A 57,671-nucleotide genomic window follows, 5' to 3' on the forward strand; every position below is an offset into this window, starting at 1 on the left:
TTTGGTGGCTTCTCACCCGAAGCCCTTGCCGGTCGTGTTGAGGATTGCGGCGCAAAAGTCGTGATTACATCGGACGAAGGCCTGCGTGGCGGCCGTGCGGTTCCGCTCAAACGCAACGCCGACGAGGCGCTTTCGCATCCCGGCGTGAAATCGGTTGAAAAGCTGGTTGTGGTTAAACGCACCGGCAAGGACGTTGCATGGAACGATGCGCGTGACGTCTGGTATCACGAAGCCTGTGCCGCCGCCTCGCCCGATTGCCCACCGACCGAGGTTAATGCCGAGGACCCGCTGTTTGTTCTCTATACATCGGGCTCAACCGGCAAGCCGAAGGGTGTTTTGCACACCTCGGGCGGTTATCTGGTTTATGCGTCGATGACGCACGAGTATGTCTTTGATTATCACGACGGCGATATTTACTGGTGCACGGCCGATGTTGGCTGGGTCACCGGCCACAGCTATATCGTTTATGGTCCGTTGGCCAATGGTGCCACGACCCTGATGTTTGAAGGTGTGCCAAGCTATCCGGACGCATCGCGTTTCTGGCAAGTCTGCGAGAAGCACAAGGTCAACATTTTCTATACCGCCCCAACCGCCATCCGTGCCCTGATGCGCGAAGGCGAAAGCTGGGTCAAGAAGGCCGACCTGTCATCGCTTCGTATCCTTGGCTCGGTCGGGGAACCGATCAACCCCGAAGCATGGGAATGGTATTACGAGCATGTCGGCAACCGCAATTGCCCGATTGTCGATACCTGGTGGCAGACCGAAACCGGCGGCATCCTGATTTCTCCGCTTCCCGGTGCGACGGATCTTAAACCGGGGTCGGCGACCTTGCCGTTCTTTGGCATTGAGCCGGGCCTTCTTGATAACGAAGGCAACGAACTCACCGGGGCCACCGATGGCAACCTTGTCATTAAGGACAGCTGGCCGGGTCAGATGCGCACGGTCTACGGCGACCATGAACGCTTCATCCAGACCTATTTCAGCACCTTTGCCAATGCCTACACCACCGGTGATGGCGCGCGGCGCGATGATGATGGCTATTACTGGATCACCGGCCGCGTTGATGACGTGATCAACGTGTCGGGTCACCGCATGGGCACGGCAGAAGTCGAAAGCGCCCTTGTCGCCCATCCGAAAGTCGCCGAGGCCGCCGTGGTGGGTGTTCCCCACGACATTAAGGGTCAGGGCATCTATGCCTATGTGACGCTGAATGCCGACGAGGAACCGACCGAAGAACTGCGGGTCGAGCTGGTCAAATGGGTCCGCAAGGAAATTGGCCCGATCGCCAGCCCCGATTACCTGCAATGGTCGCCGGGCTTGCCCAAAACCCGGTCAGGCAAAATCATGCGCCGTATCCTGCGCAAGATTGCCGCCAATGAATATGATCAGCTGGGCGACACATCCACCCTTGCCGATCCGGGTGTCGTCGATGACCTGATTGATAATCGTCAGAACCGCTAGGACATTCGCCAAATCCGATCTGAAATGCAAAACACCCGCCAAGCAACTGGCGGGTGTTTTGCTGCCTGCAACGCACCACAATAGTCTGACAATTGAAATGTTGTGGTTATGCAATACGCCCGGTCGCGTTTTCGCGCAGGTTTCGATGCAAGAAATCGATGAAAATGCGCACTTTCGCCGAAAGATTATGCCGTTCGGGATAGACCGCATAAATATCGGCATCCACATGAGCATATTGCGGCAAAACAAGCCGAAGCCTGTCTGCTTCAACATGGCGGCCAATATCCCACTCTGAACGCATCATGATCCCATGCCCGTCCAGCACCCATCGCAGGGCAATTTCACCGTCATTGCTGCTGAGTGTGCCATGCACCTTGACCGTTTCGGAATGCTGCCCACGTTGTAATTTCCAAAGATCATGCACATCCTTGTCCTGACGCAGGATGATGCAATTGTGATTGACAAGATCCGAAAGGCTGCGCGGGGTGCCATACCGTTTCAGATAGGATGGGGCGGCACACAGAAACCGCCGGTTACCTTGTAATTTTCGCGCCCTTATCCGTGAATTGGGTAGTCCGCCAAACCGAATGCCAAGATCAATCCCCTCTTCAACCATATTCATCGGGATATCGGTCAGAAGAAGCTGCACCTCGACTTCGGGATACAGGTGGGAAAATTCCGATACCACTGGCGCGACATACTCCCGGCCAAACCCGAATGTCGCATTAACCCGCAACAACCCCGCCGGTGTCTCGCTGGCATGGGACACACGCTGCTCCAGATCATCAATCTGGCGCATGATTTGTTCGGCACTCTGGAAGTAGGCATCGCCTTCACTGGTCAGACTGATCCGCCGTGTCGTGCGATTAAGCAGCCTGACCCCTAACCGGTCTTCAAGCTTTGCCAAACGTTTGCTGACCGCAGGTGGCGACAAGTTCAATTCCTGCGCCGCCGCAGACAAATTCCCCTTGCGGACCAGCAACACAAAGAACCCCAAATCGCTATCAACCGACATTATTAACCTTTGAGACATAATGAAGTGAAAAGTCGGAAATTATAATAAATCCCTCAAAAATATAAACTGCATGAGTCGGTCGGGCAAAGAACAAAAGCACAGTGAACACGTCCTACAGCGTTAAAATCTCCGATCCGACATCAGGGAAACACTGGCACAGAAGTCGGACACACCTTCGATTCCTTGATGCCAGCATCAGTCAAAAAACTGGTGAATTCAAATTCGGGAGGAATACCAATGCGTAAGCTCGCAATCGCGGCTACCATGGTCGCAACTTTGATTTCCGGCACTGCATTTGCGGAATATCCGGAAAAAACCATTAACTATATTATTCCGTTCAATGCCGGTGGTGAATCCGATGTTTCGGCACGTTTCCAGCAGGCATATCTGGAACAAATTTCCAGTCAGCCTGTTGTCATCCAATATATGGCCGGTGCTGGCGGTGCACAGGCGTGGTCGCAACTGAATGGCATGGAAGGTGACGGTTACACCATCATGGGGATCAACCTTCCGCATACCATTTTGCAGCCGATGGAAAAAGATGTCGGGTACGAAACCAAGGACCTGACCTATATCAACTTCTTCCACTATACGCCGAACGCCCTGTTCGTTCCCAAAGACAGCGAATTCAAGTCGCTTGGCGAACTGATCGAGTATGCAAAAGCCAATCCGGGTATGGTGACGCTGAGCGGGTCTGGATCAAATTCCGCCAACCATCTTGGTCAGGTTCAGTTTGACCAGCTTGCCGGGATCACGACGACATATGTTCCATTCAGCGGAACCGGCCCGGCCGTGACGGCTATTCTGGGCAGTCAGACCACGGGTGGCTTTAACTATGTCACATCGGGTGTGAATAACGGCGATGGCATGCGGATGCTTGCGGTTGCCTCGGAAAACCGTGTGAAGGCTTTCCCGGATGTTCCGACCTTCAAGGAACTTGGTTTTGACATTACCGGCGGTGCATTCCGCGGTGTGGCTGTTCCGAATTCAACCCCGGAACCGATCCGTGAAAAAATCTCGCAGATGGTCACGGATGTAAACAATAACAGCGAATTCCAGAAAAAGATGGAAGATGCCGGTTTTGTTCTGACCGATATCCCTTACGACTTCATCAATGATTTCGTTGCGGCCAAATCAGAAGAATACCGCGCAATCGCAGAGAAGCTTGGCATTGCCAATCGATAAGCGCGCGAAGCGACCAATAATAAACCTGCGACAATAAAAAAATCGGGATTGGAAAGGTCCATCGTCATGGAGCTCCTTGGCTATTTCGTTAACGCCCTGACACCGTTGAATATTTTGATGGCGCTTGGGGGCGTGGTTCTTGGCACGGTAATCGGTGCTTTGCCGGGATTGTCGGCAACTATGGCGGTGGCCGTTCTGGTCCCTTTTACATTCACAATGGATCCAGCTACCGGCTTGATCGCACTGGGTGCGATTTATACCGGGGCCATTTATGGCGGGGCCTATGCCGCCATTCTGGTTAATACACCGGGAACGCCATCTGCAATCGCGACCACCTTTGATGGTTTCCCGATGGCCAAACGCGGTGATGGTAGTCTGGCAGTAACACTGGCAACGCTTGCTTCTGTTTTTGGCGGGCTTGTCGGGGGTGTGTTCCTGCTGCTGCTGTCACCGCCGCTGGCCAAAGTTGCGTTGGCCTTTGGTCCGCCGGAATATTTCTGGCTGGCGATTTTTGGACTAACCCTTATTTCCGCCCTGTCGGTTGGCAATACTCTTAAAGGACTGCTGGGCGGCTGTGTTGGCCTGATGTTGGCAATGGTCGGGGTGGCTGTGGTTGGCGGTGATATCCGCTTTACTATGGGAACCCATATGTTGCTGGGCGGGTTCGATATTGTTTCCGCATTGATCGGTCTTTACTGTATTCCGGTCCTGATTGATCTGGTGGCCACGCCTGACCCGCACTTAAAGGTTGAACAGGGCAATCGCGGTATTCGTCTGCGCGAAGCGTTCGGCATTGCCTGGAGCAGCAAATTCAACGTTCTGCGCAGTTCATTGATCGGGACCGTGATCGGTGTTTTGCCCGGTGCCGGGGGATCGATTGCCGGGCTGGTATCTTATTCCGAGGCGCGTCGATCATCCAAACATCCTGAAACATTTGGCAATGGGGCACCTGATGGCATCATTGCCACGGAATCGGCCAATAACGCCACGGTTGGCGGCGGCTTTATCCCGACATTGGTGTTGGGCATTCCCGGCACACCGCCAGATGCGGTTATTCTTGGGGCCTTGCTGGTTCAGGGTATCAAGATCGGCCCGACCCTGTTCACCCAGCAAGGCGATATTGTTTATACCTTTATCTTTGGTTTGCTGATCGCAACCGCGCTGATGTTGCCGGCGGGGCTTTTGATCGGGCGTTATGCCTATAAGTCTATCGCATCCATTCCCAAAACATTGCTGGTGCCAACCATTGCGTTTTTAACCGTCGTTGGCAGCTTTGCCATCCATAGCAACCTGCATGATGTGCAGATGATGCTGGCGCTTGGTGTGATTGGCTGGCTTTTGAATCGCTGTGGTTTTGCGCCATCGCCGATTGTTCTTGGACTGGTGTTAGGTCAGATTGCCGAACAGGGGTTTGTTCAATCCTATCTGATTGGCAATGCGACCGGAAACCTTACGGGCATGTTCTTTGGCCGGCCGATCAGTCTGGCGATCGTGGTGCTGGCCGCATTTACGCTGCTTTATCCGCTGGTGTTTGCCAAGCGCAAGGAAAAAGCCCGGAAACGGGCACTGGATGCGGCGCGTAACTTTACCGACAGTGACGGCGAAACGACGCTGGCTGTGGCAGATGCGCCAAAACCCGGGTTTGAACCATTTGCGGGTGTCAAAAAGCTGATGGCGCAGCCGCGCGATGCTGCCGGGATGATGTTGTCAGTATTGTTGATCATTGTTGCCGTCCTGGCCTTTGCCCAGACATCATCGATGTCGCCGATGGGATCGGTGTTTCCAAGCACAATTTCGGTTGCCATCGTTGTCTTGTCCATTGTGCTTCTGGGTTTGAATTTCTTGCGCAAACCAGCGGCCAAGACTGCAGGTCACGGGGCAGGCGAAGAATCATCATCGCGGCGTTATGCCTTGGTCGCCGTCATGGCGGTTTGGGTTGCCGGTGTGCCAATAGTCGGGTTTGGTTGTATGGCGGTTCTGGCGTTCTTATTGCTGGCCCGGATATCCTGTTATGAGGCGATGACCCGGAAACAAATTCTTGGTGAGGCCGTAGCCGGCATTGTGATTGTCGGCGGTCTTTACCTTCTTATGGCGGAAGTTCTTCTGATCAGAATGCCAAAGGGGCTTCTGTTCTAGGACCATCGGTCACAAGAAAACTCCTTAACCTGCTAACGAACAGAGACTGAAAATGAAAAACTATCGTATTGCAGCCATCCCCGGCGACGGGATCGGTAAAGAGGTTGTTGCGGCCGGTGTTGAAGTTCTTGACGTGCTTGCCAAGCGCGACGGCGGCTTTACCATGAGCTTTGATAATTTCGGTTGGGGCTCGGACTATTACAAAAAGCACGGGCTGATGATGCCAGCCGACGGTCGGAGCCAGATCGCGGATCATGATGCGATCTATTTTGGCGCGGTTGGTGCGCCCGATGTGCCGGACCATGTGACGCTTTGGGGGTTGCGTCTGGCGATTTGTCAGCCGTTTGATCAATACGCCAATGTCCGCCCGACCCGTATTCTTCCGGGTATTGAAAGCCCGCTTCGCAATGTAAAGCAAAGCGAACTTGACTGGGTGATTGTACGGGAAAATTCCGAAGGCGAATATGCCGGTCAAGGCGGGCGTTCGCATGTGGGTTTGCCCGAAGAAGTTGCAACCGAAGTTTCGATTTTCACCCGTGCCGGTGTGACCCGGATCATGCGGTTTGCCTTTGATATGGCGCGCAGCCGTCCGCGCAAGAAATTGACCGTCGTGACCAAATCAAATGCCCAGCGCAACGGCATGGTCATGTGGGACGAAATTGCCAGCGAAGTCGCACAAGATTACCCGGATGTTGAATGGGACAAGATGCTGGTCGATGCCATGACCATGCGTATGACCCTGCGCCCCGAAACCCTTGATACGATTGTCGCAACCAATCTTCATGCCGATATTCTGTCTGATCTTGCCGCCGCCCTTGCCGGATCGCTTGGCATTGCGCCGACCGCCAACCTTAATCCGGAAGGCAAATTCCCGTCCATGTTCGAACCTATCCATGGGTCTGCATTTGATATTACGGGTCAAGGCATTGCCAATCCTGTGGCGACGTTCTGGAGTGCGGTGATGATGCTTGACCATCTGGGTGAAAAGGCCGCATCCGAACGCCTGATGCGCGCGGTTGAACGGGTCACCGCCAACCCGGACCTTCACACCCCTGATCTTGGTGGCAAGGCAACGACACGTCAGGTAACTGACGCGGTGATTGCTGCCATCCATGGCGAAAATAGCTAATTGACAGGCGTGAAGATGGGGGCAGGAAAAGTGCACGAATTGAATGATCCGACTTGGGTGAAAACCTTTCTGGTTGATCTTTTTAAGACCGCTGTCGATGCGGCCGACCCCCATCTTTGCCTGCCACATTTTCTTCCCGAGCCACCAAAGGGCAAAACCGTCGTCATCGGGGCCGGAAAGGCATCCGCCAAAATGGCACAGGCCCTTGAAAATCATTGGCAAGATGACCTTTCAGGTGTTGTTGTCACCCGCTATGGCCATGCAGTTCCAACCCGACAGATCGATGTCATCGAGGCCTCCCACCCGGTTCCCGATCAGGCCGGTTTAATGGCAACCCGACGTATCAGGGAATGTGTCGGAAACCTTTCGAAAGATGATCTGGTCATCTGTCTGATCTCCGGAGGCGGATCGGCCCTTCTGGTTGATCCCGCACCCGGCATCAGTCTGGCCGATAAACAGGCCATCAATCAGGCATTGCTTAAATCCGGGGCGCCGATTGACGAAATGAACTGCGTGCGCCGCCATCTTTCAATGGTCAAGGGCGGTAAACTTGCCGCTTTGTGCCATCCGGCACGGGTTGTTTCATTGCTGATTTCCGACGTACCAAATGATCAATTCCTCGACATTGCATCCGGTCCAACGGTGCCCGATCCAACGACATGTGCAGACGCGCTGCACATCATCGAACGTTACGGCATCAGCCTTCCCGATAATGTCCATAATCTTTTGCGCTACGGGGAAACCGAAACGATAAAACCGAGCGATCCGCGCGTGCAAAAGGCCGAGGCCAAGCTGATTGCCGCCCCCTACATGGCGCTGGATGCCGCGGCACAAAAGGCACGCTCTGCCGGAATTGATGCGCTGATCATCGGCGATTCACTGGAAGGCGAATCATCAGAACTTGCACGTTCGATGGCGAAAACAGTCAAACATATTGCATCACGTCAGAATATCAACAAACGCCCATGCGTCCTGCTTTCGGGCGGAGAAACGACGGTAACCGTCAAGGGAAATGGCCGGGGCGGTCGTAATGTCGAGTTCCTGCTCGCACTTGCGATTGCACTTGATGGCATGTCGGGCATTCATGCCGTTGCCGGGGATACGGACGGCATTGACGGAATCGAAGAAATCGCCGGGGCGTATATTTCACCTGACACGCTTTTGCGCAGCTCACTTCGTAAGATGGACCCGATCACCTATCTTGAGAATAATGACGGTCATAGCTTTTTTGAATCCCTGGATGACACAATCATCACAGGGCCAACATTGACCAACGTGAATGATTTCAGGGCAATTCTGATTTCCTGATTGATAAGAACACACGACGGAGGAAAACATCGTGACAAGCGCCACCCATAAAATCGCAGTCATCGCAGGTGACGGCATCGGAACCGAAGTCATGCCCGAAGGCATCCGCGTTCTTGAGGCCACCGCAGATGTCTTTGGCATCGATCTGACATTCGACACCTTCGAATTTGGATCCTGTGACTATTATCAAAAGCATGGGCAGATGATGCCCGACGACTGGCGCGCACAGGTTGGCAATCATGATGCGATTTTCTTTGGCGCGGTCGGTTGGCCCGATACGGTGCCGGACCATATTTCGCTTTGGGGGTCGCTGATCCAGTTCCGGCGCGACTTTGACCAATATGTCAGCCTGCGCCCCGCCAAACTGATGCCCGGCGTGCCCTCCCCGCTTGCCGGTCGCAAACCCGGTGATATTGATTTCTATGTCGTGCGCGAAAACACCGAAGGCGAATATTCCTCGGTCGGGGGCAAGATGTATCCCGGTACGGACCGCGAAATCGTCATTCAGGAAACGGTGATGTCGCGCACCGGGATTGATCGCATTTTGAAATATGCGTTCGAACTGGCGCAAAAACGCCCGCGCAAACATCTGACCTCGGCAACCAAATCGAACGGCATTTCAATCACCATGCCCTATTGGGATGAACGGGTGGTCGAAATGGCGAAAAACTATCCCGACGTCAGCTGGGACAAATATCATATCGATATCCTGACCGCCCAGTTCGTCATGAACCCGGACCGCTTTGACGTGGTGGTCGCATCCAACCTGTTTGGCGATATCCTGTCCGACCTTGGCCCGGCCTGCACGGGGACAATCGGTATTGCACCATCGGGCAACATCAACCCGGAACGTAAATTCCCGTCCCTGTTCGAACCGGTACATGGGTCCGCCCCCGACATCGCGGGCAAGGGCATTGCCAACCCGATTGGCCAAATCTGGTCCGGGGCAATGATGCTTGATCATCTGGGCCATACCGATGCCCATGACGCCATCATGCACGCCATTGAAAACATCCTGCTCGATGAAACGCTCCGCACCGCCGACCTTGGCGGATCGGCCGATACGATCACCTGTGGCAAGGCGATTGCCAAAGCCGTACGCGACAACGCCTAGGCAACGCACCTATAAAAATCCGTCCAAATCCGGCCTGATCCCCACCTTCCGGGGGTTGGGCCTTTTTCGTCTGCCCGCCCATACAAAGTCCGTCATCAAGGACTGCGATGCGCATGCCTGCTCTTCCGTCCCAAGGTTGTGCAAAAACTTAAATTAGTATAGGTACAGCCCTGCTGCGACGCAGCACCTTAACGGGCAGGCACGCAGACCCGGTCGCCGACCAATATGGCCGACGGGTTGACGCCATACCGCCTGATAACATTCCAGCCCCGGGGACAGCCCCCCGAACCGAATGGGCTTGACGGAGACGGAGATTTTCTGTGAACAGCGATTTTCTTCCGCGTTTGCGGGCTGAATGGCTTGGCAATATTCGCGGCGATGTGCTTTCGGGCCTTGTGGTGGCACTTGCCCTGATCCCCGAGGCGATTGCCTTTTCAATCATTGCCGGGGTTGATCCCAAGGTCGGGCTGTATGCCTCCTTCTCAATCGCCGTGATCACCGCGATCTTTGGCGGGCGTCCGGGTATGATTTCGGCCGCGACCGCGGCCACCGCTGTTTTGATGGGCTCGCTTGTCCGTGAGCACGGGCTTGATTACCTGCTCGCGGCAACGGTTCTGGCGGGCGTTATCCAGATGGTGGCCGGCGCACTTCGCCTTGGCAGCCTGATGCGCTTTGTGTCCAAATCGGTGATGACCGGCTTTGTCAATGCGCTCGCCATTTTGATCTTCATGGCGCAGCTCCCCGAACTGACCAATGTCAGCTATATGACCTATGTGATGGTTGCCGGTGGCCTTGCCATCATTTACCTGTTCCCGCGCATTACCAAGGCCATCCCGTCGCCACTGGTGTGCATTGTGGTTCTGACCCTTGTGTCGCTGGCAATTCATGCCGATGTGCGCACGGTTGGCGATATGGGCGCATTGCCCGATGCCTTCCCGGCAATCTATTTGCCCAACATTCCGCTTAACCTTGATACCTTCCTGATCATCCTGCCCTATTCGGCAGCGGTTGCCGCCGTTGGTCTTTTGGAAAGCCTGATGACCGCGCAGATCGTTGATGAGTTGACCGACACATCGTCAGACCGCACGCGTGAATGTTACGGTCAGGGCATTGCCAACTTCTTCACCGGTTTCATCGGGGGCATGGCCGGCTGTGCGATGATTGGTCAGTCCGTGATCAACGTCAAATCGGGCGGCCGTGGCCGTTTGTCGACCTTCCTTGCGGGTATTTATCTTCTGATCCTGATTGTGGTTCTGGGCGATCTGGTGGCGATCATTCCGATGCCGGCTCTTGTTGCCATCATGATCATGGTGTCCATCGGGACATTCAGTTGGTCATCGATCAAGGACCTCAAACACCACCCGCGCAGTTCGTCGATTGTGATGCTCGCCACCGTGATTGCCGTGGTTGGTACGCACAATCTGGCGATTGGTGTTCTGGTCGGTGTGTTGCTGTCGGGTATTTTCTTTGCCTGGAAAATCGCGCAGATTTTCCGCATCACCAGCACGCTTGATGATGCTGGTGCGCACCGCACTTATGAAGTCCGTGGTCAGATTTTCTTTGCCTCGGTCGAAGACTTCACCAAGGCATTCGATTTCCGCGAAGCACTTGATAAAGTCACCATCGATGTCAGCCACGCACATATCTGGGATATTTCAAGTGTTGCCGCCCTTGATATGGTCGTGTTGAAATTCCGTCGTGAAGGGGCCGAAGTCGAATTGATCGGTCTCAATGAAGCCAGTGAAACAATCGTCGATAAACTGGCCATCCATGATAAGCCCGGCGCGCTTGAACGCCTGATGGGCCACTAAGCCCACAGGGCAAGGGAAAAGGGAAACGATCATGACACATCTGATCGCATTGATTGACGGATCGGGTTATTCGCAAAGCGTTTGCGACCTGACACGCTGGGTGGCCGAGCGCACAAGCGCATCGGTTGACCTGATGCATGTTCTGGGCCGGCGCGGTATAGGTTCCGAACCCGCTGATCTGAGTGGTAATCTTAAGCTTGGCGCACGCACAGCCTTGCTTAAGGAACTTTCCGATCTGGATGAGCAAAAAGCCAAGCTTGAGCTCAAACGCGGGCGACTTCTTCTTGAAGAAGCCAAATCCGGGCTTGAGGAAGGTGGGCTTAAAACTGTCGGCACCAAATTGCGCCACGGCGATCTGATCGAAAGCCTTGCCGAATTTGAAGGCGATGCCGATTTGATCGTGATTGGCAAACGCGGTGAAGCCGCCGATTTTGCCAAACTGCATCTGGGATCGAACCTTGAACGGGTTGTCCGTGCGGCCACGAAGCCCGTACTTGTCGCGTCACGCGCATTCAAACCTATCGAGAAATTCCTGATCGCCTTTGATGGCGGCGAAAGTGCCATGAAGGCTGTGCGTCACATTGCCGCGGGCAAGCTGTTTACCGACTTGCCCTGCACCTTGCTGTGCGTTGGCAAATCAACCGACAGCCTGCAGGAAAAACTCGATCAGGCCGCAGAAATCCTGCGCACCGCAGGCTATAGCGTCAACGCCGAGTTCGCCGCAGGCGAACCCGAAGACGTCATCAAGGACCGGATCAAAGCCGACAACATCGATCTTCTGGTCATGGGTGCCTATGGCCATTCACGCATCCGCAACCTGATCATCGGCAGCACCACCACCGAAATGGTCCGGTCCTGTCAGGTTCCGGTGATGATGTTCCGCTAAGTCGGGCAAAACGCAATCATCAGACAAATAAAAAGCCCGGCAGATCACCTGCCGGGCTTTTGTCATACATAACGGATTTCGCGTCTTAGGCTCAGGGCCTATTCAGCGGACCAGAAAACGTCCAAGATTGGCGTTGATCTGACGTTCAAGTTCGCGGTCCAGATCCATCAGAACGGTTGCGGTTTCGTCGTAAATTGCCTTTTCACGCTCGGCGACCGACATTGATTCTGAAAGTGTGTGCGACCGTGCGGCCATGGCCTGCACTTCGCCCTTCTGAACGCCATTGGCATCAAGAAGTTCAAGCTTGGCGGCAACCTTAAGCTCGATATTTTCTGACTGATCATCGGTAAAGGCACCTTTGATGCCCTTGGTCGTTTTAAGCGCGTTTGACGTGATCGATGCCTCGGTCACGGAATAGCGCAGCATGTCGCTGGTACCGGCCGTCTGGATACGGTCATCGGGCCAGTTCATTGCCATTTTGCCAAGGCTGAAGGGCAGGCTGTTGGCCATGGACCCATTTACTTTTGAATCCCACGCAGCAACTTTTTCAACCGGCCCGGCGGCAAACACAATCGGTTGAAGATGACGCCAGGTGACATCGGGGTAATTTGCCACCGGCGTGCTGGTGCAGGCCGCCAGCAGCGCAACCATGACACCGGCAATGCTTGCGCGCATGCCATTGATGGACAATACCTTCATGAAATCAAACTCCCTCGTCATTCAAAACTCATACAAAAACGTCACCATGGATTTGGTTATCCATGGTGACGTTGCGTGATGATTAAGGCAAGCCTGTGACAGGCTAATGCGCTGTAATCTTTTTATGAACTTTGCACGTCATCGGCCTTAAAAGCCCGAATGTCTGCTTCGTTAAAGCCATAACGCGTGTTGCAGAACTGGCACGACACCGCAACTTCACCGGTGTCACTTTCGCGCATCGACAGCAATTCGTCGAGCGGATAGGTCACAAGCGCACCTTCGATCTTTTCGCGCGAACAGCGACATTTGAACCGCAATTCCGCCTGTTCGAACACACGTGGTTCTTCATCATGGAACAGGCGCCAGATCAAATCATGTGCCGACAGTGAGATATCGACAAGTTCGGTTTCCGTCGCACTGGTCATCAGGATTTTTGACCTGTTCCAGTCCTCGGCAACCTTTTCGCCTTCTTCCGGGGTGGCGGCATCGCCAGATGCACTGACCGGCAAGCGTTGCAGGAACAATCCACCAACCCACCAGTCGGCATCAATCTCACCCTGATGAACTTCAAGTTTAAAGGCGGTTTCAAGCTGCTCGGACTGGCGGAAATAGGCCTCTGCACATTCCGAAAGGGTTGCCCCTTCAAGCGACACAATACCCTGATAGCGTTCATGCTCATCGCCCTGATCGACCGTAAAGGCAATATGCCCGCGGCCCATCAGTTTAAGAACCTGCCCGCGAAGGGCTTCTTCCCCGCCTTCTTCGGCGGCAATCAGGGTATTGAGGCGGTCTTCATCAACCCGAAGACACGCCCGTACATTGCCCTCACTGTCAACATCGACCACCAGCATGCTGATCGGCCCGTCCGACGATGTCTGAAGGGTAAACAGCCCGTCATATTTCAACGACGACGACAACAGCACCGCAAGGCCAATCATCTCACCCAAAAGGTGGTTGGCCAGCGCAGGATAACTATGCTGACCAATGATGGTCTGCACCGTCGGGCCAAGGCGCGTAAAGCGGCCACGGATGTTGGAATGATCCAGCGTGAAGGGCTGGCAAAAATCGACAGCGATCTGCATGTTCGGCTTCCGGTTGTTAGAGTCAGGACTCATTAATCTGATTGACCATTACAAACAAATTAATGAGTCCTGACCCTAGGTGTTTGGGGCCGTATAACAAGTCCGACCCATCATTGTCGAGGCGCTTTCATCAAACGCCCGCTTACATAACTCAGCATGGCAAAAGGGGCAGTCAAAACTGCCCCTCTGCGAATTCGTAATGCCTTATTTAGGTTGCCTACTCAGGATGGCAAGCCGTTAAAGCAGTATAGCAGAACCCCTTTCTGCGCATGCAGACGGTTTTCGGCTTCGTCAAACACCACCGATTGCGGGCCGTCGATCACCTCGTCGGTGACTTCTTCGTTGCGATGCGCTGGCAGGCAATGCATGAAAATCGCATCATCCTTGGCCTGCGCCATGGTTTTGGCGTTGATCTGATAAGGAGCAAGCGCTTCCATGCGGGCATCGTAATCCTCATCCCCCATCGAAACCCAGCAATCTGTAACAACAACATCAGCACCGGCCAGCGCACTATCAAGGTCGGTCATCCGCACCTTGCCACCATCGACATTGGCGGTCTCAATCATTCCCTGATTGGGGCGATAGCCCGCCGGGCAGGCCATATCCATTGAAAAGCCGAATTTCGACGAGGCATGGATAAAGGATGCCGACACGTTATTACCATCCCCGACCCAGGCAAATTTAAGCCCGTCAAGACGGCCTTTATGTTCCTTGATCGTCATCAGGTCGGCCATGATCTGGCACGGGTGGCTTTGATCGGTCAGGCCATTGATCACCGGCACCGTGGCGTATTTCGCCATTTCCAAAAGTTTGGATTCATCGGTGGTACGGATCATGATCGCATCGACAAAACGCGACAAAACGCGCGCCGTATCGGCAATGGTTTCGCCACGGCCAAGCTGGCTGCTGTCGGCATCAAGCACGACAACATCACCGCCAAGCTGACGCATGCCGACTTCAAATGACACGCGTGTACGGGTCGATGGCTTTTCGAAAATAAGGGCCAGAGTTTTACCCGCAAGCGGCTTGTCCCCAAACGGGGCTTTACCCGCTTTTTCGGAATCCCCAAGGGTCAGAATATCGTTCAGCGTGCCCGACGGCAGCACATCGATATCGAGAAAATGGCGAATATCAGTCATAAATCAATCTTCCTTACTGCGCGCCATTACGACGCGAGAGCAGCCGCGCACGCATCAATTGCGGTCAGCGCCTCGTCAACATGGGTTTTGGTGATGTTAAGCGGCGGTATAAGTCGCACCACATTGTCGCCTGCCGGAACCGTCAAAAGGTTCAACTCACGCAGTTTGGCAACAACTTCACCGTTGTTTGGCACTGTTTTCATGCCCAAAAGAAGGCCCCTGCCGCGTACTTCTTCGATAAAGCCCGGATGCTTGCGCGCAATCGCATCAAGCCCATCACGGATCAAGCCGCTCATCTCAAGCACATGGTCCAGGAAACCGGGTTTCAGAACTTCATCAAGCACCGCATTGGCCGCCGCCGTTGCCAGCTGATTGCCGCCAAAGGTCGTCCCGTGCATGCCCGGCGAAAAGGCCGCAGCCGCCTTTTCATTGGCCAAAAGGGCACCGATCGGGAATCCACCGCCAAGCCCCTTGGCAGAAGACACAATATCGGGCTGCATGTCCGACCATTCATAGCAAAACAGCTTGCCGGTCCGGCCAATGCCGGTCTGAACTTCGTCAAACATCACAAGCAGGCCAAACTCGTCAGCCGCCTTGCGCACCCCTTCAAGATAACCGTCTGGCGCCTTGCAAATCCCGCCTTCGCCCTGAATGGGCTCAAGCAAAATACCGCCGGTGTTTTCGGTAATGCCATTGCGCAATTCATTGAGATTGCCAAAGGCCACCCGGTCAAAACCATCAGGCATCGGGCCAAAGCCCTCACGGTACTTTTCGCTATAGCCCGCGGTCAGCGTGCCCAAGGTCCGGCCATGAAACGCATTGGTCGCGACCAATATGCGGTTCTTTTGCGCATGGCCCGACACATGCTGATACCGGCGCAGCATCTTGATGCCCGCCTCGTTGGCTTCCGCACCGGAGTTACAGAAGAAAACCGTATCGGCAAAACTGTTGGCAATCAGTCGTTCGGCCAGTTTCTGCTGACCGGGCATCTGATACAGGTTCGATGTATGCCAAAGTTTGCCAACCTGTTCGGTCAGTTCCTTAACAAGATGCGGGTGCGAATGGCCAAGGGTATTGACCGCAATACCCGACCCGAAATCGAGGAATCGTCGGCCGTCCTGCGCAAAGAGATAAGGTCCAACACCTTTCTCAAAGGCCAGATCGGCCCGCGCGTAGGTCGGCATGACGGGAGTAATCACTTTTTCATTCCTCAAATTCGGGTAGAAACACATTCTTGACCGTTTGGTCAGCTCCGGCAGAATACCGGGAAGCCGGGGAGTATCAAGAGATTCCTGATGTCTGTCAACGCCGCAAAACCCCGTAGACCGCACAGCACAAACTGGCCACCACAATGAAAAAGGGCAGCATCCACGATGTGATGCTGCCCGATTGATTGGTTTTGCGCCAGACCGCGCTGTTTGGCGTGGTTACGCCTTAAGCTTATACCCGCTTTTGATCATGCGATAGCACAGCAACCACAACAACGCATTGACCGCTGCCAACACAACAACGCCGGTCATGATGGTGCCGTCCGAAATGCCGGTAAAGCCATAGCGGAACCCGTCAATCATGTAAAAGAACGGGTTGAAATGCACCAGAATCTGACCCGCTTCGGGCAGGCTGTCCGCACTGTAAAACGTGCCAGACAGGAACGACAGCGGAGTGACGACAAAGTTGGTGACCACGGCGATATGGTCGAACTTCTCGGCCCAGACACCGCCCGCAATCCCCAGAAGGGCCAGCATCAAGGACGCAGAAATCCCGAAATACAGGATCGCCCAGATGTTATGGATGCGGATATCGACAAAGAACGCCATGACAATGGCGGTAACAGCACCCACCATCACACCACGGGTCACCGCACCAAAGGCAAACCCGGCAACCATTTCACCGGCTGACAATGGTGGCATCAAAACATCGACAATATTGCCCTGAACTTTCGCAATCGTCAGCGAACTTGATGAATTGGCAAAGGCGTTTTGGGCCATGGTCATCATGACAAGACCAGGCGCGAGGAAGGTGGCGAAGGCAATACCATTTACTGTCTCAACCGCCCGGCCAAGCGCCAGCAGGAACACAGCAAGAAACAGAAGACTGGTCACAACCGGCGCGCCAATGGTTTGCAGATGCACATTGAGGAAGCGTCGAACTTCCTTGGCATACAGCGTCCAAAGACCAAGCCAATTGACCGCGCCCATCTGACGTGGGGCTAGTTCACTCATAGAATTTCCTTCGGAAAAATGCAGACAATTGCCGGTAAAATAGGGAGAGTAGGGTACTTGTTGCAAGGGTGCGTATTCATTCATGATGGCGAACATGACACAAAAACAGCGCCAAGGCCCGGAAACCCTGGAGTCTGACGGTGAAAACAAGCCGGTCGGAAATGCCCGTTTTTCGACTTCAAACCGGAAAAACACCCAAAACGCCAAGGACAAGCAGCGCGAAGCCAACCGCCCGCGCCGTGTCACGCGTGATTATCTGATGAATTATGCGACCTGGTATCTTGAACGGTTTGCCGCCTCACGTGCCCGACTTGAAAAACTGATGCGCGGTAAAATACGTCTGTCGGTGGCGGAATATGGCACCGATCCCGAAGAAGCCGAAAACTGGATGAAGTCGGTTCTAAGCACATGCGAAAAAGCCGGTTTTATCAATGATGACGCCTATGCCAAGGGACGGGCAAGATCGCTTTTTCGCAAGGGCAAAGCCATGCGGGTTATTGCCGCTGACTTGTCATCACGCGGGATCGCATCCGATCAGATTGATACCGCACTCAAGGATCTTAAGGCCGAGGCCGAACAAGCCGCCTATGACGAGGTCCGCGGCACCGACCCCAACATTGCCGCGGCCGCTGCCTATGCCCGTCGTCGGCGTCTTGGCCCATGGCGACGCCCTGATATCCGCGATGAAAAACGTGAAAAGGATATGGCCGCCCTCGCCCGTCAAGGGTTTGGCTATGACACCGCCACCCGCATCATCAACAGCGACCTTGATGAACTGAATGATCTGTTGTCGATGATTGACGGCATTTGATCGCCGGATCAAAGGCGGTTATCACTAATCCATCCTTTTGCATCCCTGTTGATACGGAGACCCCAGACATGATGGTCCGCATCTATCACAATCCGCGCTGTTCCAAATCGCGTCAGACACTGGCCCTGATCGAAGAAAAAGGCATCACACCCGATGTCATTCTTTATCTCGACACACCGCCGTCCCCGCAAGAAATGTCGGAACTGATTGAGATGCTCGGCATGCAGCCCGAAGACATCCTGCGCAAAAAAGAAGCCCGCGAAGAAGGCATTGCCGATCTGCGTGGCGATGATCTGATCGAAGCCCTATGCGCCCATCCGCGCGCCCTCGAACGCCCGATTGTAGTCAATGACCACAAGGCCGTTCTGGGCCGTCCACCGGAAAACGTGCTCGATATTCTGTAATCGGCGACAGGCTGCATAGGGTGGTTGCGGCCACCGAACGGTGGATTCGCGCCTGCGCGGGAACGACGGTGGCATAAAACCGTCCATCTTTTTCGGGAAACACCCGTAACATCAAACGCCTGTGCCCATTCGGCACGGGCGTTTTTCGTTATTAGTAAAAGTCTAATACCCCGAATGCCATTATGTCATAGGCTCAGAAACGCATAAACGAACCGCACCTATCAGGAGGCCTTTGATGATTGCCGCATTCGCCCTGATCCTTGTTTGCCAATTGTTTGGCGAAGTCATATCGGAACTGTTTGACCTGCCGGTACCCGGACCTGTGATCGGTCTGGTTTTATTGTTCTTTGGCTTGCTGATCAGTCGCAAACCGCCAAAGGTCCTGACCGATGCGGCCGATAACCTTCTGATCCATTTTTCATTGCTGTTTGTCCCCGCCGGTGTCGGCGTTGTCACCCAGATTGACCGGCTTAAGGGCGATTGGCTGCCGATTGCGGCGGCTTTGATTGTCTCGACCTTGCTCGCCATTGTGCTGACCGCGATGCTGATGTCAAAGCTTCTGCCCAAACAAACCGATGTATCTACCCCAGATAGCGCAAAGGATGCATCGTAATGGAAACCGACATCACACAGCTTTGGGTTTATCTGTCGACCAAACCACTGACGGGACTTACCATCACGCTTGTCGCCTATTCCATCGGGTTCTGGCTGTATCAGAAAAGCAACCGCAACCCGATGTGCAATCCGGTCGTGATTGCCATTGCCCTGATCGCGTTTCTTCTCAAGGTCACAGACACCCCCTATGCCACCTATTTCGAAGGCGCACAGTTTGTGCACTTCCTGCTTGGCCCGGCCACCGTTGCCTTGGCCGTGCCGCTGTTTCGTCAGACCGAAACGCTTAAACGCGCCATGCCGGTGATTGTCTTTGGCGTTTTATTCGGATCCTTGGTTGCCAGTGCCAGCACGGTTCTTTTGGCGTGGGCTTTGGGCGCAAGCCCGGAAACACTGGCGTCATTGGCCCCAAAATCGGTGACCACCCCGGTTGCCATGGGCATTGCCGAAAACATTGGTGGCGTTCCCGCCCTGACCGCGGTCTGCGTCATTGCCACCGGTATTGTCGGGGCAACACTTGGCCCGATGGTGATGAATATGGCGCGATTGAAAGACTGGCGGGCACGGGGCTTTGCCATGGGCGTCGCATCGCACGGCATTGGGACCGCACGCGCCTTTCAGGTCAATGAAACGGCGGGGGCTTTTTCCGGATTGGCGATGGGGTTAAACACCATGGCAACCGCCATCACCATCCCGTTTTTGTGGCACTGGATATTCGGGTAAGACAAATATCATCGGGCCAGAGGAGCACGGTACCGGGTATCACGCCCGGCAAGGCGACGCATGCGCAGCCCATCACGAATGTTTAACCCGATCAGAACAAGATTAACCCCACCGGCAATCAATTCAACCGCCTGAAGCGGGACAAACAGGCCGTCCAGGTCACCACGATTGGCAAGGATCGCCAAAGATACGGCACTTGGGACAAGGATGAGAAGGCCATTGGCCGCAATGAATTTCATCCTGCGCAGTTTGAGTGCCAAAACACCGGAAATATGCCCGCGCGCCAAACGAAAACCTGACGCACCGGTCGCAGCCAGTGTGGGAACAAGCAGCAGTACCCCCCACGCAACTGCCGTTTTAACAGCAACGATTTGAACATGTGATCCACCAAGTTCGACAAGCACCGTTGCCAGCCAGAACGTAGCAATCAAAAGGAACACCGCCCCACCGGCAATACGGTGAAGGGTGCGCAATAGAGTGTTTGTTGATATGGACATCGTCATCTCTTTTTGAACAAGGATTGCGATGTGGCGCCACACGTATTTAAATAGCATACTATATATTACATAGCAAGCTATGCATTTAAATGCACACAGGAGCCTCCATGCCGCTGAAACGAACCCAGTCTGCGGGGTATATGACCAATTGGGCTGCACGCCTGTTTGCGCGTGCCATTGACCAGAAACTCAAACCCATGGGCATGAGCAGTGGATACCTGCCGGTTTTCTTTGCGCTGGTGGATGGCACGGCACGCACGCAAAAGCAGTTGGCCCTTGGTGCTGGCATTGAACAGCCCACCATGGCCGCGACGCTCAATCGCATGGAACGCGATGGATGGATCGAACGGGAAAAAGACGGCGAAGATCGCCGCATTACCCACATCCGGTTGAGTGCTGCGGCCCGTGACAAGGCACAAGACATTCAGGCCATCGTCAATCAGGTCAACGAAACCGCCCTGTCAGGCTTAAACAGTCTGGAACAACGCGTTTTGCTGGATGCGCTGGGCAAGGTCACCACGGCCCTGACCCGCACAGAAGAAAACCAGAAACACCCCGTACCGAAATAACATGCCGACTTACCCATCAGTGTGGCGAGATGCCCCGTTGCGATGCGGGCGGTAGCATCGGGTGAGCCGAAGCTCACCCGAACGTTTTAATTAACCTGCACGCAACTGCGACAGAAACTCTGAAACAGTATCCTGCAGGGTATCAATCTGCTTGGCCAGATCGCCAACGGTCGCATCAAGTTCGCCCGCCGCAGCACCGCTGCTGCTGGCGGCTTTATGGATTTCGTCGATGTTGGCAACCACTTCGTTCGATCCGGAAGATGCGCTTGTTGCACTGTTGGCGATTTCGTTGACGGCCGAGTTTTGCTCGGACACGGCTGACGCAATGCCGTTGGCAATTTCGCTGATCGACGAGATTGTCTGGGTTACCTTCTCGATGGCTTCCACCGTGACCTTGGTTTCATCCTGAATCGCCCCGATCTGCTGGGCGATTTCATCGGTGGCCTTGGCCGTCTGATTGGCAAGGTTTTTGACCTCTTGGGCCACAACGGCAAAGCCTTTGCCCGCCTCACCGGCGCGCGCGGCTTCAATCGTCGCATTCAGGGCCAAAAGGTTGGTCTGCGATGCGATATCGTTAATCAGGCTGACAACCTGACCAATGCGCTCGGCCGCCTCGGCAAGACCGCCGACCATTTCATTGGCCCGCGATGCCTCACCCACAGCAGCCTCGGCGATAGAAGTCGACTCGTGGACCTGACCGCCAATCTGGCTGATTGATGCCGACAGTTCTTCGGTTGCCGCGGCAACCGTTTGAACGTTACGGGCCGAATCATTGGCTGCTTCTGAAACCTTCTGGCTTTGATTGACCGAATGATTTGCAGAATCACGCATTGAGTTGGTTGATTTCAACATACCACCGGTCGCCGCACGAACTGATGTGACGATCTGACCAATAGACTGTTCGAGTTCAACCGCGAGCTTGTTGCGCTGATCAATCGCTGCCTGTTTGGACCGTTTTTCTGCAACAACACGAGCTTCTTCGGCTTCGTCGATTTTGGCCGCCGTTTCACGCCAGCGCACCAACCCGTTGGCAATCAGTCCAATCTCGTCCTTGCGCTCGGTAAAGGATACCTCTTCGCTGAAATCGCGCTCAACGAAACGCGAAATCGTCTGACTAAGAACTCGGAGCGGGCCAAGCTGCCAACGCAGCAACAAGAACAGAAGGAACGCCGAGACAACGGCAATGATCACACCAACAATGGCGATACGCGCTTCGATCTCACCAGCAACAGCAGCGACTTCTGCCTTTTTAATACCAACATACAAAATGCCCAAAACATCGCCAGCCGGCGTCATGATCGGACTGTATTGCGTGACATATTCCGTACCAAGGATAAGCGCTTCACCGCGGAACGTCTTGCCCGACATGATCGGCGCGTACGCCGCACTGCCTTTGCCAAGCATGGTGCCGACCGCACGTGTACCATCGGGTTTTATGATGTTGGTTGAAACACGGATAAAATCTTCTTCCGCCGGGACATAGGCAAACACGGTTGCCGTTTGACCGGTGGCCGTGCCAATGCGGTCAATCAGGGCGTGGGAAGATAAATCAGGGATTTCCGGCATCACCAGTTTGGATGTTTCGCCATCCTTGGTGATCACCATGTTAAAGTCGGGGTTAGCATCCTGTAGCAACAATGCTGCAACACGAAGATTGAGTTTTTGCGACGCCAGACTGTCACTGGCGACCTGTTGATCGACACGCTGCATAATCAACACGCCCAGCAAAATGATCCCACTCATAAGAATAAGAACGGCAGCTAAGGCAACTTTAAGTACCAAACTTTTCGACATGCTCTCTCCCTAATCACCATCAAGGACAAAACCAGAAGATCGACAGTGGATGGTTCTGTCCACATTTCATCAATAGCTTAGCGCCAGGATCAAGGCCCGAACCTAACCCATTATAAGGTATACAATATCAGAATTAACCTTTGCGTATAGTTGTTTATCCTGTTGCATAGGCTCGCACCTGCACAATTGCCTCAAATCACACGGCACATAAATTAGGGGCACGGGGACGACGTATCGGACACACCGACACGCCAGAACATGACGCACGCCAAATCTGGTTATCTTTGGGGATGTCGATTATGAAGAACGGGGCGTCAGAAAACCTGAATGTCGCCAGCCAGCAGATGTCGCAAATGAATGCAGCAGGGTCTGGGGGCGGGGCTTAGGCTCAGGGCCTAGTAATCAACCTTGACGAAATACAATCCATCCGCTGGTGCGGTAGGACCACCTGCTGCACGGTTACAGGCCTCAAGTGCTTTTTTCACCCTAATCGGCTTCCAGCTTCCTTTGCCAACCAGAACCAGTGTCCCAACCATGTTGCGCACCTGATGATGCAGGAACGACCGGCTTTCGGTGTGGATGCGGATTTCAAGTGGATCTTCGATGCTGCGCGTGACTTCCAGTTTTTCAAGCGTCTTGATCGGGCTGTTGGCCTGACATTCGCTGGCGCGGAAACTGGTGAAATCAAACGTGCCAATCAGGTGCTGGGCGGCTTCGTTCATCGCATCGATATCAAGCGGCTTGTAAACCCCCCATGCCAGCCCGGCTTCAAAGGTCAGCGGGGCGCGGCGATTGATGATGCGATACATGTAGTAGCGTTTTTTTGATGAAAACCGCGCGTGGAAATCTTCGGTAACTTCATCGCACAGCTTTACCGCGACCGGGGCCGGTTTAAGATAATGGTTGATCGCATTCATCACCGCGTCGGCCGGGTAATATTTCGGTAAATCGAAATGCACCACCTGCCCCAGCGCATGCACCCCGGCATCGGTGCGGCCCGATACATACACGCGCACGAATTCACCGACGAAATCCTCGATCGCGGTTTCAAACACCTTTTGAACCGAAATCACTTCGTCCTGATACTGCCACCCGTGATAGGGGCGGCCATCATATTCGACGGTGCATTTGTAGCGTTGCATGGGCTCTCGAAACTTGTTGGAACACCTGAGCCTTCGGCTCAGGACGGCGCGCACCCGTTATATCCGGGCTGATAAAAGAAAACGAGGGGCTTTGACACCCCTCGTTCCAATCCTCACACAATTAAATGCGTGATTATTTCAGATCGTCATTGCCGTAGCCAAGGCGCAGACGCAGCGCATTGAGCTTGATAAAGCCTTCTGCATCGTGCTGGTCATAAACGGTGTCGGCTTCGAACGTGACGTGTTCTTCGGAATAAATCGAGTTCGGCGATTTACGCCCGGTAACCGTGACGTTGCCTTTGTACAGATCAAGGCGCACCGTGCCGTTGACCGACCGCTGGGTGTCATCGATCAGACGCTGAAGCGCCTGACGTTCCGGCGACCACCAATACCCGTTATAGATCATCTCGGCATACCGCGGCATCAGCTCGTCTTTAAGATGACCCGCATTGCGGTCCAGCGTGATGCTTTCCATCGCGCGGTGTGCGGTGAGCATGATCGTACCGCCCGGTGTTTCGTAAACACCACGCGACTTCATGCCGACATAACGGTTTTCAACCAGATCAAGACGACCAATACCGTTTTTGCCAGCCACATCGTTAAGGGCGGTCAACAAGGTGGCCGGGCTCATGCGTTCGCCGTTGATCGCAACCGGATCGCCTTTTTCGAATTCAATTTCGATGGTGGTGATCGCATCGGGTGCGTTCTGCGGCGAAACCGTACGCATGAACATATTTTCGTTCGGCTTCGTCCACGGATCTTCAAGCGCCTTGCCTTCGTAGGAAATGTGCAGAAGGTTGGCATCCGTCGAATAGGGCGGCTCATCGCCACCGGCTTTATCGGCTGAAATCGGGATCTGGTGCTTCTGGGCGAAGTCGAGCAACGCGGTACGCGAATTCAATTCCCACTCACGCCACGGTGCAATCACCTTAACGTCGGGCTTCAGGCCATAATAACCAAGCTCAAAACGGACCTGATCGTTGCCTTTGCCGGTCGCGCCGTGTGACACGGCATCGGCACCAACTTCCTTGGCGATTTCGATTTGGCGTTTGGCAATCAATGGCCGCGCAATCGACGTCCCCAGCAGGTAAACACCTTCATACAGGGCATTGGCGCGGAACATCGGGAAGACGTAATCGCGGACGAACTCTTCGCGCAGATCTTCGATGAAGATTTGCTTCACGCCGAACATCTCTGCCTTTTTACGGGCGGGCTCAAGCTCTTCGCCCTGGCCGAGATCGGCGGTGAAGGTCACGACTTCGCAGTTATACTGTTCACGAAGCCACTTCAGGATGATGGAGGTATCAAGCCCGCCTGAATAGGCAAGCACCACCTTTTTGACCTGATCGCTCATTGCAGTGACGCCTTTCTTTTTCAATACACTTCAGGGATCAATACACTTCAGGGAATGGCACACGCGTGCCCGGCTCCCTGTCATAGTTCCCTGCCATAGACGCAATCTGTTGATTGCGTCGGGCCCCGAAAAGCCTGTAAGGCGCTCCGACGGCTCTTTATGCAAAATCTGCCCCATCTTGCACAAAGAGCCCTAGACCTTGAGCGCGGAGTATAGGAAAACACTAGTGAGGGGCAAGACCCAAGATTGGGCTTGGTGCCAAAAAGGCGCAAAAACCCGTAAAATATTGCCTCGCTTTTGGAAAAAACCGCTCCGAATGCTCAAAAACACCGAAGAAACCGAAATAGACCTGCCCAAAATTGGCCCGCTGCCGGTCCGTTTACGGCCCAGCGCGCGCGCGTCGCGACTCAAACTGCGGATTGATCCGGCGTTTGACGGGGTCGAAATCGTCGTGCCCACCGGAATTTCACGAAAAGTCGCCCTTTCGATGCTGGACCAGCATAGCGATTGGGTAGCCGCCCACATTCAACGTTTGCCCGACCGCGTACAATTCGTGCCCGGCGCGTGGATTCCGTTTCTGGGCGAAGACCACGCCATCCGCGCCGTCCCCGATGCAAAACGTGGTGTCTGGGCCGAGGCCGGGGTGATCTGGGTATCGGGATTGCCCGAACATACCAACCGGCGTGTGACCGATTTCCTGAAAAAACAGGCCAAACTTGAAATCGCCCCGCGCGCCCAAGAATATGCCGACCAAATCGGTAAGAAAATCAATCGGATATCGCTGAAAGACACCCGCACCCGTTGGGGCAGTTGCTCCTCAAACGGCAATTTGGCGTTTAGCTGGCGACTCGTTCTCGCCCCCGAAGATGTGCTTGATTACGTCGTCGCCCACGAGGTCGCCCATCTTCAGGAACTGAACCACAGTGCGCGGTTCTGGGCTGTGGTGGATGATCTTTATGGCCCGTCAAAGAAACAGCAACACTGGCTTAAACGAAACGGCTCTGCCCTGCATCGATATGGTGCCGGAAGTTGACTGAGTAAGTTAACCAACTCAATCCATACTGCCCTTACAGGATGCGTCCCATGCTGATCCCGATTGAAACACTGGCCATCTTCATCCCCACCGCCCTGGCGCTTAACATGACGCCGGGCAATGACATGCTGTTTTGTCTGGGACAGGGGATTAAATCCGGCCCGGTTGCCGGAAATGCCGCAAGTCTCGGGATTGCCACCGGTGCGATGATCCATACACTTTTGGCCGGACTGGGACTGGCCGCACTGGTTGCGGCCCATCCGGTTGCGCTTGAAGTTTTGCGCTGGCTTGGCATTGCATATCTGGTGTGGCTGGCGATCAATGCCTTCCGATCCGGTGATCAAAATCTGGCACCAGCCAAAACCACACAATCATCCGCCTTTCGCGCATGGCGCGACGGGATTGTGGTTAATCTGCTCAACCCGAAGATCATCGTGTTTGTGCTGGCCTTCATCCCGCAATTTGTCGATGCGTCGCGGGGGTCGGTGTTAGTACAGTTTTTGATTTTCGGCCTGATTCTCAATATCGGTGGGACGATCATTAATTGTCTGGTGGGTGGATTTGCCGGGAAACTTGGTGTGACATTATCGCGATCAAAACGGGTGGCGCGCGGCTTTCAGATTTTTACCGGATGCGTGTTTCTCGGCCTTGCGGCCAAGCTGGCGTTTGATCGGCGCGGGTGAATAATCATCCGCATTATTCATTTTAGATGAATAATAGCCTTCAGCCCACATCGGGCTGTAAACTATTCGTTACACCACACATCCGCTTTCACGCAGATGGGGTAATTCTGCCCGCAAGAATCCAAGGAAGCTTTTCTCGACCGCGCTCAGTTCACGTGATGCGGTGAACAATGCCACGTCCCAGTCAATGACCGGCGTTAAGGTGCGCGCAACCACCTTGGTCTCATCGACCAGCAAGGCGGCAAACGGATCAATCACCGCAATCCCGACATTGCGTTCGACAAGGCGCGAAATGGTGCGAATGGTCCGGGCCTCGACCGCGATTTTGCGCGGCCAGCCAGCAATCTGGAAAATATAGTCGATTTTGGTGCGCAAGGGTGATCCGATCGACAGTTCGACAAAGCGTTCACCGCGCAGAAGGTCGATATCAATCGTTTCAAACCCGGCCAGCCGATGCCCCACCGGCATCAAACAGACCGCACGTGACTGTGCGAGCGGGGTGACCACCATATTGGGGTCCTGCAGATCAAGGGTAATGCCGATCCCCAGATCACATTGCCGGGTTGTGACCATTTCAAGCATGCCTTCAAGCCCGGTGTCGGTGATGCTGATCGAGACATTGGGGTGGGCCAGTTTGAATTTTGCCACCACATCAAGAAGATAGGTATCGACATAAATCGGCTGTGCGGCGATGCGGATGGAGCCCAGCTGATCATTGGCAATCGCGCGTGCCTGCGTTTCAATTTCATGAAGTGAGTTCAGCGACCGCAAGACAGTTACATGAAACTGATGGGCCTCATTGGTCGGCACCAGTTGATTGCGTTTGCGGTTGAACAAGGAAAATCCGACAGACTTTTCAAAGCTGTTGAGCAAACGGCTGACCATTGGCTGGCTGATGTTCATTGCCTGTGCTGCCTTGGTGACCGACCCATGGGTCATAAAGGCATTGAAGCTTTCCAACTCGCGCAGGTTCATGTGACGGCCTCATTTTTTCAGTATGTAAATTAGTTATACTGGAATTAATTTTTTGCGCCAACAGTTATGGATTGTCTATGGATGGTGCATACAAAAAGAAAAGATCGAGCTCCGGCAATACTGCCACCACCACCCAGGGAGACATGAAAATGTTTCAAAAGCTCAAAAAAGCAGCCGGCGTAGCCGCCGCCATCCTTGCGACAACCACCATGATTTCGACCGCCCAGGCAGATGCCTATCCGCAAAAAGCCATTACCCTTGTTGTGCCTTATGGTGCCGGTGGTGCGTCAGATCTGGCAGGTCGTGCACTTGCCGAGACCGCACGTCATTACACCGATGAACAGCCGATTGTGGTTGTCAACAAGACCGGCAATGGCGGCATGAACGGTGCCCGTTTCGTGACCGAACAGAAACCCGATGGTTACACCCTTTTGCTGTCACGCGTTGGCATGGCGCTGTATCCGGCAGTCTACGAAGACAGCCCGGTCGCATGGGACGATTACACCTTCCTGGGTATTCTCGAATCGACCCCGATGATCCTGGCAGTGAATGCCAATTCCGACGTCCAGACCGTTGATGATCTGATTGCCAAGATCAAAGACAGCGACGGCGCAACCACCTATGCCGCATCCGGCCCCACCGCGATTGATGGCTTCTCGGTTCAGGCACTTCTGTCTGATCTTGATCTTGACCCGCTGACCGCATCCACCCTCGTGCCATACAAAGGCGGCTCTGCGTTGGCCGCAGCCCTTCTTGGCGGTCACGTTGACTTCCTCGCAATTGCCGCTGGCTCCCTGATGCCCCACATCGAAGCCGGTAAAATGCGTCCGCTGATGGTCTATTCGCCAAAACGTATGGCAGCCCTGCCGGACGTCCCGACAGCCAAAGAACTCGGCTATGCGCAAGCTGGTCAGGTTGGCGGCTGGAGCGGTCTGTATGCGCCTAAAGGTCTTCCGGAAGATGTTGTAGCAAAATGGACCGAAGTCCTTGGCAATGTTGCAACCGACGAACAGTGGCTCGACCTTGCAGCGAAACGTGGCTCGACCTCGGTCATCGGTGATGACGATCCGTCGGCTTACGTCAAAAGCCAGTTCGAACTTTATAACGGCATGGCCAAAAAGTTCGGCTACATCCAGTAAGGCGTTTTTTTTAACGTCCTGTAATTTTCGACTTTAAATGCGAGACGGAACCATGAACCAAAATCGCGATTTCTACGCTGGACTGGTCGCGACGGTATTCTTTGCCATCGTCCTGTTCGTTCTGATCCCGATCTATGTGAAGGTTCCGTCTTTCATTCCCGGCTTTGCCCCGCCACCTGATATGTGGCCGCGCGTTGTTGGCGTGATTGGCCTTGTCATGGGCATTCTGGCCCTTGTCCTGGCCTTTCCAAAATCGCGCAAAGCCAGCGGTGAGCAGGTCACAAGCCTTGGTTTCTATGTGAACCGAAACAAGGTTTTCATAACCCGTTTTGCCTTGTTGCTGGTTCTGTTTGTCGCCTTTGTTTATGGCCTGCCGGTGATCGGTTTTGTGCCGGCAACCGTTCTTTTGCTGGGCATTTTGTTCCTGATGACAGGTAATTTCGGCAACAAGTTCTGGATGATTGGTCTGACGATCATTTTCCCGGTTTTGCTGTATCTGCTTTTTACCGAAGTCACCCATACGCCCTTCCCCGAAGGCATGCTGTTTTCTGGCAGTCTTTCTGGCAGCCTTTCTGACCTCGTAACCCTGATCTGATCGAAAGCCCCATCGTTATGTGGAATGAATTGCTTTTCGCCTTCCAGTCTGTGGCAACGTTACCGAACTTTCTGGCGATGTTTGCCGGAATTTGGGGGGGCGTGATTATTGGCGCCATCCCGGGCATGACCGGGACGATGGCCGTGACACTCGCACTGCCGTTTACGTTTTATCTGCCGCCGGTGACCAGTCTTTTGCTTTTGGTGGCGCTCTATAAAGGGTCAACCTATGGCGGGTCGATTTCGGCCATCCTGATCAAGACGCCCGGCACCGCATCCGCCGCCTGTACCGTTCTTGACGGTTACCCGCTGGCCCGTGCGGGCAAAGGTGGCAAGGCGCTGAACATGGCGCTGATTTCAAGCTGTATCGGCGACTTTATTTCGAACATTTCGCTGTTCTTCCTTGCCATGCCTTTGGCGATGTTTGCGCTGCGCGTTGGTCCGCCGGAATTCTTTATGCTGATGGCGTTTTCGCTGACCATCGTGGCGAGTATTTCCGGCCGTTCGCTGGTTTTGGGCATCATTGCCGCCTGTCTTGGTCTGTTGCTGGCAACGGTTGGCGAAGACATCTATGGGTCGTACCGGTTTGCACTTTCCGAAGATATGAAATCAGGCCTTGGCATGGTGCCGGTTCTGATTGGCCTGTTTGCCCTGCCTGAACTGATCAAAATGATCGTGTTCCGCCCGGAAGACAACAGTCAGGCGATGAAGCTTGGCGATAACCGCCTGACCCTTTCGGAATTCCGTGGATCGATCAAATCGATTTGCCGGGGGTCGGTCATTGGCGTGATCCTTGGCGCCATTCCGGGCATTGGCCCGTCAACGGCGGCCTTTTTCTCCTATAGCGAAGCGCGCCGGACATCGAAAAACGGTGACAAGTTTGGCGAAGGCGAACTGGAAGGCATCGCCGCATCAGAATCGGCCAATAACGGCGCCTGTGGTGCGACCATGATCCCGCTTCTGGCCCTTGGTGTGCCGGGCGATGTGATTACGGGCGTGATGCTGGGTGCGTTTATGATCCACGGCCTGACCCCGGGACCGCTTTTGTTCCAGAACAACCTTGGCGAGGTTTATTCGCTGTTTATCGGCATGCTGTTTAGTTCGCTGTTCCTGTTTATCGCAGGCAAGCTGACGGCAGGTGCCTTTACCAAGATTTCGCGCATTCCCCAGACCTTGCTGCTGCCCTGCATCCTGATCCTGTGCGTTTATGGCATCTATTCCATCGGCGCCAGCCCGTTTGACGTCACGGTTCTGCTGGTGATGGGTATTGTCGGCTTTGCCATGATGTTGCTGAACATCCCGGCCGCCCCGTTCCTGATCGCCTTTATCCTTGGCCCGATGTTTGAAGACAATATGCGCCGGTCGCTTGCGATTTCGCGCGGTGATCTTGGTGTCTTCTTCCAGTCCTGGATTTCATGGGGCTTCTTCATCCTGACCATTCTGTTTGTCACTTTGACCATTCGTCGTGAATGGAAGAAATGGCGTGACCGTCGCGCATCGGCGCAGTCGGCTTCCTGATCCGAGAAACGAGAAACATAAAATGAGCAAACCCAATATGTCCCGCCTCCATCATGCCATTGATCTGCTTGGCAAGCTGGTCGCGTTTGACACCACGAGCAAAAACTCGAATCTCGGTCTGATCCATTTTGTTCGCGACTATCTGGCACAATATGGCATCGAAAGTACCCTGTTTCATGACGAAACCGGTGAAAAGGCCAACCTGCTTGCCACCATCGGACCCAAAGGCGTTCCGGGCATTGCCCTTTCGGGGCATACCGATGTCGTGCCCGCGTTGGAAAACAGCTGGATCAGCCCGGCGTTTGAACTGACCGAACGTGACGGCAAGCTGTTTGGTCGCGGATCGGCCGACATGAAGGGCTTTTCGGCCTGTGCGCTGGCGATGATCCCTGAACTGGTCAAACGCGATCTTGCGATCCCGATCCATCTTTGCCTGTCCTATGACGAAGAAGTCGGCTGTATCGGGGTTGGATCAATGGTCGATCATTTGGCCGCTATGGAGACCCCGCCGCGTATTGCCGTGATTGGTGAGCCGACCGACATGAAGGTCATCAACGGTCAAAAGGGCAAATATTCCATGCGCGTGACCGTGACGGGAACAGCCGGGCACAGCTCGTTTGCGCCCAACCATGTCAATGCCATCGAATATGCCAGCCGCGCGATCAACATGATCGCTGACAAGGCCCGTGATTTCGAAGAAAACGGTCCGTTTGACGATGATTTCACCGTCCCGCACAGCACCATGCTGACCACGACAATTGGCGGCGGCACAGCCACCAATGTGACGCCCGATCATTGCGAATTCACCTTTGAAATTCGCCATCTGCCCGAACATGACGCCGAAGCGGTGATTGCCGACATCCAGCAAGCCATCATGGAAACGCTGGACGTCGAAATGAAGACCAAGGAACCGGAAACCGGATTTGCATGGGAAAAGATCTTTTCCTATCCGGGGATGGGCGATTGCACCGATGCACCGGGCTTTGAGCTGGTCAGCAACATCATCCCCGAAATTTCGGGCAAGGTGTCTTATGGCTCCGAAGGCGGGGTGTTTGAAAAGCAGGGCAACATCCCGTCGATCATTTGCGGTCCGGGCAGCATCAAGCAGGCCCATAAACCCAATGAATTTATCGAAATTTCGCAAATCGAGGAATGTCTGGACTTCCTCGAAGCGCTCACCGATCAGGCCGTTGCGGCCTGATATCCTCGCCATGGGACAGGGTCATATCCCTGTCCCAATCGGGTGCGGTGCATCAGGGGTGATCCACCCTCTTCCCTGAGTTAATGCGCCCCCCGACAGGTGAGAACTCCCTGGCTGCATCGCCCCCCAAGTTGGTGCAGCCAAAGCAAACCAAACTTAGACCGGTTCGTGAAAACGATGCCGGTCTTTTTTTGTGCTTTTAGCGGAGAGAAGAAAAAATAAACCTGTCCCCTTTTTTGCGTACAAGAAAAAGAATCAAAAAAATTTCGATGTGCAGCTATGTGTATTTTTCTGGATTCCGATGGTGCAAGAACAACTCTAGATAAACACGCATATTTAAAATGCACATAAACATAAGTGGAAAATATATTTGAAAATCTGTTCCCGCCAATATCAACAAAATTAAAGTAAAAACAGTACAAGGAAGAGAAACCTTCCAATTAAATGAATTTAATTTTTTTGATAAAAATAACGGATTGGCGTTTACAAAAAACAATCGGTCAAATCTCATCATTAATGCTACTGTTATAATAAATAAATGAATTAAAATATTTTGACTGAAATCAAAAAAAGACCCATATACTATATAAGAAAAACTCAATAACAGACCAAAGATATTCATTAATTTCTGAGGCATCATATTTCTTCTCCTCACATCAGGAAAAAGGGACAGTCCCCTTTTACAATTTTCTTTTGCCGCATATACAACTTAAACCACATAGAAATTTCTCTTTAATCAATTTGAAGTTTTAGACGATTAAAGATCAGGCGAACAATTACTGAAGATAAAATTTGAACAAAAATTGCTAACAGCAAGAATTTAAAAGTGTACCAAGAAATCATAAACCCAAAAACTGCAAACACCAGAACCACAAGAACCACGTCTATTGCCGCAATACTCATTAAGCTTTCCGTAAATACCTTAAATAAAATCAAGTAGTATAACAAAGATACTACAAAAAAAATCATCCCAAAAAACACACCAAGCCAAAAATTCCCAACTCCAATGTAAAAGTACAAAAAAATCAATGAAGTCAACGGAACTGACTTTATGATATGGAAAAAATAAGCTCTCATATTTCCCTCAAACTCTCATCCCGATACCGCAACATCGGCCCGAGTACATACTCCAGTCAAAAAGGGGACAGTGCCCCTTTTGATATCGCAGGAAAGCGCCCGGTTACTGCTTTTCATTGCCCGAGCTGTAACCAGCGGTGAAATCGCGCCAGCTGTCATCTTCGCCCATTTTTTTTCGACCGGGCCAAGGCAGCCTTGCCAAGGGAGCGGACCGGCAGGGTTTGGTGCGCATGGAGCATGAAATCACGAAAGGAAAAGGGTACAACCCCTCTTTTCTGGGATATAAAATAATCTAAATATGGCTTGAGGTGGAGTGCTAAAGCAATAAACAGGTCCGATTTTCAATCAATTTATTAACGATTATCATCTCGTTGCGTATCAGAAAGGGAGTTCAAAAAATAAAATGCTTTGTTAATATTTTCAAAAATAACTTCATTTCCAGATTTGTATCTGGATAAATCTTCTATCGTTTTTTCATAGAAATCGTAATTAATTGAATTTCTTTTCACGACATCTTCAATATGCCAACACACATCTAATTCTTTACAGTAAGCGATACCTATATATCCAATTCCAAAATCTTTCTTCATTACTGAATTGATGTACATACGGAGCAGAAGAAACTGACTTTGACTATCGCCGTCATATGCTCCCGAATGATGCGAAAATTTGAAAAACCCAATATGAAGATCCAAATAAGTATTACTATCCTCACGATCTACAATAAATAATTCTGAATTCATTCCATTATAAGAAAACCTAAACTTACATACTTCGGCGCCGCATTCAGAATATGTTAATTCTGCCATATTGCCGTTATTTTCTTTTTTAAAATTGAAGACGTAATAAATACCACGAAACTTATTACTGATCGAAAAATCACTGGGCGTAAAAACAGGGATTCTTCCATCCGACCATTTTGCGAAACTTGTTTGCGTTCCTCCGCCTATGATCAACACAGACAAAAGAATAGCGGTTAGAAACCTTCTGATTCTAAAAGAAGTTAGCTTCATTATCCGCCCCTCCAAATCTCATCACGAAAAGGGGACAGTCACCTTTTCCTCATTTTCTTTTAGCGGAAAGAGGAAAAAATAAACCTGCCTCCCCTTTTTGGTCCGGTCCGAATCTATAACCCGTTGAAATCGAGATATATTCCCGCCTTCGCGGCAATGCCGGGCGGGTTAGATATGAGGCCGCTCACAGACAGCCCCAAGAAGACCGCCTGTGAGTCGATATCGGCGATAAAGGTGCAAAAACTTTTGCGCCCGATTATTGCTTTTCATTGCCCGAGCTGTAACCGGCGGTGAAATCGCGCCAGCTGTCATCTTCGCCCATTTTTTTCGACCGGGCCAAGGCGGCTTTGCCAAGGGATCGGACCGGCAAATTCTGATGGGCATGCAGCATGAAGTCGTGCCACAACTTGGCGGGGAGATCACCGCCGGTGACTTCATCCATCGGACTGCCATCATCATTGCCCATCCAGACACCGGCCACCAATTCCGCGGTATATCCAATGAACCACGCATCGCGATAATCCGATGTCGTGCCGGTTTTTCCGGCAGCGGGCCGGTCAATAATCGCGTTGCGGCCCGTGCCCTTGGCAATGACAGAGGCCAGCATATTGTTCATTTCACCGGCATGCAGCGGGTTCATCAGGCGCGACGGGAAATCATCCGTGCGTTGATATAAGACCTCGCCGCTCCGTCCGGTGATCTTGCTGACGGCGTGCGGGAACACCGAAAAACCGCCATTGGCGACGATGGCATAGGCACCGGTAAGTTCCAGCATCGAAACTTCGCTGGTGCCAAGGGCAAGGCTCGGTTCTCTGTTTAAGGTTGAGGACACGCCCATATCGCGTGCCTTCTGGATGACCTTGTCCAAGCCGACTTCCATGGCAAGCTGCACCGCAATCGAGTTGTTTGAGGTCGCAAGCGCATCACGAATGGACATGGTGCCGTGGTGTTTGCGATCAAAGTTCCGCGGCTCCCAGCCATTGATCGAAATTTCGATATCGCGCATCCAGTCGTTCGAGCCCAAACCGTTGTCCAGCCCAGCCAGATAGGTAAAGAGTTTAAACACCGATCCGGGTTGACGGCGGGCTTGCGTCACACGGTTATACTGACTTTCGAAATAGTCCCGTCCGCCAACAAGCGCACGCACCGCCCCATCAGGGGTCATTGCCAGAAGGGCGGCCTGACCGACACGTTTTTGCACCGCACCGGGGCTTGTAAGCGCACGTTCAAGGTTGAATTCAGCAACTTCCTGAAGACGGGAATCAAGCGTGGTGTGGACCTGAAGGTCCTGATCGACATAGCCGACATAATCGCGCACACGATCAAGAACCCAGTCGGAGAAATAGCGCACACCCGGTCCTGTATTTGCCTTGCGCGCGGTGCGTACGCGGGTTTGTTTGGCCCGGTCTGCGCGCGCCTTGTTGAGCGCCCCGGTCGACACCAAGGCATCAAGCACAAGATTGGCGCGCTCCGCGGCCTGAACCGGATCAACCATCGGATTGTAGCGACTTGGTGCCTTGGGCAGGCCGGCCAGAACAGCCGCCTCATAGAGGTTCAAGCGCCGTGGATCGGTGCCAAAGTAGTGGCGCGCGGCCGCATCAATCCCGTACAGACCTGATCCGAAATAAATCCGGTTAAGATACAGCGACAGGATTTGCTGTTTGTCGAATTTGAATTCAAGCCAGATCGCCAGAAGGACTTCTTCGATCTTGCGGCCAAAGCTGCGTTCGGGGGACAGAAACAGGTTTTTGGCGAGCTGCTGGGTAATTGTGCTGCCGCCTTCGGTAATCCGGCCTGCTGTCAGGTTGGCCCAGGTTGCGCGTAAAATACCGATGATGTCGATGCCAAAATGATCGTAAAACCGGCGGTCTTCGATGGAAACGAACGCCTGACCGACATAATCGGGCAAATCACGTACTTCGACCGGATTGCCATAGCGGTTGCCATAGGTGGCAAGTGTTGCGCCATCTATACTGATGATACGGATCGATGGTTTGCGTTCGCTGGCGACATCAAAACTGACTTTGTCGGGCAGCCCGTACCCGTAATAAGCCACGACACCACCGCCAAGCACCATGACCCAGATGCTGCCAAGGACGATGAAACGTGCAATGGCCTCTGGCCCGGGGATCAAATCGCCCATGCGCGAAAACAAACTGCCTTTGCGCTTTCCAGCGCTGCTGACGCGTTTTTTCGTTTTGGATCCTTTGGCGGCCGCGCCCTTGCGGACGCTTTGCCGTCTTTTAAATTCTCTTTGGGCCACAAATGCACCTTTTGGTCAGATACGAGCGCACGGCAACTCGATCCGTCTCGTGGACATCATCGGGACATATGTCCCAACGGCCAGACAGACGAAGTCGCCGCGTTAACCGGCGTTTTTTATATTGTTATGCCCCAACCGAGGAGGGAGTCCCCCGTCTCCCCGCTTTGCGACGGTTTTATCAATTATTGCCGTTCAGGTCGCGCTTCCACAGATCGTTCACCCCGTCGTTTTCCCGACGTCGCTGCGATGATGCACGGATCATTGAACGGATGGCCAGACCATCATGCGCATCAAGCATAAATAACCGCCACAAAGACGCAAGCTCTACATCCCCGCGCACGGCCATTCTACTGTTATCGTCATTGCCAGCCCAGACCACCGTGGTCAGATCAGATGTAAACCCGACATACCACGCATCCGACCCCCCACCCGCGACCGTGCCATACCCGGCAAAGGGCCGGTCCAGCCTTACTTGCGGATCGGTCACACTGGCGTAAAGCACATATGAGCCCTGAATGGCCTCGTCGGTTAGTCTTTTTTCCTGAACCAGATCTTCGCGCTGATACAGCGCGGCTTCGTCAGTTCCGCTATACGACACGCGGTTGATCACCGTCATCTGAGCCGGTTTGCCGGAATTTTGCGGCAATGTGTGAATGGCGGCAATTTCGCCCATCGTTACCGGATCAAGACCGACCACGGTTCGGATATCTGTTGAAAGCGGACTTTTGACACCAATCGCATGGATGTAATCACGCACATCAAGCAAGCCGTAGTGATCGGCAAGGGTTGTTGGCACGGTATTGACATCACGGACGAAGGCTTCGCGCAGTGAAATCTGGCCCATATATTCGTGATCAGGATTGATCGGCCGCCACCCGGCAACCGCCATGCGATTGTCCCGAACCCATTGGGCCGGATCGCTGTTTTGGTTTAGCGCATAATAATAGGTGGCGATTTTAATCATCCGGCCGGGCAAATGCCGCACGTCGGTTGCCCGGTTGCGCTGAAACGGGCTGTAATTCGCCCCACCGATGATCGCGCGAATACGCCCATCCGGGCTGATGGAAATAAGGGCGGTTTGATTGGCACCCTTGGGTTTGATGCGAATCTCGGAAACCTCGCGCACGACATCCTGGGCGAGCTTTTGCACCTTAAGATCAATGCTGGTGACAACATCGATATCGCGGCTGCTGTATCCGACAATATCGGCGACTTCTTCAAGAACCATGTCGACCAGATAGCCCGAGACAACATGTTCTTCGTATTGAACATCGAGCTTTGGCTCAAGCAAGGTCAGGGCGGAAACCCGATCCTTTTCGATGAATTTGTACTGACCCAGTTTTGCCAGAATATCGTTGGCTTCCGCGGCGGTTTCACTGGAATGCAAAAGCGGATCGAATTTAACAGGATCGCTCATGGCGGCGGCCAGAACGGCGGCCTGATGCAGGGTTATGCGCTCTGCCGGGCCGCCGTACCAAAGGCGTGATGCCGCGGTAATGCCAAAAATGCCCCGCCCGATATAGCTGCGTTCAAGGTAGCTGCGCAGGATGGTCTTTTTGCTGAATTTCATTTCCAGCCAAAGTGCGACGAGGAATTCCTGAAAATGGCGTCCCGCATTGTTGGCTTTGGTCTTAAAGAAGGTTCGCGCAACCTTCATCGTGATGGTCGACCCCGATCCGGGGTCACCGCTAAAGATCCGGGCGAAATCACGGCCGGAAACGCCCATGTGATTAAAGAAGTTCGGATCGGTTGCCGCGACAAAGACGTTTTGCACCCGTTCGGGAATGGTTGTCAGCGAGACATCCTGACTGTAGCGCCCCTCGACGGTTTCCAGCAACGCCCCGTCATAGCCCAGAATACGGACTTGCGGGCTGCGGATCATGTTGCGGCTGAGATCGAGGTTGGACTGAATGGAATACATAATGCCAAACAGCGATCCCACGACCAGCGTCAGGCAAAAGCCGATTGTGATCATGCGCCGACGCCGCATGCGCCGCCGTATAATCCGCATTTCGCGTTCGGCTATTTTCTGCATTGCGGAATTGGCTGCTGATTGCCCACCGCCTGTATGGTCTTCGTCTTCCTCGGCCACGCCAAAATTCCGTAAATTGCCCGTATTTTATATTGTTCCCCAACAGTAAAGCGACAAGCTGTTAAGAAAATACTTTAACCATGACAATTAACCATACGAACGTATCGAAAATCGTCGCCACACCCTCCCGAAGGGAACCGGTTGCGTCATGACCGGCGGATTTCTCTTGCCAGATTGGCGCACAATCCCCGATAAGATCAGCAGGGCAGGCGATGGCGTCGCCAGCGTGAAATGCGCGCCCGACATCACCCATACACATCCTGAACGCCGGGATCTTGCTTTGTCGTTGTCAAGACAGGGGGAGGTCTCATCCCCTTTGAGGCAGCGCCGATAAGGAGATTTTGCGAATGGATCGCCCAGAATTTTACCGTTTCCATCAAGGTGACCGCATTCTGCCGTTTGCGGCGTCAGAATATGAGGCGCGCCTTGCCAAATTGCGCACCATCATGGCCGCGTGCGGTGTTGACGCGTGCGTTTTCACCTCGATGCATAACATTGCTTATTATTCCGGCTTTTTGTATTGCGCGTTTGGGCGGCCTTATGCGCTGGTCGTCACACCAACCGACACTGTCACGATCAGTGCGGGCATTGATGCAGCCCAACCGTGGCGCCGGTGCCATGGCGATAACATTACCTATACCGACTGGCAGCGACATAACTACTGGCGCGCGGTTCGGTCTGTTACCGGGGTTGGCAAAGTTGTCGGCTATGAGGGCGATCATCTTAGCCTTGCGCAAAAGGCGTTGCTTGACGAGTTTCTTAACCCCGCCAGCAGCCGGGACATCACCGCCGACACCATGCGTCAGCGCATGCACAAATCACCCGCCGAAATCGCCCTGATCCGAAGCGGGGCACAGGTGGCCGATGTGGGGGGCTATGCCATTCGCGATGCCATCAGGGAAGGTGTGCGCGAGATTGATGTGGCCATGGCCGGGCGTGATGCCATGGAACTTGAAATCGCCAAACGATTCCCCGATGCGGAATATCGCGATACGTGGGTGTGGTTCCAGTCGGGCATCAATACCGATGGTGCGCACAATCCCGTCACGGCGCGCAAACTCCAGCGTGGCGATATCCTGTCGCTGAATACCTTTCCGATGATTTCGGGCTATTACACCGCCCTTGAGCGGACCTTGTTTGTCGGTGAGGTCGATGACGCCAGCCTGAAAATCTGGCAGGCCAATGTCGGGGCGCATGAATATGGCATGTCGTTGCTTAAACCCGGGGCGTCCTGTGCGGCGGTGACAGAAAAGATCAACGCCTTTTTCGCGGAACGCGACCTTTTGCAATATCGCACTTTTGGCTATGGCCACAGCTTTGGCGTGCTGTCGCATTATTATGGCCGCGAAGCCGGGCTTGAGCTGCGCGAGGATATCGACACGGTGCTTAAACCGGGCATGGTGATCAGCATGGAACCGATGCTGACCATTGCCGACGGGAAACCGGGTGCGGGTGGCTACCGCGAGCATGACATTCTTGTCATCACCGAGGATGGCAATGAAAACATCACCGGGTACCCCTATGGCCCGGATTTCAACGTGGTCGGGTAAGCCCGATCAACGTTGATCACGCATAAAAAAACGGGCCTGCATGTGCGGGCCCGTTTTGATTTTATGCGGTTCATTTTCAACGCAGCGCTGGAAAATTCAAGCCACGCGCGGGCAGAGATATTGTTGCCGACAACACCGCCGCATCAGCTGGCAAATGCCAATTGAACCTTTACCGATTTGCTGCGATCCCGCGCAACTTCAAAGGCCTCTTTGGCGGTTTCGAGCGGGAAGGTCTGGGTGATGATCGGTGCGACATCAATTTCACCACGATCAATCATGCCAACAGCCTCGGCAAATTCGGTGCTGAAACGGAAGGTCCCGGTAATCGTGATTTCCTTGGCAACCAGCGGATTGAACGGTACGGGCATTTCACCGGCAACACCGACCTGCACAAGAATACCCTGCGGGCGCAGGGTGCTGATGGCTGTGCGCAATGCGGCAGGCGCAGCAGAACATTCCAGACACACGTCAAACTGCCCCTTTTCGGCTTCGTAAGGTGTGAGCTCGTCAGCGGCTTTGGCAATATTGATTGTCCGGGTTGCCCCCATTTTTCGCACCACATCCAAGGCAAAGTCCTGCAAGTCGGTCACGACAATTTCAGCTGCCCCGGCAAGCTTAGCCGCCGCCGCACAAAGACTGCCAATCGGTCCAGCCCCGGTAATCAGGACCCTTTTACCTGAAAGATCACCAGCACGGGCGACGGCATGCAGACAGACCGCAAGGGGTTCTGCACAGGCAGCCCGGCCGATATCGGTTTGATCGCCAATGGCAAAACATTGGCCCTGCCCAACATTGACCAGATCGCGAAACGCCCCCTGAATATGGGGCATGGGCATGGCGGACCCGAAGAACTTCATGTTCAGGCAATGCTGTTGCAAGTTCTGCTGGCAATAACGGCATGTGCCGCATGGATGACTTGGATTGATGGCAACCTTTTGCCCAACAGACAGTCCGCTGACATCCGGACCAAGTGCGACAATTGTTCCGGCGGCTTCATGGCCAAGGATGATCGGTTCGCGCACCCGGATCTGGCCGATCCCGCCTTCGAAGTAGTAATGCATGTCCGATCCGCACACGCCACCGGCCCCCACACGGACAAGCACTTCATCCTTGATCGGATCGAGGGTGGCTTCGGTATCGATACGAAGATCATCTTGGCCATACAAACGGCAAACACGTGTTTGCATCGGTTACTCCATCAAGGACGGCAGCCAGGTTGACAGCGCCGGAATATAGGAAACAAGAAACAGGATCGTGATATTGGTCAACAGGAACGGTGCAAGTGCCCGGATCACGGTGGTGACCGGCGCCTTGGCGATGTTCGCGCAGATGAACATGCAAATGCCCACCGGCGGCGTTGTCAGACCAATCATCAGGTTCAAAACAGCAAACACCGCGAAGTGGATCGGATCGACGCCAACATTGGTCGCAAGGGTCAGAAGCGGCACGAACAGGATGATCAAGGCGGCAATCGTTTCCATGAACATGCCAACAATCAGCAAAACCAGATTGATCAGCAAGATCACGGCATATTTGTTATCGGTCACAGACAAGACCGCATCTGAAATCATCTGCGGAATGCGTTCCGACACCAGTATCCAGCCAAAGACATTTGCCAGCCCGACAAGTGCGAGAATGGCCGCCGCAGTCACCGCACTGTCGATGACAATTTTCGGTACTTTACGCAAAGGCAGTTCGCGATAAACAAAACAACCAACGATCAAGGCATAGAGACTGGCAATCACAGCCGTTTCGGTCGGGGTGACAATGCCGCTGAGCAATCCGCCAATGATCAGGCCCGTCATCGCAAGCGCCCAGAAGGCACCGGTAAAGGAACGGGCAAGCTCGCCAAAGCCCTGCCAGGGTTGGTGGGGGAAATTGCGTCTTACGGCAATGATGTAGCAGGTCACCATCATTGCAAGCCCCATCAGAATGCCCGGGATGGCACCGGCGATAAACATCTTGCCAACGGAAATGCCCGACAGCGCGCCAACAATGATCATCGGCATGCTGGGCGGAATAATCGGTCCGACGGTTGATGATGCCGCCGTTACTGCCGCGGAAAACGCCGGGGTATATCCGGCACGGATCATGCCCGGGATCATCATCCCGCCAATTGATGCCGCGTCCGCAACCGCCGTTCCGGAAATGCCGCCAAACAGCATTGATCCGGTCACGTTGGTCAGGCCAAGGCCGCCCCGCATCCAGCCGACCATGGCATTGGCGAAACGCACAATGCGCGGTGTGATACCCCCGCCATTCATCAGATTTCCGGCAAGGATAAAGCCCGGAATACACAGCAGGACAAACACATCCATGCCCGCAAAGAGCTTTTGCGGGATAACGACAAGCGGGATGCCTTCAAGCAGAAGATAGCACAGCGAGGACAGACCCAGTGTCACGGCAACGGGAAGGCCAATGACAAGGCCGAGGGCAAAAACGCCAAATAGAATTGCAAGGCTCATGGGAAGTCCTTTGTCGTATCTTCGGCTTTTCCATCAGAAACGCCGGCGATGATCCGGATCATGCGCAGAACCGCGAAAAGTCCGAGAACGGCAAGTAAAATGAAAACAACGGCGTGAATGAAATCCATCCGAACTCCAAGTGCCGGCGACGTCTGAAGGACACCAATGGAAACGAACATCCATGCCGGAAACAACAAGACCAGACAGAACCCGGCGGTGAGTGCTGCGGAAACAAACATCAGCCAACGCTGGATCGGCAACGGCAGCAAATCGCAAACGATGTCGACATTGACCAGATCACCATTGCGAAACGACAGCCCAACCCCGAAGGCGGCAAGAAACAGAAGCGCATAACGGGTGAGTTCTTCTGTCCAGACCGGAGAACTGGGCAAAAAGGTCCGCGAAAATACCTGTGTCAGAACAGTAAAGATCAGAAGACCGAAAGCGGCCCCTGTTCCAACCCGGCAAAGTGCAATGATGAACGCGTATAATCTGGCTGAAAGCACGTTACTTCCCCGTCGGAAAAGGTTCGGCCGCAATCACGCGGCCGAACCGGCAATACTCAGTTTGCGAAAAGATCTTCGACAATCGGACGGATTTCGTCGGAGACATTTGCCAAAACAGCGTCTTTGGCCTTCGACGCAAAGGCTTCTTTGTCGATTTCGACAAAGGTCATGCCCTTGGACTGCAGTTCTTCTGTCAGACGTTCCTCGTCGGCAGCAAACAGATCACGCTCATAGGCTTGGGCGCGTTTTGCGGCTTCCATGACGGCGTCCTTGTCAGCATCCGACAATTTAGCCCAGGTGATTTCCGAGATGGTCAGGTAAATCCACGAACGGACATGCTCGGTCTTGTTCACGAATTTCTGGACTTCGTCGAAGCTTGCCGATTCAATCAGCGCCAATGGGTTTTCCTGTGCGTCGATGGTACCAGCCTGCAAGGAGGTGAAGACCTCGGAGAACGCCATTGGTGTTGGCTGTGCCCCCAGCGACTTCCAAACATCAACGAACAGCGGAACGTTTGGAACGCGCATTTTCAGGCCATCCAAATCATCGGGAGACTTGATCGCGCGGTTGGATGTCAGGTTACGAGGACCACGGGCAAAATAGGCGATTGGACGGATGCGGGCCTTTTCGATGATCTGCTGTTCAATTTGATCACCGATTTCACCACTGGCAACAGCATCCATGTCTTCAAGCGTTTTATAAGCGTAAGGCACGGCAAGAAGTGCTGCCTTTGGTGCCCAGTTCTGAAGGCTTTCACCGGTAATTGTCATATCGACGGCACCAAGCTGCATGCCGTTGATCAGATCAATTTCCTTGCCAAGCGTTTCATTCGGGAAGACCTGAACTTCAATACGGCCATCGGTGAGGGTTGAAAGCTCCTCGCCAAATTTTACGGCGGCCTTGTGCCAGGCGTTCTGTTCGTTGGCCAAGTGACCAAGCTTGAGCGTCATCTCTGCTGCGATTGCAGAGTTGCTCATAAGGATGGCGGCGGCGCCGGCGAGTATCAGTTTTTTGGTTGTTTGTATTGTAAGCATCTGTTCCTCCCTGTTTGGTGATGCCTTAGGGTGACGACGCAATCGTGTCGGCGTCGTCGAAGAGCTCCGTTCTGGAGCGCGCAATATCAGGCAGCGTATGCAAGATTTCACGAAGGTGTTCACGCATGGCTGCGCTGGCTTGTTCGGGATCACGCGATGTGATGGCCGAAACAATTTGGACGTGCTGATCAATGATTTCTTCCATCGGAAACTGGAAGTAGCTGAGGTAACGCACGCGGTCGAGTTGGGCACGGACATCCTCAACAACCTTCCAGGCGTAGGTTTTTCCCGCTGCTTCTGCGAGGCTGCGATGGAAGTCGTGATCAAGTTTCAAGAAAGCACGCGCATCGCCTTTCATCGCTTTGCGCTGATCGCGGATCAGATTTTCAAGATGCCCCAAAAATACGTCGTTCGGCTCTTGGGCGACGAAGCGCGCGATATCGGCTTCGACCGCCTCACGGACAAAGCGGGCGTCAAGAACAGCTGCGACAGAGATTTTTCTGACATACGTGCCGCGTTGCGGGCGAACCTCTAAAAGACCTTCGTCAGAAAGCTTGATGAACGCTTCGCGGATGGGCTGGCGGCTAACATTGTAATGTTTTGCAAGTTCGGCTTCGGACAGGCGCACACCGGGCAACAAATCCGCACAAACAATCCGTTCACGGATAATGCGGTGGATCTGCGGCCCAACGGCCTGATCGTTCGTTACTTCCCAGTCGTTTTCTTTAGGGTCGCCCATCAAACTCTCCTTGCCTTTCTGATTCATGATGCATACTACCATACTAGTCAACAAAATTATGTCGTGATATCATCCAAGCAGTTATAGTCGCGATTGCAGACACCACGCCAACACAGAGAGAAGCATATGAAACAAACCTGGAGATGGTTCGGCCCGCACGATTTGGTCAGCATTGACGATATTTGTCAGGCGGGGGCGCACGGCGTGGTATCCGCCCTTCATCACATCCCCAGTGACGCGGTCTGGACTCCGGACGAAATTGCCAAGCGTCATTCAGAAATTGCGACCATGAAAGACGGTTCTGCATCTGGCCTAACCTGGGATGTTGTTGAAAGTCTTCCGGTTTCAGAATCGATCAAACGTCAGGTCGGCCCATGGCGAGACCATATTGAGGCCTATAAGCAAAGTCTGCGTAATCTGGCAGATTCCGGGATCAGTATTGTTTGTTATAACTTTATGCCCATCCTTGACTGGACACGTACCCATCTGAACTGGCGCCTGTCAAACGGGGCGACCTGCATGCGATTCGATCTGGTTGATTTTGTCGCGTTTGACCTGTGCATTCTTGGCCGTGCGGGTGCGGAAAATGACTATCCTGCCGAAATCATTGCCGAGGCAAAAACCCGGTTTAATGCAATGTCCGAAGACCGGCGCGCTGAACTGGAGCGCACTGTTGCCTTTGGCCTGCCGGGGTCCGTGGAAAACCTGACGCTTGATGATCTGCGCGCGTTGCTTGAGACCTATGCCGATATCGATGCCGATACGCTTCGTGCCAATCTGGTCGCATTTCTTGAAGAAGTCGTTCCTGTTGCACGTGAGGTCGGCATTCGCATGTGCTGCCATCCTGATGACCCGCCCTTTGGGCTTTTGGGGCTGCCCCGGGTCATGTCGACCGAGGCCGATTATGCCTTTGTCATGCAGGCCGTGGATGTTCCCGAAAATGGCATCACGCTTTGTTCGGGATCACTTGGTGTACATCCGGGTAATGATTTGCCCGGTATGATGAAACGCTGGGGGTCGCGCGTCCATTTCATTCATTTGCGGAACACCAAACGCGAAGGCCAGAATCTGCCGTGCAGCTTCTATGAAGCCGAACATCTGGATGGCGATACCGACATGGTTTCGCTGATTGAGCAGATCCTGCGCGAGGAAGCGTTGCGCAAATCCGCCGGACGATCCGACTGGAACATTCCCATACGCCCAGATCATGGTCAGGACATCCTTGACGATCTGAATCGCAAGGGACAACCGGGCTATCCGGCGATTGGACGCCTTAAGGGACTGGCCGAACTGCGCGGTGTCATGACGGCATTGTCGGCACGGCTTGATCGGCTTGGGGGTTAAAAAATGAACACCTCTGATGCTTCTGATGTGACTTTACACCCCAATCCAGCCGATGCCGCCGATGCCACCAAGGCCGGTATCGTGCATATCGGTATTGGCGCATTTCATCGCGCCCATCAGGCGGTTTATACGGATGTGGCCATGGCCGCCAAAGGGGGTAACTGGCGCATTATCGGTGTCAGTTTGCGCAGTACGGATATTGTTGATGCCTTAAATGCGCAAAACGGCACCTTTACACTGATCGAACGCCACCCGGACGGCCCCAAAGCACGTAAAATTACCAGCATTTCGCATGCAATTGCCGCCGCACGGGATATCGCACCGGTTTTAGATGCGCTTGCCGACCCGGCAATTCGGATCGTGACCATCACGGTAACCGAAAAGGCTTATGGGATTGATCGCGTCTCGGGGACGGTTCAGACCGAACACCCTGCGGTGAAACATGATCTTGCCAACCCTGACACGCCTTGCGGACTTCTTGGTTTGCTTGTTGCCGGACTAAAGCGTCGCAAGGACGCTGGTGTGCGGGCCTATACAGTTGTGTCGTGCGATAACCTTCCATCGAACGGGCGTTTGCTGCGTGCGGGTGTGATTGATTTTGCCAAGCACCTTGATCCGGATCTCGCGATCTGGATCACGAACAATGTTTCTTTTCCCGAGACCATGGTCGACCGGATCACCCCGGCGGCAACAGCGGCGACCCGTTCTGATGCCAAGCATTTGACGGGCCTTGATGATCCTGCGGCAATTGAAACCGAGCCGTTCTCTCAATGGGTGATTGAAGATGCCTTTTCCGATGGCAGGCCGGCATGGGAAGAAGGCGGTGCGATCCTTGTTGCCGATGTTGAGCCCTATGAACGCATGAAGCTTCGCATGCTTAATGGCAGTCATTCGCTCATCGCCTATATGGGGCAACTGGGTGGATACCGATATGTGCGCGACGCGATGGCAAGCGATGCCTTTTCGCGTCTTGTGACGCTGCATATGGAAAATGCGGCGTCGACGATGCCACCCTTGGCCGGGATTGATTTTTCCGATTACGGTGCGGATCTGGTGGCCCGGTTTGCCAATCGCGAAATTGCCCATGAAACCAACCAGATCGCGATGGACGGCACAGAAAAACTTCCGCAGCGGATTTTTGCCCCGGCCTGTGATCTGCCACCGGGAAGCACCCGGCTGGGCACATTCGCGCTTTGTTTTGCCGCGTGGTTGGCCGTCATGCATCACCGCATTAACGCGGACAAAACCAGCGAGGTTGCCCAACAGCTCAATGATCCGCGTGCCGATGAAATTATCAGTGCCTTGGGCGATCATCAGGACCCGGCAGTCATTTATGAAAAACTGGCGCATTTGCCGGGATGGATGCCCCAACAGTTGCAAGACGATGGGGTATGGCGCAGTGCTGTGATCGCGCGACTGTCCCTATTGATGTCAGAGGGTGCGGATGCGGCACTCAAGCGTGAGCTTGCCATATGACACTGAAACGATTTGTCGCCGTTGGCGAGTGCATGATTGAGATGTCGGGCGGCACCGATGGTCATTGGAAAATGGGCATCGCGGGCGATACTCTTAATACAGCCTGGCATTTCCGTAACGCGACGAATGATCGCGACTGGCAGGTTCGTTATGCCACCGCCCTTGGCGTGGATCGATATTCAGACCAGATTTCAAAGTTCATTTCCGATGCGCGGATTGACGTTAGTGCCATCCAGCGCCTGCCGGGGGAACGTCCGGGCCTGTATCTGATTGATCAGGAAAACGGTGACCGGGTTTTTACCTATTGGCGTGAGAATTCTGCGGCGCGAAAGATGGTTGACGATATCTCGATGCTCACGGCAGCATTTCACGATGCTGATGTCATCTATTTGTCGGGCATTACGCTTGCAATTCTAAGCGAGGACCGGCGCGCGGCATTGATTGATTTGCTCCGACAACAGCCGACACAAACCCAGATTGCATTTGATCCCAATATCCGACCGGCACTTTGGGAAGATCAGCAAGCATGTAAAAAGGCCCTGTCTGAGGTTGCGGCGATCACAGACGTGATCCTACCCAGCTTCGATGACGAGGCGGCACTGTTTGAAGATCGTACCCCGGAAGAAACAGTCATGCGCTACCGTGATCTTGGCGTCGCCGAGGTCGTGGTCAAGAATGGTAAGGAGCCGTGCACTTTTCTAAAGGATGACCACGTGGCATGTCTTGAAACTCCGCCGGTTTCAAACGTGGTTGATGCCACCGGGGCGGGTGACTCGTTCAACGCCGCATTTTTGGCCGCACGGTTTGACGGCAAAGACACCACAGATGCCATCCGACATGGGCAAGCCCTGTCTGCAAGAGTAATTCAGACACATGGCGCACTGCTGACGAGAGAATGAATTGAATCTTGAAGCCACTCACAAAGTGCTGGTCTTTGCTGCACGCGCTTGATCAGATCAATGCCGCACGCGTGCTATGCCGCGCCAGCCGGAAGGTGTCAAAGAACCTGTTGCCCGATATGGCTTGATGAAATGACTTCTCGCAGTTTTTCCGGTGCGATTCCGACCTTGGCACCAAGGGACGTCGCTTCGGAAAAGAGGTCGGCATAGGACAGGTTGATGAAATTCATCAGAAGTTTCATCTTGTGACCTTCGCCAGTCTCGCCGATGCGCGTGATGGTTTCTGCCCAGCATGCGATGACAGGCCGGATATGTGGCAGAACATCCCTGTCACAGCCAAGCATCGTGCTCAATTGACCGGCTTCGGCCTTAGCGGGTGTGCCCGCCATCGGGGCATCGACAAAATGGCCGCCCTTTGCACGCAATTGGGCGGCGAGCCGTTTGGTCATGTCAGGATCCGAGGTCGAGGTATCGACAACAATCAGGCCCGGTTTCGCACCCGCCAGAATACCGTATTGTGACCGCATGATCACTTCAATCTGGGGCGCGTTTGAAAGGCAGATATGGATGATGTCACACACTTCGGCCAACTGTTTCGGGTTGATCGCCTCTTTCGCGCCCATCGACACAAGGTCTTCGATGGGGGTGCGGTTCGAACGCCCGCGCACCCACAATTCATAACCGCCCTCGAGGATGTTTTTGGCCATGCCATGCCCCATAAGACCAAGGCCGATAAAGCCGATAACCGGTTTATTACGCATATGATCTCTCCTTTGTCTCTTATGGAACTTTGCACGACGCCTGCCCATGACCCCGCCCGGATCGTATCAGTATGCCCATTCACGAATGGCAATTCCGCGTTCCACCGATTTTCACGCCACGTCCGGTTAGTCCTTTGAAATAAATGATAAATATGGGTGCATTTATATCTGGAGAAAACGAAGAGTGCCCGAGGGAGGTCAGGCACTCTTCTTTAAGATGTTCGTATTTCATTCCTGCGCGACTTCAACCCGGTTCGGGAATTTGGATCGCCGGGTTTTTGCGCAAGAAACAAACATCTCATGGGGTCGCGGCCGCACTGTTGACGTGAATGGCATAAACACTTGTTGTTGCGGTAATCAGCAACTCGTTGCCACGTGGGCCACCAAAGCTCAGATTGGATACGGTTTCCGGGACCAGAATTTTACCAAGCAGTTCACCGCCCGCATCAAAGCAGTGCACGCCATCTGCTGCGGAAGACCAAACATTGCCATGACAATCGACACGAAACCCGTCCGGGATACCCTTATCAATCGTTGTAAAAACACGACCATTTTCAAGCATGTTGTTGGCATCGACATCGTAAACACGGATGACCGACGGCACGCTGTCATCGTGACTTGATCCTGATTCGGCAACGTAAAGCAGCTTCTCATCTTGCGAAAACGCCAGGCCGTTTGGCTGGGTAAACTCCGTTGTGGCCTGCCATAGTTCGCCCGTTTCAGGGTCAAGACGGAAAACGTTGCGATGGCTTTGTTCGGGCGTGGATTTATGGCCCTCGTAATCAGAAAGAATGCCGTATGTCGGATCGGTAAACCAAATCGACCCGTCAGATTTGACCACTACGTCATTTGGTGCGTTGAGCGGCTTACCGTCAAACTGATCTGCCAACGTGATGATTTTACCATTATGTTCGGTCCGGGTGACGGATCGCGTCCCATGCTGACAGGTGATCAGGCGCCCTTGCCGATCCTGGGTATTGCCGTTGGCAAAGTTTGAACTGTCGCGGAAAACATTGACGCTACCGTCACACATCCAGCGATAAATTTTCTGATTGGGAATGTCGGAAAACAACAGGCACTGATGTGCTGCGAACCACACAGGTCCTTCGGTCCAGAGGTGCCCGGTCGAAATCCGGCGCAATGCGACATTTGCCAGAATAAGATCACAAAAACGCCGATCGATAATTTCATATGGCCCATTCATACCCGACGCCCCCGCTTACTGGCCAGTACGACCACAGACACAATAATCAACCCGGTCAGCATCAAGCGAACCCCGGCACCAAGCCCATAGGAATTGAGCATCGATACAATCAAAAACATGAACAATGCTGCCGCCCAGATGCCCGGAACATTTGAATTCCCCCCGGCAATCGACGACCCGCCAATGACAACCACGGCAATCGACATCAGCATATATTCCGTTCCCATGTTCAGGTTCGCCCCGCCAGAGAAACTGGCCAGCATGAACCCGGCCACACCCGCCAGAACGGCACAACTCACATAGACCCCGAAACGCACGGCATTAACCGGCACACCGCCAAGGCGTGCTGCACGTTTGTTTTGCCCGGTTGCCAATATCCACCGCCCTGCAATCGCCTTTTCCAGAACGCACCAGGCCAGAACAGACACCAGCAACGCAACCCATGCAGCATTGGGAATACCAAACGTCCCACCGGTTGAAAAATCGGCAAGAACCTCTGGCGGTTTGATCCGCAAACCGCGGTTTGACCAGATCGCCAGTGACTGGAACAGGAAGGACGACGACAATGTTGCAATGATCGGCGGAATACGCAGCAACATGATCAGGGAAAAGTTAAACAGCCCGCATCCCAGACCAACCCCGATTGCAATCGCAAGACCCGGAACAACCAGCGCCCCATCTGTTGCCATGAATTTCAACGATAAGGTCGCAGCAAGGGTCATGCTTGCCGGGATCGAAAGATCCACATTGCCCGGCCCAAGTGTCACAACAAACATTTGCCCGACGCCAACAATGACGGCAAAGGAAGCAAAGGTGAATGCGGCATAAAGCAAGGCGCCCGCCCCGCCGCTGCTTGAAACAACCATCAGCGTTGCAATATAGGTCGCCCCTGCCGCGATATAGGCCCAGATCCAGGCTTTTCGCGACATCATACCCAGCAGGTAACGCGCACCGCGCTTTTCATGCTGTGTCTCGCCGGTTTTGTTCAACATGCTCATATCAGTGCCTCCCGTCGGGTAAAGACAAGACGCACAGCCAAAACGATGATCAGGATTGCCCCCTGCGCACCGATTTGCCAATCGGGCGAAAGATGCAGGAATGACAGGAAACTGGCCGCCAGTGTAAGGGTAAGCGCACCGATAACCGCCCCAACAGGCGATACCCGCCCGCCGGTGAATTCACCACCGCCCAAAATCACACCGGCAATCGATAGCAGCGTGTAACGCAATGCAATATTGGCGTCCGCCGATGTCGCAAGGCCGACAAGCGCCATGCCCGACAACACACAGAAAAGTGCCGCCACGCCGTAAGCAAATGCCTTAAGCCCCATAACCGACCAGCCGGAGCGTTCAATCGCCTGTTCATTTCCGCCAACGCCGCGCAACAAAACACCCAGTGCCGAACGTTTGACGAAGTAATGCATGATCGCCGCAATCACGATCGGCGCAATGATTGCCACAGGCAGGAATGGCGTCTTTGCCGTCATGAGTGCGCGTAACCAGTCGGGTGCCGATCCCCCCGGGGACGGCAGAACAAGGACGGCCATGCCCGACCAGAAAAACGACATGCCAAGTGTCACAACGATTGCGGGCAAGCCGCGCGCATAGATGATGGCGCCCATCGCGGCATAGACAAGGATCGCACCAAACAGGATCGCGTAGCCGACCACGGGATCGGTTTGTACGAAGGTCGCCGTGATACAGGCGCAGAAACTGACAAACGTGCCGATGGACAAATCAATGTCATTGACCATCAGGATCATCATTTGGGCAATCGTTGCCAAAACAACCGGAACAGCGAGATTAAACAGAAGATTAAGCCCGAAATAGCTCATGGCGCGTGGCTGCATATAGAAAACGGCTGCCAACAGAATTGCCAGCGACAAGACCGGTAATAGAATGCGCAAATGATCGCGGCTCATTGACCGGCCTCCTGCATTTCAAACGATGCGCGCAGCATGTTTTCTTCTGTGATTTGATCGCCTTGCAGTTCGGCGGCAATTTCGCTGTCACGAAAGACAAAAACGCGATCACATTCGAGAATTTCGTCGGTTTCGGTCGAATACCACAGGAATGTTCGTCCTTTTTCAGCTTCGGCACGGATCATGCGGTAAACTTCCTTCTTGGTACCAACATCAACACCACGCATTGGGTCATCCATGACGACAATCGGGGCCGATGAAGCCAACGCCCTGGAAAACAGTACTTTTTGCTGATTACCGCCAGACAGGGACAAAATCGGGTTTTCAAGATCATCTGTTTTTATGCCGATCTTACGGTGCCATTCGTCGGCAACTTTCCGTTCCGCTTTGCGGTCGACAAGGAACGTTCGACTGAACTCGACCAACGTTTGCAAACTCAGGTTTCGCATGATCGACCACAGGGGCATGACACCATCACGGCTTCTGTCGCCAGCAACAAAGACGACGGCGGGATCACGTGACGCAGACCAGTCCGATGTGCGGTCCAAGAAACACTGCGCCAAAGCTTCTGCCTGTCCATGACCGGCCAGTCCGGCCAGTCCAACAACTTCGCCCTGACGTGCATTCAGACCGTTTTCCATGCGCAGAACTTCCGGTCCGAATTCCTGTCGTCTTTTGGCTCCGGTAACTTCTGCTGTGTCTGGCACGACATGGCCCATCGCATCGACAAGGCCATCGCGGGTAAAATGCCGCGCGTCGTTGTCTTGGGTGATGAAACCGTCTTTCATCACAACAATGCGGCTGGCGACATCAAAGATTTCACCCATCATGTGGGAGATAAAAATGATGGCTCCACCGTCGGCACAGAACTTCTTGATATAGGCAAGCAACTGATCGGCAATCGCGCCATCAAGGGACGATGTCGGCTCATCAAGGATCACCAACCGCGCGTCGATATCGCGCCTCGAAAACGCAATGGCAATTTCCACCATCTGGCGGTCGGCAATCGGCAAGTCGTCAACCACGCTATACGGATCAATCGCGTTTCCCGGAAAAACCGCATCCAGCGATGCCCGTACGGCAGACGCAGCATTTCGCCGCCAGGCCCGCCTCGGCATGTTGCGGTAGGGAATGCGATAGTTCTCCAGAACAGTGAGGTTTGGACAGAGCGAGAGTTCCTGAAACACACTGCGTATTCCGGCATTTCTGGCCAGCAGGGCATTGCGAAAATCTGCCGCACTTTGCTCGCCGTCATAACTGACGTCGCCGCGCGTTGACGATAAACGGCCATTAATGACGTTTACCAGTGTCGATTTACCCGCACCGTTATGGCCGACCACCCCAACGCATTCGCCCGGCAGGATGGTCAATTCAACATCGTTGAGGGCCTTGACCGCGCCAAAGGACACCCCGACATCGGCAAGAGTAATGATCGGCACCTTTTGGGTGCCGATCATTTTCTGGTTTTCCACCATGATCCTATCGCCTTACTTCGCAGATTCAATCAGGCTTTTCGCGTCATCGAGCGAGTATTCCACATTGGCAACCGAGCCAACCGGCGTTTCAGCAAGAATCTCTTCGAGCGTGTCCTGATCTACGCGCAGGAATGGCACGGTCAGGTCTTTGGGGACTTCGTTGCCATCAAGAACCTGCTGAGCAACCCAGAACGCCAGCGTACTGACACCCGGCGCAATGGAAAGAGATGTGGTTTCATACCCATTTTCATCTTTCTGTTCTTTCCACCAGTCCAGTTCATCGCGACGGTTGCCCATAACGATGGTCGGGGTCGGACGGTCTGCTGCGGCAAACGCCTGAGCCGCACCGTATCCGTCGCCACCCTGCGTTACGACAGCCTTGATTTCCGGAAGGCTGGGAAGAATACCGGCAACGGCCTTCTGCGCGACATCCTGTGCCCAGTCACCATGCACGGACCCAACAATCTTGAAGTCGGTGTTGGCAACTTCTTCGTGAATACCAGCACTGATTTCATCATCAACAAACACCCCGGCAAGCCCACGGATTTCAAGAAGATTGCCGCCTTCCGGGTAGCGTTCTGCAAGATACTTGACCTGATCGCGACCCATTTGTTTGAAGTCGACCGCAATACGCCATGCACATGGTTCAGTCACGATACCGTCAAAGGACACAACCGTAATACCAGCATCGCAGGCCTCTTTAACCGCACCATTGATTGCGGTTGGCGATGCAGCGTTTACAACAATTGCGTCATACCCCTGCAAAATCATGTTCTGAATCTGGGCTGCCTGTTCAGTCGCCTGATTTTCCGATGTGGTGAAGGCATCAGCCGCGGCAACGTGACCATCTTCGATTGCCATGTAGGCAACCTTTCCCCAGCTTTCCAGCATGGCTTGACGCCAAGAGTTACCGGCGTAGTTATTTGAAAGAGCTATCTTTTTTTCAGAAGTGTCGGCCATTGCTTGACCAGAGACCAACACAAAGGTCCCGGCAACTGCGCCGAGAAGCATTGACTTGAGTTTCATTTTTCCTCCCTGACGTGACTGCGCCACGTCGTGACTTGAACGAGCCGTTTTGAACGACATTTGATTTGTTTTATCTTTAGAAAGGCGATTTTGGGTTATTGCATTTAAACCGTAAAGAGCACTCACCGCACCAATGCTGCGGGACCACCCCCCTATATTGCGGGTTCCCGCAAGACAGTCCTGCCCTATCGCAATATGATGACTGACGGAGGAAACATTCATGTCGGATCTTGCCCATTATCTGCGCATTTCCAATCTTCTTGCAGGCAATCTAAATATCCACACCGCATTGGGGTCCGTGAAAGCCGAAATCGACAAGATTATTGAATTTGATCATCTGGATATCTGCTTAACGGACACAGACAAGACGTGGAACACGTCCTATGAAGTCGGCCTTCAAACAACCTGGAGCACCTCCAGAACGTTGGTAAGGCAGTCGCCGGTGCGTGATATTCTTTTGGGAAAAACCGATCACCTTCTGACGGGCAATGCTCTTAATGATCCGCGGTATGTTTTCCCCGGTGCGGAAAGTGCCCCCATCCTGCATCACGAATTTCGCAGCCGGGTCAATGTCGCGATGAAGGTTCTGGGCGAAGTTGTCGGATCGCTTAATTGTTCGTCGAAAAAAGAAAACTTCTATGACGAACGTCATGTCGAGCAGGTCCGCATTCTGGCCGATATGCTGGCACCTTATTTTTATGCGTTGCGGGCCAATGAAAAGGCCAACACAGAAGCGGTATTTCGGGCTCGAATTTTGGCGCGCGAGGAAGGGTTAAGGCTTGGGGCGCTGAGCTTAACTGATGCGCTCGAAGCTGAACGTCAACGGATCGGGATGGATCTGCATGATCAGACACTGGCCGATTTGACGCGCATCGCACGCGATATCCGCCCGGGCCTGACAACTGTGCAGCATCATCGCCTGCAGCAGCAGATACAGAACATGATCCAGGACTTGCGCGACATCATCGACACATCGATCCCGACAATCCTTGAACTTTTTGGTTTTCAGCATGCGGTACTGACCCATATGGAGCGGGCCGTCAGCCGCGATTGCACGCCACAGTTTGACGTCGAAGACCAGACAGGCGGAAAGGTCGACGCATTACCCGAAACCACCCGAATTGCCATTTTCCGGATATGTCAGGAAGCCATCAATAATGCCGTACTCCATTCAGGAGCAACGCATATTTCGGTTGTTGCGTCGTGTCAGGATCCGCGCGGAGATTTGAAAATCGAGATTTGCGACAATGGCCAATTCCAGACCCGCACAGGAAAACCCGGCAGTGGTTTCGCCCATATGAAAACCCGCGCGCACCTTATAGGTGCAAAGTTTGAACACAGTACCGAAGATGGGACGCGAATAACCGTAAAGCTGCCTCAAACAGCACAAGAAGCCGAAAGGGCCGAACATGAAGATTTTGCTGGTTGAAGACGACAAGATGCATGCCGATTTCCTAAAGGAAATTGTCGAAAATGCCCTGCCGGAACTCAAGGAAATCCTGATTGCGCGGGATGGTAAAGAAGCCGAAGTCCTTGCACAGCAGTCCGGAACGACGGCCATCGTGATGGATCTGCGCATGAAGGAACATAACGGGATTGATGCCGCCAGAACGATCTGGGCCCGGCGGCCGGACACCCGTATTCTTTTTTGGTCGAACTACTCGGACGAGGCCTATTTACGCGGCATTGCCCAGATTGTTCCCAATCAAGCGGCTTATGGGTATGTGCTGAAAACAGCGTCACAGGAAAGAATGCATCTCGCCTTGCGGTCCGTCCTGATTGAGGGACAAATCGTTGTTGACCGCGAAGTGCACCAGATACAGAACCAGCAGATGCGGTCACGCAATACCCTGACCGAGTTTGAATATATCATCCTGCTTGATATCGCACTCGGCCTTCCCGACAAGGCCATTGCGACACGGCGAAAATTATCACTGCGCACCGTTCAGAACCGGCTGCTGTCGCTTTACAGCAAACTTGATGTCGAGGCCCTTGATCAAAACCATCAGGACATTGTACTCAACAAACGCGCGCGTGCGGTCTCAAGCGCCATTGCCAGAAAAATCATCAACCGCGAAGGCTTGGCTGCGGCAGACAAAGAACTGCGCACTTGGCTGACCCAAAGATAACAGACCGATAAATCACGACCGTAACATCGACCCCATTAGACAGTCCCGATGTGCACGAGATTGTTGAGCTCGAAATCTTCGTCACACATACCAAAAAACGGGCCAGCTTTTGCCGACCCGTTTCCAGTTTTATGCGTCAATTCACAAGACGGCCTGACGTTACACGTCGAGGTTGGCAACCTTAAGTGCATTCGACTGAATAAAGTCACGGCGTGGTTCAACCACATCGCCCATCAAGGTCGAGAAGACTTCTTCGGCCTCATCGGCGTGATTGACTTTGACCTGCAAAAGCGAACGGACATTCGGGTCGAGCGTGGTTTCCCAAAGCTGATCGGGGTTCATTTCGCCCAGACCTTTATAGCGCTGTACAGAAATGCCACGACGGCCAAATTCCATCACCGCGTTGACCAGATCGACCGGACCGTTGATTTTCCAGCTTTTGTCCTTGGCAACGAATTCGG

Annotated in this window: 52 protein-coding genes (2 of these 52 running past the window's edge); 25 read left to right on the forward strand and 27 right to left on the reverse strand. The window is 53.6% G+C overall.

The features are described from left to right. Positions 1-1,461, forward strand: the 3' portion of a protein-coding gene (acs, locus tag COO92_RS07470; RefSeq protein WP_101301104.1) for an acetate--CoA ligase. Its footprint begins 483 nt before the window's first position; 1,461 of the gene's 1,944 nt are visible here — the last part of the coding sequence; its start codon lies off the left edge, out of view; it ends in the stop codon at positions 1,459-1,461. Positions 1,462-1,567: 106 nt separating this feature from the next. Here the strand turns inward: acs and COO92_RS07475 are convergent, their stop codons facing one another. Then, the gene (locus COO92_RS07475) at positions 1,568-2,476 is read right to left on the reverse strand and encodes a LysR family transcriptional regulator (RefSeq protein ID WP_101301106.1); all 909 of its coding nucleotides are present in this window, start codon (positions 2,474-2,476) and stop codon (positions 1,568-1,570) included. A 237-nt stretch (positions 2,477-2,713) separates the two neighbouring features. On the opposite strand from COO92_RS07475, the gene COO92_RS07480 reads away from it, so the two are divergent. The 7 genes from COO92_RS07480 (at position 2,714) to COO92_RS07510 (ending at position 12,045) form a co-directional block, all read left to right on the forward strand. After that, positions 2,714-3,661 (forward strand): tripartite tricarboxylate transporter substrate binding protein, encoded by a 948-nt coding sequence (locus tag COO92_RS07480; RefSeq protein ID WP_101301107.1) that lies wholly within the window; start codon positions 2,714-2,716, stop codon positions 3,659-3,661. Between the two features lie 48 nt (positions 3,662-3,709). After that, positions 3,710-5,797 carry a tripartite tricarboxylate transporter permease gene (locus COO92_RS07485; protein ID WP_206186374.1) on the forward strand — a complete coding sequence of 696 codons (2,088 nt, stop codon included), beginning with the start codon at positions 3,710-3,712 and terminating at the stop codon, positions 5,795-5,797. Between the two features lie 52 nt (positions 5,798-5,849). After that, the gene (locus tag COO92_RS07490) at positions 5,850-6,926 is read left to right on the forward strand and encodes a tartrate dehydrogenase (RefSeq protein ID WP_101301111.1); all 1,077 of its coding nucleotides are present in this window, start codon (positions 5,850-5,852) and stop codon (positions 6,924-6,926) included. 30 nt (positions 6,927-6,956) lie between these two features. Further along, entirely contained in the window at positions 6,957-8,234 is a 1,278-nt protein-coding gene (locus tag COO92_RS07495) for a glycerate kinase type-2 family protein (protein ID WP_420823342.1), read from the forward strand. A 31-nt stretch (positions 8,235-8,265) separates the two neighbouring features. Then, entirely contained in the window at positions 8,266-9,348 is a 1,083-nt protein-coding gene (locus COO92_RS07500; RefSeq protein ID WP_101301114.1) for a tartrate dehydrogenase, read from the forward strand. A gap of 320 nt (positions 9,349-9,668) precedes the next feature. Beyond that, positions 9,669-11,159, forward strand: a complete 1,491-nt coding sequence (locus COO92_RS07505; protein WP_206186375.1) for a SulP family inorganic anion transporter — start codon at positions 9,669-9,671, stop codon at positions 11,157-11,159. A 31-nt stretch (positions 11,160-11,190) separates the two neighbouring features. Then, positions 11,191-12,045 (forward strand): universal stress protein, encoded by an 855-nt coding sequence (locus tag COO92_RS07510; protein WP_101301116.1) that lies wholly within the window; start codon positions 11,191-11,193, stop codon positions 12,043-12,045. A 102-nt stretch (positions 12,046-12,147) separates the two neighbouring features. Here the strand turns inward: COO92_RS07510 and COO92_RS07515 are convergent, their stop codons facing one another. From COO92_RS07515 to COO92_RS07535, 5 genes are all read right to left on the reverse strand, one after another. Further along, on the reverse strand, positions 12,148-12,744 hold the full coding sequence (locus tag COO92_RS07515) for a hypothetical protein (RefSeq protein WP_101301118.1): 597 nt from the start codon (positions 12,742-12,744) through the stop codon (positions 12,148-12,150). Between the two features lie 122 nt (positions 12,745-12,866). Further along, entirely contained in the window at positions 12,867-13,826 is a 960-nt protein-coding gene (gene hslO, locus COO92_RS07520) for an Hsp33 family molecular chaperone HslO (protein WP_101301120.1), read from the reverse strand. 221 nt (positions 13,827-14,047) lie between these two features. Then, positions 14,048-14,965, reverse strand: a complete 918-nt coding sequence (argF, locus tag COO92_RS07525) for an ornithine carbamoyltransferase (RefSeq protein WP_101301122.1) — start codon at positions 14,963-14,965, stop codon at positions 14,048-14,050. A gap of 26 nt (positions 14,966-14,991) precedes the next feature. Next, positions 14,992-16,149: an aspartate aminotransferase family protein gene (locus tag COO92_RS07530; RefSeq protein WP_101301123.1), complete on the reverse strand. Its 1,158-nt coding sequence runs from the start codon at positions 16,147-16,149 to the stop codon at positions 14,992-14,994. A 243-nt stretch (positions 16,150-16,392) separates the two neighbouring features. Continuing rightward, complete coding sequence (locus tag COO92_RS07535) at positions 16,393-17,187, reverse strand: ABC transporter permease (RefSeq protein ID WP_165792299.1); 795 nt, start codon at positions 17,185-17,187, stop codon at positions 16,393-16,395. 94 nt (positions 17,188-17,281) lie between these two features. Between COO92_RS07535 and COO92_RS07540 the strand changes: the two genes are divergently transcribed. From COO92_RS07540 to COO92_RS07555, 4 genes are all read left to right on the forward strand, one after another. Beyond that, positions 17,282-17,998, forward strand: a complete 717-nt coding sequence (locus COO92_RS07540) for a regulatory protein RecX (RefSeq protein ID WP_101301726.1) — start codon at positions 17,282-17,284, stop codon at positions 17,996-17,998. A 68-nt stretch (positions 17,999-18,066) separates the two neighbouring features. Continuing rightward, the gene (gene arsC / locus COO92_RS07545) at positions 18,067-18,402 is read left to right on the forward strand and encodes an arsenate reductase (glutaredoxin) (RefSeq protein ID WP_101301127.1); all 336 of its coding nucleotides are present in this window, start codon (positions 18,067-18,069) and stop codon (positions 18,400-18,402) included. Between the two features lie 235 nt (positions 18,403-18,637). After that, a complete protein-coding gene (locus COO92_RS07550; protein WP_101301129.1) occupies positions 18,638-19,015 on the forward strand; it encodes a CidA/LrgA family protein in 378 nt (125 codons plus the stop codon). Next, positions 19,015-19,737 (forward strand): LrgB family protein, encoded by a 723-nt coding sequence (locus COO92_RS07555; RefSeq protein WP_101301131.1) that lies wholly within the window; start codon positions 19,015-19,017, stop codon positions 19,735-19,737. Before COO92_RS07550 ends, COO92_RS07555 begins: the two co-directional genes overlap by 1 nt. A gap of 8 nt (positions 19,738-19,745) precedes the next feature. Here the strand turns inward: COO92_RS07555 and COO92_RS07560 are convergent, their stop codons facing one another. Further along, a complete protein-coding gene (locus COO92_RS07560) occupies positions 19,746-20,234 on the reverse strand; it encodes a hypothetical protein (protein ID WP_101301133.1) in 489 nt (162 codons plus the stop codon). Between the two features lie 107 nt (positions 20,235-20,341). On the opposite strand from COO92_RS07560, the gene COO92_RS07565 reads away from it, so the two are divergent. After that, a complete protein-coding gene (locus COO92_RS07565) occupies positions 20,342-20,803 on the forward strand; it encodes a MarR family winged helix-turn-helix transcriptional regulator (RefSeq protein ID WP_101301135.1) in 462 nt (153 codons plus the stop codon). A 90-nt stretch (positions 20,804-20,893) separates the two neighbouring features. Here COO92_RS07565 and COO92_RS07570 read toward each other — a convergent pair whose 3' ends face one another. The 3 genes from COO92_RS07570 to COO92_RS07580 form a co-directional block, all read right to left on the reverse strand. Then, complete coding sequence (locus COO92_RS07570; RefSeq protein WP_101301137.1) at positions 20,894-22,597, reverse strand: methyl-accepting chemotaxis protein; 1,704 nt, start codon at positions 22,595-22,597, stop codon at positions 20,894-20,896. A 395-nt stretch (positions 22,598-22,992) separates the two neighbouring features. Then, the gene (gene truA, locus COO92_RS07575) at positions 22,993-23,739 is read right to left on the reverse strand and encodes a tRNA pseudouridine(38-40) synthase TruA (protein WP_101301138.1); all 747 of its coding nucleotides are present in this window, start codon (positions 23,737-23,739) and stop codon (positions 22,993-22,995) included. A gap of 133 nt (positions 23,740-23,872) precedes the next feature. Continuing rightward, complete coding sequence (locus COO92_RS07580; protein ID WP_101301140.1) at positions 23,873-25,093, reverse strand: argininosuccinate synthase; 1,221 nt, start codon at positions 25,091-25,093, stop codon at positions 23,873-23,875. Positions 25,094-25,409: 316 nt separating this feature from the next. On the opposite strand from COO92_RS07580, the gene COO92_RS07585 reads away from it, so the two are divergent. Beyond that, a complete protein-coding gene (locus COO92_RS07585) occupies positions 25,410-26,126 on the forward strand; it encodes a M48 family metallopeptidase (protein WP_101301142.1) in 717 nt (238 codons plus the stop codon). A gap of 50 nt (positions 26,127-26,176) precedes the next feature. After that, positions 26,177-26,809, forward strand: coding sequence for a LysE family translocator (locus tag COO92_RS07590; RefSeq protein WP_101301144.1), 633 nt, complete (start codon positions 26,177-26,179; stop codon positions 26,807-26,809). Positions 26,810-26,878: 69 nt separating this feature from the next. Here the strand turns inward: COO92_RS07590 and COO92_RS07595 are convergent, their stop codons facing one another. Further along, positions 26,879-27,784, reverse strand: coding sequence for a LysR family transcriptional regulator (locus COO92_RS07595; protein ID WP_101301146.1), 906 nt, complete (start codon positions 27,782-27,784; stop codon positions 26,879-26,881). A gap of 149 nt (positions 27,785-27,933) precedes the next feature. On the opposite strand from COO92_RS07595, the gene COO92_RS07600 reads away from it, so the two are divergent. Genes COO92_RS07600 through argE form a run of 4 tightly spaced genes read left to right on the forward strand, consistent with a single transcriptional unit; the run spans position 27,934 to position 32,236 of the window. Further along, positions 27,934-28,923, forward strand: coding sequence for a Bug family tripartite tricarboxylate transporter substrate binding protein (locus tag COO92_RS07600; protein ID WP_101301728.1), 990 nt, complete (start codon positions 27,934-27,936; stop codon positions 28,921-28,923). Positions 28,924-28,975: 52 nt separating this feature from the next. Further along, positions 28,976-29,518, forward strand: a complete 543-nt coding sequence (locus COO92_RS07605) for a tripartite tricarboxylate transporter TctB family protein (RefSeq protein WP_101301148.1) — start codon at positions 28,976-28,978, stop codon at positions 29,516-29,518. 17 nt (positions 29,519-29,535) lie between these two features. Beyond that, positions 29,536-31,035 carry a tripartite tricarboxylate transporter permease gene (locus COO92_RS07610; protein WP_101301150.1) on the forward strand — a complete coding sequence of 500 codons (1,500 nt, stop codon included), beginning with the start codon at positions 29,536-29,538 and terminating at the stop codon, positions 31,033-31,035. Between the two features lie 22 nt (positions 31,036-31,057). Beyond that, the gene (gene argE / locus COO92_RS07615; protein ID WP_101301151.1) at positions 31,058-32,236 is read left to right on the forward strand and encodes an acetylornithine deacetylase; all 1,179 of its coding nucleotides are present in this window, start codon (positions 31,058-31,060) and stop codon (positions 32,234-32,236) included. 732 nt (positions 32,237-32,968) lie between these two features. Here the strand turns inward: argE and COO92_RS22050 are convergent. From COO92_RS22050 to COO92_RS07640, 4 genes are all read right to left on the reverse strand, one after another. Then, positions 32,969-33,139 (reverse strand): hypothetical protein, encoded by a 171-nt coding sequence (locus COO92_RS22050; RefSeq protein ID WP_165792300.1) that lies wholly within the window; start codon positions 33,137-33,139, stop codon positions 32,969-32,971. 527 nt (positions 33,140-33,666) lie between these two features. Beyond that, positions 33,667-34,326: a hypothetical protein gene (locus tag COO92_RS07630; protein ID WP_101301155.1), complete on the reverse strand. Its 660-nt coding sequence runs from the start codon at positions 34,324-34,326 to the stop codon at positions 33,667-33,669. 256 nt (positions 34,327-34,582) lie between these two features. Further along, entirely contained in the window at positions 34,583-36,469 is a 1,887-nt protein-coding gene (locus COO92_RS07635; RefSeq protein ID WP_240626360.1) for a transglycosylase domain-containing protein, read from the reverse strand. Between the two features lie 298 nt (positions 36,470-36,767). Next, positions 36,768-38,681, reverse strand: coding sequence for a transglycosylase domain-containing protein (locus COO92_RS07640; RefSeq protein WP_101301159.1), 1,914 nt, complete (start codon positions 38,679-38,681; stop codon positions 36,768-36,770). Between the two features lie 347 nt (positions 38,682-39,028). Here COO92_RS07640 and COO92_RS07650 point away from each other — a divergent pair, with 347 nt between their 5' ends. Beyond that, entirely contained in the window at positions 39,029-40,231 is a 1,203-nt protein-coding gene (locus COO92_RS07650) for a M24 family metallopeptidase (protein ID WP_101301162.1), read from the forward strand. Between the two features lie 143 nt (positions 40,232-40,374). Here the strand turns inward: COO92_RS07650 and COO92_RS07655 are convergent, their stop codons facing one another. From COO92_RS07655 to COO92_RS07675, 5 genes are read right to left on the reverse strand one after another with little or no spacing between them, the layout of a single operon-like run. Then, entirely contained in the window at positions 40,375-41,418 is a 1,044-nt protein-coding gene (locus tag COO92_RS07655; RefSeq protein WP_101301163.1) for an L-idonate 5-dehydrogenase, read from the reverse strand. Between the two features lie 3 nt (positions 41,419-41,421). Continuing rightward, a complete protein-coding gene (locus tag COO92_RS07660; RefSeq protein WP_101301164.1) occupies positions 41,422-42,696 on the reverse strand; it encodes a TRAP transporter large permease in 1,275 nt (424 codons plus the stop codon). After that, complete coding sequence (locus tag COO92_RS07665) at positions 42,693-43,202, reverse strand: TRAP transporter small permease (protein ID WP_101301166.1); 510 nt, start codon at positions 43,200-43,202, stop codon at positions 42,693-42,695. Before COO92_RS07665 ends, COO92_RS07660 begins: the two co-directional genes overlap by 4 nt. Positions 43,203-43,258: 56 nt before the next feature. Continuing rightward, a complete protein-coding gene (locus COO92_RS07670; protein ID WP_101301167.1) occupies positions 43,259-44,236 on the reverse strand; it encodes a TRAP transporter substrate-binding protein in 978 nt (325 codons plus the stop codon). A 25-nt stretch (positions 44,237-44,261) separates the two neighbouring features. Continuing rightward, positions 44,262-44,975, reverse strand: coding sequence for a GntR family transcriptional regulator (locus tag COO92_RS07675; RefSeq protein WP_101301168.1), 714 nt, complete (start codon positions 44,973-44,975; stop codon positions 44,262-44,264). Positions 44,976-45,101: 126 nt separating this feature from the next. Between COO92_RS07675 and uxuA the strand changes: the two genes are divergently transcribed. Genes uxuA through COO92_RS07690 form a run of 3 tightly spaced genes read left to right on the forward strand, consistent with a single transcriptional unit; the run spans position 45,102 to position 48,694 of the window. Further along, positions 45,102-46,319 carry a mannonate dehydratase gene (gene uxuA / locus COO92_RS07680; RefSeq protein ID WP_101301170.1) on the forward strand — a complete coding sequence of 406 codons (1,218 nt, stop codon included), beginning with the start codon at positions 45,102-45,104 and terminating at the stop codon, positions 46,317-46,319. 3 nt (positions 46,320-46,322) lie between these two features. Continuing rightward, positions 46,323-47,795 carry a mannitol dehydrogenase family protein gene (locus COO92_RS07685; protein ID WP_101301172.1) on the forward strand — a complete coding sequence of 491 codons (1,473 nt, stop codon included), beginning with the start codon at positions 46,323-46,325 and terminating at the stop codon, positions 47,793-47,795. Further along, complete coding sequence (locus COO92_RS07690) at positions 47,792-48,694, forward strand: sugar kinase (RefSeq protein ID WP_101301173.1); 903 nt, start codon at positions 47,792-47,794, stop codon at positions 48,692-48,694. The genes COO92_RS07685 and COO92_RS07690 overlap by 4 nt, the downstream gene beginning before the upstream one ends. A gap of 98 nt (positions 48,695-48,792) precedes the next feature. On the opposite strand, the gene COO92_RS07695 is transcribed toward COO92_RS07690, so the two are convergent. From COO92_RS07695 to COO92_RS07720, 6 genes are all read right to left on the reverse strand, one after another. After that, positions 48,793-49,455, reverse strand: coding sequence for an NAD(P)-dependent oxidoreductase (locus COO92_RS07695; RefSeq protein ID WP_206186376.1), 663 nt, complete (start codon positions 49,453-49,455; stop codon positions 48,793-48,795). Positions 49,456-49,753: 298 nt separating this feature from the next. Further along, positions 49,754-50,659: an SMP-30/gluconolactonase/LRE family protein gene (locus COO92_RS07700; protein WP_101301175.1), complete on the reverse strand. Its 906-nt coding sequence runs from the start codon at positions 50,657-50,659 to the stop codon at positions 49,754-49,756. Continuing rightward, a complete protein-coding gene (locus COO92_RS07705) occupies positions 50,656-51,657 on the reverse strand; it encodes an ABC transporter permease (protein ID WP_206186377.1) in 1,002 nt (333 codons plus the stop codon). Before COO92_RS07705 ends, COO92_RS07700 begins: the two co-directional genes overlap by 4 nt. Beyond that, positions 51,654-52,580, reverse strand: coding sequence for an ABC transporter permease (locus tag COO92_RS07710; protein WP_022733961.1), 927 nt, complete (start codon positions 52,578-52,580; stop codon positions 51,654-51,656). Before COO92_RS07710 ends, COO92_RS07705 begins: the two co-directional genes overlap by 4 nt. Then, positions 52,577-54,055, reverse strand: a complete 1,479-nt coding sequence (locus tag COO92_RS07715) for a sugar ABC transporter ATP-binding protein (RefSeq protein WP_206186378.1) — start codon at positions 54,053-54,055, stop codon at positions 52,577-52,579. The genes COO92_RS07710 and COO92_RS07715 overlap by 4 nt, the downstream gene beginning before the upstream one ends. Before the next feature lie 12 nt (positions 54,056-54,067). Beyond that, the gene (locus tag COO92_RS07720; protein WP_101301176.1) at positions 54,068-55,081 is read right to left on the reverse strand and encodes an ABC transporter substrate-binding protein; all 1,014 of its coding nucleotides are present in this window, start codon (positions 55,079-55,081) and stop codon (positions 54,068-54,070) included. 220 nt (positions 55,082-55,301) lie between these two features. Here COO92_RS07720 and COO92_RS07725 point away from each other — a divergent pair, with 220 nt between their 5' ends. Then, positions 55,302-56,510 (forward strand): GAF domain-containing sensor histidine kinase, encoded by a 1,209-nt coding sequence (locus COO92_RS07725; RefSeq protein ID WP_101301178.1) that lies wholly within the window; start codon positions 55,302-55,304, stop codon positions 56,508-56,510. After that, complete coding sequence (locus COO92_RS07730; RefSeq protein ID WP_101301180.1) at positions 56,491-57,210, forward strand: response regulator transcription factor; 720 nt, start codon at positions 56,491-56,493, stop codon at positions 57,208-57,210. Before COO92_RS07725 ends, COO92_RS07730 begins: the two co-directional genes overlap by 20 nt. Before the next feature lie 159 nt (positions 57,211-57,369). On the opposite strand, the gene gyrB is transcribed toward COO92_RS07730, so the two are convergent. After that, positions 57,370-57,671, reverse strand: partial view of a DNA topoisomerase (ATP-hydrolyzing) subunit B gene (gene gyrB / locus COO92_RS07735; protein WP_101301733.1) — the 3' end only. 2,155 nt of this gene lie beyond the right edge of the window; the window shows 302 of its 2,457 coding nt (coding positions 2,156-2,457); its start codon lies beyond the right edge, outside the window; it ends in the stop codon at positions 57,370-57,372.

This window comes from Thalassospira lohafexi (assembly GCF_002844275.1).
GTDB classification, from domain to species: Bacteria; Pseudomonadota; Alphaproteobacteria; order Rhodospirillales; family Thalassospiraceae; genus Thalassospira; species Thalassospira lohafexi.

Bases quoted from the DNA above. Each gene is read 5' to 3' on its own strand.
- COO92_RS07475 (WP_101301106.1), bottom strand. From the start codon at position 2,476: ATGTCGGTTGATAGCGATTTGGGGTTCTTTGTGTTGCTGGTCCGCAAG.
- COO92_RS07480 (WP_101301107.1), top strand. From the start codon at position 2,714: ATGCGTAAGCTCGCAATCGCGGCTACCATGGTCGCAACTTTGATTTCC.
- COO92_RS07490 (WP_101301111.1), top strand. From the start codon at position 5,850: ATGAAAAACTATCGTATTGCAGCCATCCCCGGCGACGGGATCGGTAAA.
- COO92_RS07510 (WP_101301116.1), top strand. From the start codon at position 11,191: ATGACACATCTGATCGCATTGATTGACGGATCGGGTTATTCGCAAAGC.
- COO92_RS07515 (WP_101301118.1), bottom strand. From the start codon at position 12,744: ATGAAGGTATTGTCCATCAATGGCATGCGCGCAAGCATTGCCGGTGTC.
- hslO (WP_101301120.1), bottom strand. From the start codon at position 13,826: ATGCAGATCGCTGTCGATTTTTGCCAGCCCTTCACGCTGGATCATTCC.
- argF (WP_101301122.1), bottom strand. From the start codon at position 14,965: ATGACTGATATTCGCCATTTTCTCGATATCGATGTGCTGCCGTCGGGC.
- COO92_RS07530 (WP_101301123.1), bottom strand. From the start codon at position 16,149: ATGCCGACCTACGCGCGGGCCGATCTGGCCTTTGAGAAAGGTGTTGGA.
- COO92_RS07535 (WP_165792299.1), bottom strand. From the start codon at position 17,187: ATGAGTGAACTAGCCCCACGTCAGATGGGCGCGGTCAATTGGCTTGGT.
- COO92_RS07540 (WP_101301726.1), top strand. From the start codon at position 17,282: ATGACACAAAAACAGCGCCAAGGCCCGGAAACCCTGGAGTCTGACGGT.
- arsC (WP_101301127.1), top strand. From the start codon at position 18,067: ATGATGGTCCGCATCTATCACAATCCGCGCTGTTCCAAATCGCGTCAG.
- COO92_RS07550 (WP_101301129.1), top strand. From the start codon at position 18,638: ATGATTGCCGCATTCGCCCTGATCCTTGTTTGCCAATTGTTTGGCGAA.
- COO92_RS07555 (WP_101301131.1), top strand. From the start codon at position 19,015: ATGGAAACCGACATCACACAGCTTTGGGTTTATCTGTCGACCAAACCA.
- COO92_RS07560 (WP_101301133.1), bottom strand. From the start codon at position 20,234: ATGTCCATATCAACAAACACTCTATTGCGCACCCTTCACCGTATTGCC.
- COO92_RS07565 (WP_101301135.1), top strand. From the start codon at position 20,342: ATGCCGCTGAAACGAACCCAGTCTGCGGGGTATATGACCAATTGGGCT.
- COO92_RS07570 (WP_101301137.1), bottom strand. From the start codon at position 22,597: ATGTCGAAAAGTTTGGTACTTAAAGTTGCCTTAGCTGCCGTTCTTATT.
- truA (WP_101301138.1), bottom strand. From the start codon at position 23,739: ATGCAACGCTACAAATGCACCGTCGAATATGATGGCCGCCCCTATCAC.
- COO92_RS07580 (WP_101301140.1), bottom strand. From the start codon at position 25,093: ATGAGCGATCAGGTCAAAAAGGTGGTGCTTGCCTATTCAGGCGGGCTT.
- COO92_RS07585 (WP_101301142.1), top strand. From the start codon at position 25,410: ATGCTCAAAAACACCGAAGAAACCGAAATAGACCTGCCCAAAATTGGC.
- COO92_RS07590 (WP_101301144.1), top strand. From the start codon at position 26,177: ATGCTGATCCCGATTGAAACACTGGCCATCTTCATCCCCACCGCCCTG.
- COO92_RS07595 (WP_101301146.1), bottom strand. From the start codon at position 27,784: ATGAACCTGCGCGAGTTGGAAAGCTTCAATGCCTTTATGACCCATGGG.
- COO92_RS07600 (WP_101301728.1), top strand. From the start codon at position 27,934: ATGTTTCAAAAGCTCAAAAAAGCAGCCGGCGTAGCCGCCGCCATCCTT.
- COO92_RS07605 (WP_101301148.1), top strand. From the start codon at position 28,976: ATGAACCAAAATCGCGATTTCTACGCTGGACTGGTCGCGACGGTATTC.
- COO92_RS07610 (WP_101301150.1), top strand. From the start codon at position 29,536: ATGTGGAATGAATTGCTTTTCGCCTTCCAGTCTGTGGCAACGTTACCG.
- argE (WP_101301151.1), top strand. From the start codon at position 31,058: ATGAGCAAACCCAATATGTCCCGCCTCCATCATGCCATTGATCTGCTT.
- COO92_RS22050 (WP_165792300.1), bottom strand. From the start codon at position 33,139: ATGAGTATTGCGGCAATAGACGTGGTTCTTGTGGTTCTGGTGTTTGCA.
- COO92_RS07630 (WP_101301155.1), bottom strand. From the start codon at position 34,326: ATGAAGCTAACTTCTTTTAGAATCAGAAGGTTTCTAACCGCTATTCTT.
- COO92_RS07635 (WP_240626360.1), bottom strand. From the start codon at position 36,469: ATGGGCGATTTGATCCCCGGGCCAGAGGCCATTGCACGTTTCATCGTC.
- COO92_RS07650 (WP_101301162.1), top strand. From the start codon at position 39,029: ATGGATCGCCCAGAATTTTACCGTTTCCATCAAGGTGACCGCATTCTG.
- COO92_RS07655 (WP_101301163.1), bottom strand. From the start codon at position 41,418: ATGCAAACACGTGTTTGCCGTTTGTATGGCCAAGATGATCTTCGTATC.
- COO92_RS07660 (WP_101301164.1), bottom strand. From the start codon at position 42,696: ATGAGCCTTGCAATTCTATTTGGCGTTTTTGCCCTCGGCCTTGTCATT.
- COO92_RS07670 (WP_101301167.1), bottom strand. From the start codon at position 44,236: ATGCTTACAATACAAACAACCAAAAAACTGATACTCGCCGGCGCCGCC.
- COO92_RS07675 (WP_101301168.1), bottom strand. From the start codon at position 44,975: ATGGGCGACCCTAAAGAAAACGACTGGGAAGTAACGAACGATCAGGCC.
- uxuA (WP_101301170.1), top strand. From the start codon at position 45,102: ATGAAACAAACCTGGAGATGGTTCGGCCCGCACGATTTGGTCAGCATT.
- COO92_RS07685 (WP_101301172.1), top strand. From the start codon at position 46,323: ATGAACACCTCTGATGCTTCTGATGTGACTTTACACCCCAATCCAGCC.
- COO92_RS07690 (WP_101301173.1), top strand. From the start codon at position 47,792: ATGACACTGAAACGATTTGTCGCCGTTGGCGAGTGCATGATTGAGATG.
- COO92_RS07695 (WP_206186376.1), bottom strand. From the start codon at position 49,455: ATGCGTAATAAACCGGTTATCGGCTTTATCGGCCTTGGTCTTATGGGG.
- COO92_RS07700 (WP_101301175.1), bottom strand. From the start codon at position 50,659: ATGAATGGGCCATATGAAATTATCGATCGGCGTTTTTGTGATCTTATT.
- COO92_RS07705 (WP_206186377.1), bottom strand. From the start codon at position 51,657: ATGAGCATGTTGAACAAAACCGGCGAGACACAGCATGAAAAGCGCGGT.
- COO92_RS07710 (WP_022733961.1), bottom strand. From the start codon at position 52,580: ATGAGCCGCGATCATTTGCGCATTCTATTACCGGTCTTGTCGCTGGCA.
- COO92_RS07715 (WP_206186378.1), bottom strand. From the start codon at position 54,055: ATGGTGGAAAACCAGAAAATGATCGGCACCCAAAAGGTGCCGATCATT.
- COO92_RS07720 (WP_101301176.1), bottom strand. From the start codon at position 55,081: ATGAAACTCAAGTCAATGCTTCTCGGCGCAGTTGCCGGGACCTTTGTG.
- COO92_RS07725 (WP_101301178.1), top strand. From the start codon at position 55,302: ATGTCGGATCTTGCCCATTATCTGCGCATTTCCAATCTTCTTGCAGGC.
- COO92_RS07730 (WP_101301180.1), top strand. From the start codon at position 56,491: ATGAAGATTTTGCTGGTTGAAGACGACAAGATGCATGCCGATTTCCTA.